Origin of the sequence: Robinsoniella sp. RHS, assembly GCF_001029355.1 — a bacterium.
Lineage (GTDB): Bacteria > Bacillota > Clostridia > Lachnospirales > Lachnospiraceae > Robinsoniella > Robinsoniella peoriensis.
Genome location: NZ_JNGB01000034.1, coordinates 1 through 57,671, shown reverse-complemented (window position 1 = coordinate 57,671; position 57,671 = coordinate 1). Strand labels below are relative to the sequence as shown.

Below are 57,671 nucleotides of genomic sequence, written 5' to 3'. Positions count from 1 at the left end.
TTGCGGTGTGCAATACCCACACCCCGGATACCCCCTTCTTTTGCAAGGAATACTCCTTCTTCTTTAGAAACGGTTGAACCGTCCGATAATTGATAACCGGTAACACGTCCCCCATTCTTAACAAGGCCTATAATTGTTTGTGCATCACTTTGAGGATTGGGAATTTGATCTAAGGCATTACGTGCCAGGGCAATACCCAATGTATTATTATCTTCCATTGTATGACACCTCCTGTCAGAAATAGTGTCTGCAAATCCCCGCAGGTTATACATAGATCTTTCCTTTACACCCGCTAAAATTTATTATAATTCATTTCCGTTTTTAACCCCGTTTATGAATGCCATAGCATTATCAACCGTTGTCTGACTGATTGCATTTAATGCCTCTTTTGTAAAAAAACCCTGGTGGGATGTAACCATTACATTCGGAAAAGATAATAGCCTTGCCATTGTAGAATGACCCAGTATTCTCTCAGAGAGATCTTCATACACACTGCCATTTTCTTCTTCATACACATCCAGACCCACGGCAAAGAACTTTCCTTCTCTGATTCCCTTTATGAGATCTTCTGTTTTGATAAGTCCGCCTCTGGATGTATTGACCAGTATAACACCATCTTTCATTTTATTAATCGTTTCCGTATTAATTAAATGATAGGTATTTTCAAACATAGGACAATGAAGGGAAATCAAATCCGATTCCTTTAACAGTGTATCCAGATCCACATATTCCAAAAAGTCCAGCGTATTGTTAGGATAAAGGTCGTATCCGATCACCCGCATGCCAAATCCTCTGCAGATTCGTGCCATTGCTATTCCGATTTTACCGGTGCCTATGATACCGGCAGTTTTACCATAGAGATTAACTCCCATTAGACCGCTTAAGCTGAAATCATTTTCACGGCCTTTAATATAAGCCTTATGAGTATGACGGTTTGCGGTCAGAACCAGCGCCATTGCATGTTCTGCCACCGCTTCCGGTGAATACCCGGGTACATGCATAACCGTAATGCCATATTTTTTTGCCTGGTCCAGATCTACATTATTATATCCTGCCGAGCGCATCAGAATTAATTTCACACCGCATTTATTCAGCATATCTATAGCGGGTGCGCTCAAATCCATATTTACAAATGCGCAGACTGCATCATATCCCCATGCCAGACTGGCCGTTTCCGGTGTCAGATTTGGCTCTATATATGTGATGTCAAGATCTTCATATGTTTTATCCTGCAGTATTTTCGAAAAAAATTCTTCATCGTAATTCTTTGTTCCAAAAAATAAAATCTTCATGTGATACCTCCTCTTCTTATTTAAAAGGTAATAGAGCATCCTGCAGCAAAAGTCACAGGATGCTCTATTATTATAACACGCTTTTTAATTGGATGATAGGCTCCGATTTTTCATCAATCATCAAATCTGTCCTTGATACACTGGGGGATGTTATCATTATACAAGTACATATAGCTTGTTATGGTATCACCCTTTTCATTTTTATAAGTTACGTTCACATCGTAAGCGGAAGACTGGGGAAACAGGAAGTAGTCATTTACACCTGAATTTACCAGATTTTCCGCAATTTCCTTGAAATCTTCCTTCGAGCTAAAGACTTCTTCCCGGCTGCCCTTTTCTTCATACTTCAAAACTCTCATTGAAATCACCTTATCCGGGTCAAGTTTTGCGTCTACACTGTAACCATATTCCTTCAACAGTGCCAGAGTTTTTTCAAAGCAGGGATATAAGGTATACGTTCCACTTGGAACCTTTTTATTGATTCCCTCTAACCGGATGCTGACCAGACTGGATGCTTTCATGTCTTCGTATTTCATATTTGCAAGTTCTTCCCGGAAGGTATCAACCAGAGAAATAAGCTGCTTGCTGTTCAGATTCAGCTGAATGGATTCATCCGTTTTCACCAGCTCTATCTTGCCGACCTCATCTCCAGTCAGATTAATTGCCGGATATAATCCTTCTTTAAACTCCTGTGTCTGATAAAGATCTGCTAATGCTTTTTCAAGTACACTATGCTCTGCCTGATAGGAACGAATCTTTTCTTTTCCGTTTTTCAGACGGTATTTCACAATCACATAATTCGTTGATACATCTTCCGGTTTATTTATAGCAGACTCTACGATTTCATAAATCCTGTCCATCTTTGTCACCTGCATATGATCCAGTACATATGATTTCGTATCGGTACCGGAAATGTAAATTCCATTGTCACTCCACTTCTCGTATACATTGGTTGCCAGGCCGTCAATCCAGATAGCTGCACTTTCCACATTTTCTTCTTTAGGTATATTGCGGTCATAACCAAATACATCGAACCGGAATATTCCAATAATCGCAAATGATACGATCAGCGATGCCAGCATCAGTTTCTTTCTAGCCAATACTTTTGTAAAATCAATATGATAAATAAACTCAATAATCGCACTGCTTATTACTCCGCCAAAAATCACACCAAATGCCAGCCAAAGGTCCTTACCTTCAATTGCCATCATATGGGCTATAAATCCGCACCCGATTGATATGGGCACTACCAACAGGAATTTAATAACCGATTCTGATTTTGGAAATGCTATTGCACGCTCAGATGCTTCAGAAGAGCGTATACGGTACAGATAAAGCACGATTACAAGCATTGCTGCGAATGCCGCTATTGCAATCAGCAGTTCTTTCAGGAACATTGATCCCTCACTGGCAGCTCCAATCGTTAGTCCATAAAGGAAAAGAGGTGAAAAATATTCCGCCAGCTGCATCCAGAAACTTTCATTCTGATAAAATGTTTTAAAGAAGATACTAAATAGTCCTGTCGCCAGGAAAATAACTCCGGGCAGATACAACAAAAATACAGTTACAGCAAGTATACCCACCACAATTTTACCTGTGAGCATCATGGCAAGAATTACCGTTATATAAAGCAGCAGGTAGAATAAAATATGAATAAATCCTCCCAGCAGCACCTGACCCACTACTCCGCCGGTAGTTACTCCTCTAAGTGCCCCGATGAACAGAACAATCAGCATATTTACAAGAAAAGGTACCACAAACTGCAAAATTCCACTTAAAAACTGCACCCAGAAGAAGTGGTCTCTCTTAATGGGAAGACTGTGGTAAAAATCCAGTTTTGTAGAAGAATGCAGATAGCAAAATCTGGATACACCGCATAAAACTGCACTGGATACTGTGAGAAAAATAATGACACCGTTATAACTCAGAAGATCGGCAAACTGTGCCGTTACTTCTTTCATGGTCCAGCCTCCATTTTTAAGGCTTGCCAGCATCTGGTCTAAGGTAAATATCCCCCGTACCGTAAATAGCAGGAAAAATACCAGAGAGATAATCGCTATAATGCCGCCGCTTCGTTTCAAATCCTGCTTCAATAACTTAGAGAATGAGATTTTTGATGTCATATCCTGCCACCTCCGTTTCACTAATAAATATTTCCTCAAGCGACAGTGGAAGTATTTCATAAAATAAAGGTTTCTTGCTTCCAACCAATGCCAGAATTGCTTCCTTCTTACCGCGTACGGTGAGGGATACAAGAGAACCTCTCTTTTCATACTGCATTACATCCAGCTCTTTTAGAATTTCCTCTTCCGCCGTAGGGTTCTGAATTACATACTGCAGCTTATGGATTTCAAATCTCATATCTTCCAGATCTCTTGACAACAGGATACCGCCTTCATGCAGCAGACCCACGTGGTCGCAGATATCTTCCAACTCTCTTAAGTTATGGGACGCAATAATCGGCGTAAACTCCCTGTTTAAAATTTCACTTGCAAAGATACTCTTTACCGCCTGTCTCATAACTGGGTCAAGCCCGTCAAACGTTTCATCACACAGCAGATATTTCGTGTTAGTGCAAATTCCAAGCAATACAGATACTTGTTTTTTCATACCTTTTGAAAATGTATTGATTTTGCGTTTCATATCCAGTCCAAATTTTTCTATCAGTTCTATAAATCGAAATTCACTGAACTCAGGATAGATAATTTTATAATACTCCATCATTTCCTTTACCGTAGCATTGTTAAAATAATACGGTGTGTCGGGGATAAAGCAAATTAACTTTTTTGCCTGAATATTTTCAAAAACTTCCATATTATCAATCTTGACAGATCCTTTGTCTGCCTTTAATATCCCACTCAGAATTCTCATGAAGGTACTTTTTCCGGCTCCGTTGGTTCCAACCAAGCCAAATACGGAACCCTCCCGAATCGTAGTGCTGATATCCGTAATTGCTTTAATGTCGCCAAATGACTTACTAATGGACATTACTTCTATCATACTTTACCTCCCCATACACCTCATCAACTTTAATGTAAAATTCATCCCTCGTGATTCCTAATTCCTTTCCCTGTGATACAACCGTCTGAAAATCATCAAAAACAACTTTCTTCTTTTGTATCAGCAGATTTCTGTCTCCTGTGACAAAATTCCCCTTTCCTTTTACAGGGTAGATAAATCCCTGCTGCTCCAGTTGCGTATAAGCTTTCTGGATTGTATTGGGGTTGATTGATAAATCCATTGCCAGCTTGCGTACAGAAGGCATCTGACTGTCAGGCTCCATTACACCCTTCACAATCAGCATTTGAAACTTTTCCACAATTTGCTCATAAATGGGCCGCCTGTCTTTGTAGTCAACAATAATCATGAGACTCTCCTTTCTGAAATACTGCCATATTATCTGTACTATCTATATTAGTACACATACATTGTTTTTGTCAACGCTATATTTCTTAGGAAAATCTAAAGATTTAAAACATCAATTCTACTTAGAATGAAGACCCTCACCCCACATTCGGAAGTTCAGAAATTCTACTTTATCAAATGGGAATCTTTAAGATTCCGCACAAAAAAAGCCGGGCTATTCTCACCTGTGCGTGAAAACTACCCGGATTGCTGCACAATTCGTACCATTTCTTTGAATTTTTTCCATGCTGACTCTTACCGCCCACATACTCAATACAAAAGCTCTTTTACTCCCTGATATGTATGAATGTATATATTATATTTATGTGCACCTACGCTCCTAAGCTTTTTAACAAATAATCTCTGGCTTCTTCGGAATTCTGATAGTCTGCATCTTCTTCTAACATATAGTTTATGGTTACATTCCATTCACTTGCCGGGAATTGCAATGCCGGGATACCTTTGATGGCTGCACATATCTTTGTCTTATTGTATTTTGTATTTACCTGGCGCAAGTCTGAAACATAACAGTCAAGCTCCTGCGCTAAAATATCCAGTACAGACTTATTAAAGTTCTCCATAATTTGTGCTTCCTTTCCGAACAATATGATAACATCCGTCTAGAAAAGTAGACTTTTTTTGACAGATTAGAAAGTGGTAAATAATAGCATTTAACCCTACATTTAGTATTATACATAGTATGTCAAAAAAAGTCTACTTTAACTGGCAAAAAAAGTCTACAATTTTTGATAAAAATTTAATTATTTTCCATTTTTAACCAATTAAGAAATGTCTGATGGGAAATTCCCATTTTCTTTGCCGCCTTGCGGCTGGATATTTCTCCATTCAGCCAAACCTTTCTCCATTTCGGGAAATCCGGATGAATCGGTTTCCGCGGCCTTCCAAAGCGAACCCCTTTCAAACGCGCTGCTGCAATCCCCTCCGCCTGCCTGGTTCTTATATTCTGTCTTTCGTTTTCCGCTACAAAGCTTAATAGCTGCAGCACTAAATCAGCAATAAAAGTACCCATCAGATCCTTACCCTGCCTGGTATCCAGCAATGGCATATCCAGCACATAGATATCTATTTTTTTCTCTTTTGTCAATACTCTCCACTGATAAATAATTTCTTCATAATTTCTCCCCAGCCGGTCAATGCTCTTAATCACCAGCAAATCCCCCTCTTTCATCCTTCGTACCAGCTTTTTATATGCGGGCCGGTTAAAATCCTTTCCACTGAGCTTATCCATATAGATATTCTCCATTAAAACAGGCAGTGCCTGTAGTGCAAGCAGCTGCCTATCCTCGTTCTGGTCCTTGGATGACACTCTGATATAACCGTATGTTTTCATAATCTCATCATATCCTTTCTTCTTTCGTATGAAATTATGATAACGGAAAATGAGCAGAAAATTATTACCAATTTATGGTAATTACCATTATTACAAGAAAAAACAGTACTTTCTGCCTCTATTTCGTTAGAAATAAAGAAAAAGTACTGTTTTTATAGATGTTACTTTTTAAATATCAGCCAACTATTTTATAATATGTCTTAGCCGTCATTGTAAATACAAAACTATATATGATGGCAAAAATGATAATGGTACCGATTGTGCATATTACAAATAGATCCGTATTGAATAAACCAAACATAAATAAAAGTTTGCTCATCATGTTAAATGCTGCTGCTACATGCAGGATCGCAACTACCAATGGGAGGAAAAAGACCGTGAGAATCTGACTCCTTATACTCTTTTTTACTTCCCCTTTACTCATCCCCACCTTCTGCATAATAGAAAATCGTTCTTTATCTTCATATCCTTCAGAAATCTGCTTATAATAAATAATCAAAACAGTTGCCATCAGGAATAAGACTCCTATAAATACGCCAATAAATAAGAAACTGCTAATTGATGCCCTGAGCATAGCTGCTCCACTGTCTCTGTCGCTGAGGTTAATAAAAAGATCTTCACTGGCTTCCAGCATTGTCCTCAATTTCTTATGAAGTACATTAGTAAAATGATCCAGCGTTTTCTGGTCTCCGTCTGCATTAAATCCAATAAAAGTATCCGGTTCCTCACTTCCCGAATTTATGTCTGTACCTGCGGCTATACAAATATTATTGATAATCTCCTGATTTGCAAAAACGACTCCATACCCATCCAGCATATTAATTGTAAGGTTTGCTATCATATCATTATCTTTGATTTCTTCAGATACTTTATATTCACTGCTCCCTATTCTTAAGGTTGGATAGGCAAAGCTTTTCTTAAAGTCAATGATCAGCACCTCATCTTCTGCCAGTTTCTTATCCGTACCCATTACCTCATTATAATTGTCAACGGTCATTAACATACAGGCGCTGAGATTTCCCTGATCCACTCCCACTAACTGTAATTCATTATCTATCTGAGAAACTCCCAGTGAATTATAGCGGTATTGAAAATAATCCTTTACCTTGATATTATTTTTTTCAGCTTCTTGATATACAATATTCTTCATCTGCTCCACTTCCTCTTCTGTTGCATGGTAGGAAGTCATAGAATATTGCTCCGGATACATATTATGAATCAATTCTTCAATTCCGATATTTAGAGAAATCGTTGTTGCGATACTGAGCAGAACCCCTGTACTGAGAATACAGATATTTGCAAGTCCTACTGCATTCTGCTTCATGCGGTAGATCATACCGGAAACAGATGTGAAATGCTTTTGCCGGTAATAAAACGCCTTGTTTTTCTTCAGTATTTTAAGAAGCGCTATGCTTCCGGTAATAAACAAGAGGTAGGTGCCTACAATGACAAGCAAAACTGCAATGAAAAACTGAATCAATGCATCAATCGGAGATTTCACGGTAATTGCCATAAAATAGCCGACAGCCGTACATATTAATCCAATAAGAGCTGTGATCCATCTTGCCTTGGGCTCTTTTTCCCCCTTATTCCCTCCGTAGAGAAGCTCAATCGGTTTACTTTTTCCAGTCATAAAAAGATTTGAAAGCAGCGTACAGGCAAATATAATCCCAAAAAGAATCAGCGTACTGCAAATCGCATCCCTACTCATGATAAATTCAAAATCAACATTTGTCTGAATCAGCTTAAGCAGGATCAGGAACATCAGTTTACTAATTAAAATTCCCCCCAATAATCCAATCCCAAGGGATACGGCAGAGGTAAAAATACATTCATAGAGCAATATTCTGCCTATATGGCGCTTTTCCAGGCCCAGGATACTGTATAGCCCCAGTTCTTTTTTCCGGCGCTTCATTAAGAAGCTATTCGTATAGAACAGAAAAATCACTGAAAAAATTGCTATGATTGACTGCCCAAATTGCAATACCATTCTTAACGATTCACTCCCACGCATCTCATCGATTCCCGGATTGCCCGAAATAGCACTCATAACCAGATACATGATAATCGTACATATGCAGGTCAGCATATAAGGCACATACATTCCGGCATTTTTACGAATGTTCGTTACTGCCATTTTAGGGTAAAAAGAATTACGCATTCTCTTCACCTCCTGACGCTAATACCGTCAAGGTCTCCGTTATTTTCTGGAACATGGCATCATTATTCATAGATCCTCTGTATAACTGATGGAATACCTCACCGTCTTTTATAAACAATACGCGCTGCGCATGGCTTGCAGCCCTGGTACTGTGGGTTACCATTAGAATTGTCTGCCCTTCCTTATTAATACGGGAAAACAACTTTAACATCTGATCCGATGATTTTGAATCCAGCGCACCGGTAGGCTCATCTGCCAATACAATCTGGGGATTTGTAATCAAAGCTCTTGCCGCCGCTGCTCTCTGTTTCTGACCTCCGGAAACTTCATATGGATATTTCTTCAAAATATCCTGAATGTGCAGTTTCTCTGCCAGAGGTTCCAGTCTCTGACGCATCTCTTTATAATTTTTACCGGATAAAACCAGCGGCAGATAAATATTATCTTCTAATGAAAAAGTATCCAGCAAATTGAAATCCTGAAAAACAAAACCCAGGTTCTCTCTGCGAAATGCCGCAAGACCTTTGTCTTTTACCGACAACATACTATTTCCATTTAACAAAACATCTCCGCTGGTTGGTTTGTCCAAAGATGCAAGTATATTCAATAACGTGGTTTTACCGGATCCGGACTCCCCCATAATAGCGACATACTCGCCTTCCTCAACAGAGAAATTCACATCGGTTAATGCCTGTACCTGATTCCCTCCAAAACGGGTGGTATATATTTTTTTTAAATTTTTTACTTCTAAAAGTGCCATAGTCTTCTTCCTCTCTAACTTTTTCTGATCTTATTGTAATAAAAAAAGAAATGGACTGCCATAATATTAGCTTACATTTTCTATTCGATAGCTTACATTTCTGTAAGGTTGTAAAGTAATATATAACTCCTGATATCTACATATATGCCCATATTAGAGGGGTTTCAGCATTTTAGCTTTCATATAAATCCTTATAAAACCTTATATCTCCATGGTCAAATGGTGTAAAAATGGTGTGAAGTTTTTTTATTAATAAAGTAGTATTTCTTTTTTTCCTTTATAATATTATAAACTCTATCTGTCATAGGTATGGTTCTATTTCAAGAACGAGTTATGGGGAAATTGATTATACTTTGCTCTTTTTCCAATAAATAACATAGTATAGGATAAAGAGTATGACGGCGGCCGCTAACGGAATTAGAGCATTTATAATAGAGAGTGTACTCGACCATATTTGCCCTTGCCCCTGTGTTACATCAAGAAAAAGGTTCACCATAAAGGTTACTGGGCTTAAAAGCAACAACAAAACAGCACTGTAAGCAACTTTCTTGCCCTCAATTTTTTGAAGAGGAAAAATGCAACCCAAAAAAACACTATCAGAATGGGTGCTATACTAATACCCATGGAAAAAATCGGTACATGGTACTCCGTTAAACTATTTATCGCATAATCAAGCACATACAAAAATGGTACAAGAAAAATGCTTATATTGATGAGCGAACCGATGATTCCCTTCATCCCAAACTTTATCGCAGGAAAAAATACAAGCCATGCAAAAATGCTCACACTAATTGGTATGAGAGACCATGTAAATGTATTGGAAACCATTAAATTTACAAGGGATACTACAATGATAGCCAATAGAAGAAAAAAGGAAAAAACAGCAGCCCAGATATTTTGGGTCATTTTAATTTTGCCCATTGCTGTCTTTACTCCATATTCCAAAGCATTGTGGATACTTGCTTTCATATTTGCCTCTTCCGAATTATTTTTTTCGCCATTTAGCAATTCCGCTATTGTGATTCCAAGAATGTCTGAAAGAGGCAATAGCAATGAAATGTCAGGGAAACTTAGCCCACATTCCCATTTCGATACTGCCTTATCGCTGACGTGAAGTTTTGCCGCCAAATCTTTTTGTGTCATTTGATTCGATTTTCGTAACTCTGATATTAACTGTCCCATTTTTTCATTTTTCATACTAAGCTCCTTCGTATATTTATATGTTTATTTTACAAGAAAAAAAGCATTCACACAAGAAACATACAGTAGAATTGCGCAAAAATGAAGTAAACTAACAGTAGAATTTAACAAATGTTCAATCGATCATTGTTGATCTACATTTCACGCAACAGATTTCAGCTGCTCCGTCACCCCTGCGGCTTTCACCATTTGGACCATAAGCTCGGTTGCATCGGTAAGCTCTGCAAAACCCCATAACTCTTTTCTCTGTTTCCGCTTTATCATTTCCTTTTTTGTCATTCCTGTTTTCCTCCTATTTAAACCGTTTGCCAAATGCCCTCCTGACTGGATGCCGTCATGCTCCGGGGATTCTGCTAACTGCCCGGTTCTGGACTATCCGCCCTCGGGTGAGCTGTAAAAGCTATCCACGTTTGCCTTAAATTAAATAAGCCCATAACTGCGTTTAAGCGGTTACAGGCTTGTTATTGTGGTGTTTAATTTAAAATGATTTGGTTATTAATTTTGGACAATAAAATTAACTTCTTTCAATGTATAAGATTCGTTATCGTCATTATAAAACGAGTCCACTACATATGCCTCTAATGTCAATCGTTTATTTGCCCATTGAATAAGATTTAAGTTTTTAAATGTAAATTTACCTCTCCTATCTGATTTAACTGCTGCAATTTTATTCCCACTAGGATCTCTTAACACTATTTTTGAATTCTTATTTGTAATGCCTGATATTATCTTAGTATTTTTATTAATCTTTTTATAGGATGAAGGATTAACAAATGTTATGCTCTTTACTACTGTTAGCGGACTGTAAATTTAACTTCTTTCAATATGTTCTTTTCCCCATAAAGTTGATCGACAACAAATGACTGTAAAGATAATGTCATTCCTGCCCATTTTTTCAGGTTTAGATTTCTAAATGTAAACTTGCCTTTTCTATCCGTTTTAACGGAAACAATCTTTTTACCCTTTGGATCTCTAAGGGATATTGTTGAATTTTTATTTGCAATACCTGATATTTTTTTTGTGTTTTTATTGATAACACTAAAAGATGTAGGTTTAACAAGCGTTATAGTTTTTACTAAATTCTGAAGTTTAACGGTACTCTTATACCAAATACTATTTCTTCTCCAATGCCGTGGTATTTTTTTATTAAGTTCTTCTTCACTTATTTTATTATACTTTAGTCCGATTTCTGAAAGACTTGTATATCGATTTAGGTCTGGTATTTTTTTTATTTTATTAATCTGAACATCAAGTGATTCTAGTTGTGTTAATTTTTCAATACTTTTTAAACTTGATATTTTATTATAATTCAACGAAACATATCTTATATTAAATAAGTTTTTTATTGGGTTAATATTTGTAATTTGATTATGATCAGCATATAAACTAGTTAAATTGAATAAATTTTCTATACCCGATAAGGATTTTATATTATTAGACGAAACATCTAATTTAGTTAGATTTTTAAGCTTTCCTATTCCTTTTAATGTTTTTATTTTGTTTTTTATTTTATCTTTACTGGCGTCTAATCGCTTTATTTTTTCTGCATCTTTTTCTGTAAAATTTTTGCTTTTTCCAACTTCACGTAATATAGTTTGATACAAAACTCTATCTGGTATTCCAGTTTCGTCATTAGGAATAATTTTACTTTTTGCAGCCATTACATTCAACGGCATCAATACACACATTAAAATAACTAATGATGTCAAAAATATTTGTTTTTTTCTATACATATTCTTCTCCTCATAATTAAGATCTTGTTTAGATTTTATTTAGAAGCACTCTTCTCCCTTCTTCCTATATTTTCACAAAAAGTTCACAGTATTATATTTAAATATATATCATATTTTTATCAATTTTTCACCCCCCTATTGACTAACTGGTAGCCATCCTCGTCTAGTTGGTAATATTATTCATTACACATCGTAGATAAATGCTTTCAAAAAAATAGAGACATACCAAAGTACGCCTCTATCCTTAAATCTTATTCTACTTTCACATTACAATATGCGCTTTTTCCACTGCTTGTCTTAAGCGTGATTCTACATCTCCCCTTCTTAAGCCCAGTGACTACACCCTTGCTGGAAACCTTAACAATTCCTTTTTTGTTTATTGTCCATTTTTTCGTATCTGTTGTGTTCTTTGGATATACCGTTGCTTTCAGTGCGAATTTCCTGCCAACTTTCAGTGTTAGTCTCTTACGGCTTAGTTTTACCTTGGTAGCCTTTCTCTCCTTAACATTTATATTGCAGGTAGCTTAACTTCACTGTTGTCTTTTACTGTACATGTTACAGTATAACCGGAAAAACTCCAGTTTTTCTGAGCAGATTTAGTTTTATTCCTCATTCTCTTTTTTTACAATCCACTAATATGAGCATTGAAATACATGATTTTTTACTCTGCAATTACATTTATTAAAAGATATACCGACGCTTTTATACCATATTTCAACATCCTTAAACTGAATTGTTGAGCGCCTGATGCACATCAATTGTTATTGTCCTATCGACTACTCTGAAATCACCATTTCATTGGCTGCCACATCATAATTTATCCCCTATGAAGCCACCACAATGCTAATTCTAGCCAGTAATCATATTATGGCTGATATGATGACACATATACCGGAAGATACCATAGCAATGGGCAATGTAACTCCGGCAGCAGGATTTCATGCTTTTTTTGCAGCAGTGAATGAATTTTACAACTAATTATGAATAGGGTTGCCACTCCATGCATCCCTCAAGTTTTTTTATAGAAATAGGTTTAATAAGATAACCATCTGCACAAATGGCGGTTGCTTCCCGAATATATCGGTCGTTTTCCGTTACAAAAATGACATTGGCCTGCGGATTACATTTACGCACCCTGGATACCAGCATAAATCCATCTATTCTACGCATTAAAACCTCTGTAAATAATTGATCTACACGACTGTTATGTGCGTATTTAACTGCCAGCAAAGGATCTGTAAAAGAAACTACTGTATCATTTGTAAACACCAGCTGTATTTTAGCTACAAGATCATCCAGATGCTGTTGATTACTGTCAACCACCATTATATTCATTCTGCAACACTCCTCTCTACTCACTTTCACTTCATTTTCAGCGCTTTTCAAGTACTTTTCATACTTCAATGTGCCTTTAGTATATTTTATCAATGACATCAAAACTACACCATCAAGTATGATCCTAAAAATGAAATCTTTACCAAAAACAGCGGCTCCCACTGGAGCCGCTCCTTAATTTAAATCATATATTACTATCTATTTATTCCGTTTCCAGATGTTCTCTGTACAGATCAATTGCAATCCGGGTGCCCTGTCCAACCTTTGAAGAAACTTTTATGGAATGTCCAAGCCTATCTAATATCTTCTTGCAAAGATATAACCCAATTCCGGTAGACTTCTTTCCCATACGTCCATTATATCCGGTAAATCCATTTTCGAATATACGGGGAAGATCCTCTTCCTGAATCCCGATACCGGTATCTTCGATAATTAAGGTCTCACGTTCATCTGGATCCATGTAAACCGATATTTTTCCTTCATTGGTATATTTAAGTGAGTTAGATAAAATCTGTTCGATCACAAAAACCATCCATTTTTCATCAGTTATCACTGTATTATCCATTTCTTTTAATTCGAAAGGAATCTTACGGTAAATGAACACAGAACTATCATGCTTCACCGCTTTTCGAACCAAATCCAGTACTTTATATTCCTGAAGCTTTAAATCTGCCGACATATTCTCCATACGCAGATATTGCAATACCATATCAACATACCGCTCAATTTTAAGCAGCTGCTGTAAAAGCCCCTGATTTCTGGCATTGTCCTCTACTTGAATCAGAAGGCGCATTGCGGTAATCGGAGTTTTGATCTGATGTGCCCACAATGTGTAATAATCCATCATATCTTTTTTGCTGCGCTCTTCCTGTTCTTTTTCCTGAGCACTGTAACGAAAAAGTTTTAATAATATTTCCTGGTAATCTTTCTCAAGTAAATTTCCTGCATTTGGAAAATCATTACATTCTACGGTTATCCTGCCAAAAAGCCCATAAAGTGCTAAATGCTTGCTACGATATTTCCAATAACTAATCGTACACATAACAGCTCCAACAGCAAAGCACAGTAAAAATGCATAACTATAGATCTTAGCCGGAATGCCATATAAATAAAAAATCAGCAGGAAGATGAAGGAAAATATGAAGATTGCCAATATCTGCATCAGATGGTCTATTATATATCTGCCGATTATCTTATATTCCTTGATTTTTTCCATTCAGACCACCATATATCCTATTCCCTTTTTTGTTACAATAAATCCGGCAAGACCTATATCTTCTAACTTTTTACGCAGCCTGGTGATATTAACAGTCAGCGTATTATCATCAATAAAGCTGTCACTTTCCCATAGGCGCTCCATAATAGCTTCACGGGATACCACCTTCCCTGCATTCTCCAATAAGATCTGAAGGATTTTAAAATCATTTTTTGTCAGATCTGTTTTTTGTTCCTGATATAATAAAGTGGTATCACTCAAATTTAAAATAGCACCATTATGTTCTAATACATTAGTCTGACCCTGAAATGCATATGTTCTTCGAAGCATTGCCTGAACTTTCGCCGCAAGTACCGTTAAATCAAATGGCTTGGTTATAAAGTCATCTCCACCCATATTTATCGCCATTACAATATTCATGTTATCACTCATAGAAGAAAGAAAAACAATCGGAACCTTAGAGATCTTCCTGATTTCCTGACACCAGTGATATCCATTGAAAAACGGCAGTGTAATATCCATCAATACCAGCTGCGGATCAAATGCAATAAAATTTTCCATGACTTTCTCAAAATCTGTGACAACACTGGTTTCCATCCCCCATGTCCGCAAATAATCCTTTACAGACGAAGCGATTACCATATCATCTTCCACAATCAATATTTTATACATTCTGTCATCCTTTCACTATCATGCGCTTGTTATCAGTATAATCTTTCCCACTTTTTAATATACTGTACCTCCATCATAGTATTTAACCTCTCATCTGTCAAGCAGACCAGCCACTCTCCCTGATCATTTACCGACCTGTTAATGGCACAAAAAAAGAAGGATTCCCACCTTCTCTTTCTATATCAGCATGGTCTGCAGCAACAGCCGCACAACATATTCATACAGCAAAGCTGTGTACAACAGCTTGTATCAAAATTCTGGGGCATTCCGCCATATCCGCTGCCCATGGTCTGATACCATTGCCCACCGGACTCCAACTGTCTCTTAAGCTGTTGATACTGGAAATTATTCGGTTCCAAAGCAGCGGCTCTCGATGCAAAATCCTTTGCATTGAGATTATTGCCGATACCAGCATTGGCAAGTGCACTCAGGTAATACCATTTGGCATTACGCTGTGAAATATTATTTAAAACATTCAGAGCTTCCTGGAAATGGCCGGCATTAATATAATTTGCCGCTGCCTGATATTCAATTGGCTCGCCGCTTTCATACTGGCGCTGACCAAAACCGCCGCCATAGCCGCCAAATCCCTGCCCCTGTCCATAGCCCTGACTGCTCTGTCCGCTATATCCGCCAGTATATCCGCCGGTACGTTCCTTCATAATCTGGTCGTAAGCCTGCTGCACCTCTTTAAATTTCTCTTCGGCCTGATCCTTGTTGGGATTATTCAGGTTTGCATCGGGATGATATCTCCTGCTCAATTTCCTGTATGCTTTTTTTACCTCATCATCAGATGCTGAAGACGGAATTCCCAACACCTTATATGGATCCATTATCATTCTTATTTCCTGCTCTTTCCTTCGTTACTTTTTCGTATTTCACCCAAACTCCGGAATACAATATATTTCTTAGTATATCAACATTTTCTAAAATTGGCAACCTCTCAAATGCTCTGGAGCATTCTGCCATCATCAACATCATAATGTCTTTACATTTACCGGCATAATCAGCATCAGTCATCATTGGTATCAAAGGGTTATAATTTCCTGCCTTTTTGTCCTTTTCCACATCTTCATAAGCATCCATAAGATAGATGAATTTCCCCAGGTAAAAGCCCATCTGACCCAGAGGTTCCTTCCACTCATCTTTTTTATACATAAACAACTCTTTTAATACGGTTCCGGTAAGCCCCGCTGCCACATCCAGATCTTTTTCTTTTCGTACCTCGCACTCGCGCATCTTTTTCATATATCTTTGTATTGCCCTGCGCTGTCTGGGATATCTTTCTGCCGTTTCTTTATACTTCTTATGTATCATTTTAGCAAGAGTAAGTTTGGCTGCATTATGGTCATCAAACCAGTCATCCATAAAATTATGGTAAGCAAGAAGTACATTCATATCCGCCGCATAATCCAGCATTTCATTTTCTGCTATCAATTCTTTTTTTGTAGGATGTAACGCACACCTTTGCATTTTAAGCTCACCCTGAGATTCATAAAGGCTTGATAACAGAAGACCCAGAAAAGTCATGTCAAAAGTCAGCAGCACCTTCCCCCTGACTCCATACTGCTTTCCTAACCGCTTACACAGTCCGCAATAGTATGCCCGGTAGGTCTTATAATCCTTTATTTTAATTTCATCCTGATTAATCGTCACATATCCGAACATCGCTCTATCCTCTGCTTTTCTATCAACTCTTCTTTACAAACTGATCCCCGCATTTAGGGCAGGTAATTGAAATTTTTCCTTTTCCCCGGGGGATACGAATTTTCTGTCTGCACTTTGGACATTTGTAAATATGGAAATCTTTACTCTGTTCCAGGCGCTTTTTCTGTCCGTGAAATAATCCTGTCACCCTGTCTTTTAACTCCATAAACTTCTGATTTTCCGCATAGCGTTTCTGAACATTCTTCGAAAACATACGCACATAAATCAAAACCAGTAAAATCAACGGAACCCAGGAAAACAATCCGCTTCTTATAAAAATTGATAAAACCACCAGGACAAAAGCAACAATTATCATAAATCTCGATAATTCATCAGCTCCATACCGCCCCATCATAAACCTCTGAAACTTTTCCTTCACTTCCAAATCCTCCTAAATATTATTTCCATCATTAATAGTATTATAGGTTGTATGAAAATTTAAATCAATAAAGGATTCATAAAATTTTTGTAAACAGTTTTCTTTGTCGATTTATGTAAGAATTTAGCAAAATATTTTTCTTGTCACAATTTGCAGAATATGGTAGAATTTTTACGTATTGGTAAAAATCTAGTACGTTTCACAACTCGCGCTCCGCAGACTTCCCCAAGAACTGCGGGGTACTCCCAAAAAATTGATTGTTATTTACATCCCCGGCACAGTGCCGGGGATTTTATATTTATTTTACTCATACAGGAACAAAATAAAGACCGCTATTCCTGTTTATTAATCTGTTTGATAATCTGATTGACATATGTGCTCAAACCTGCAACCAATATACCCTGTACAATTGCGGTGAATAAGCCCAAAGCTATATCCTGTCCTGTTATAAAGGTGGACGTAGCAACCACCCAGATGCCGCAAATAACGATTCCAATGAAACCAACCACCAGTGGTATGAATTTATCCGGAAGCAAAGTACTCTGCTTCAGCCATATACCAATAAAATACAATATTATTGCAACTACAATCAGACCCGGCTTTATATAATCCATAATATCCATGCTGCTCTCCCTCTCTCTATGATGATTTATTTATATGCTTCTACTGTTCCTCATGTGCCGCATTCACTTTTCCATATTTACGCTGCTGATGAAAATGAAAATATGCCATATATAATTTAAAACCGTCTCATTGCATGGTGTTGCGAAATAGATTATACTTGGAGCAGGAGGTGGTAGATATGCCAAACGAAGACAAAAAAGATTTTAATGCAATGTTAAATGACGCGAAGGATATGCCAAAATTTCAGACAATCACTGACCAGAAGAGTATAGAAAAATATGGCGGTAACAGAATGTATTTCGCTCCGCCTGTCGCATACGACAATGTGATGAAAGCTGTCCCATACGGGAAAGTTCTAACGATTGGTGAAATACGGTCATACTTTGCAAAAGCAAATGGAGCCGATTTCACCGAGCCAATCACCGCCGGAATCTTTGTGTCCATTGCAGCATGGGCCAGTTACCAGAGAAAAGATGATAAAACCCCATATTGGAGGACTCTAAAAGCAAACGGGGAATTAAATGCAAAATACCCGGGCGGGGTGGAAGCACAAAAAGAAAAACTGGAAGAAGAGGGCCATACCATTATTGAAAAAGGAAGAACCAACATAAAATATTATGTTAAGAACTATGAAAACTCACTTTTTGATTTAACGGATATTCTGGCTGTTTGATCCAATATTATGATTACTGCGTATTAAATACATATCTCCGTCATACTATATAATAAGAAATTCTAAATTGGTTGCATCATGATAACAGAAAAATATATTGTGACATTTTATGGCCTTAACACTAAATATTATACAAATGAATTTGTTGCTCATTTATGGGAAGAAAGTGCAAATAAAGAATATTCCAGCTCCGGCGTATTTGTAACCAGTCTCATAAACGTGAATAGCCTGGTGTGTGGAACAGTAAGAGGGTGTAATCTAGGCGAAACGGCATATATTGTATCTACAACAAGAAATCCATCAGAAGTTAAAGATAGTGACGTTTTTAGAGAAGCCTTCATAAATGTTGCAAAAGAAGTTAGAAAAAACTTTGGCAATCCTTTTATGACAATTACTGTGCAAAATGTAGATATTCACTATTTTATTGAAATCAAATAAAATGCATGAAACTAAATCTCTTGTTTGCCTGCAGTATTAGCCCCTGGACGCAATCCCCAGGGGTATTTTATTATAGAAAATTTCATTACATCAAACGTACTCTTTAATACATCATAAAACTTTACAGATAAAAAATAAGTTATAATATTCTGCAATAGAAATGCTGGTAAAGTGTATTATTCTTGTAATTTGTTATTGGTATAACTATCAATACACTATGGCAATGAATATTAAAAATAGTGCTAAGGAGAATGAGAGATATGATAAATCCATGGAAATTGAAAAAGCAGCTCATTAATTCAGAGATATGCAGAAACTGTTTCAATAATAAATATAGAACTAATTTACAAAAAGAATACTTCTTATATACCTATTATGCATCAGAATGCAGCGTATGTAATGAGTTTAAACATACCGTGAAAGGCTTTACAGCAAAAGGAAAAATAAAAATATTGGGTTGTAAGAAAGTATCCGTTTAGAGAATTGTCTGAATCATCTATAATAATTGTAAATGAGATTATATCCTCCCAACAGGGATCCTTTCATTATAACATCGTAGCCCTTTATTGATATATAACAGAGTTTGTATTTTAAATAATATCCATAGCAAACATTTTATTAATCAAATTGTCTTTCAGTTCTTTTGCTTCCTTCAAATGATAAGCAATATTCTTATATTTAGCTGATAATAAACTATTCGATATGTTATCTATACAATCAGTAAGTTTTAATATTTCCTTATAAATATCATTATCGAAACTTACAATTTCAAGTAAATTATCCTTAATGCACATAATATGACAGATAGCCTGTTTGGTAATCGTCATATTATCACATGCATTTCTCACATGGCTCAAATATAAAATCATACAGACCTGTTTAGACCGTTCATAGAAATACGATATCAGGCTAGGTAATACTTGATATGGATTTGCATTTTCTTTTAGAGTCGGTTCATCTTTCATGTCATGCACCTTTCTTTATTAATTCTTCTGCTTTATTATACTAAAAATATTTGTTTTAATCAAGGTTAGTCTTCTATTCATGACACATAATCGACTTTTCGGTACATTTTAATAAAACATATTTAAATTTGTGATATAATATTCAGTTTAATTTTCAGTCCTGTTTTTTTGTTCTAAACTCAGGTAAATGCAGGGATATAATCCCAAGGGCTCATTGATTCCAATATTTATTCTTAAAACAACAAAAAATCCTTGAAATTCAAGGGTTTTTCAAAGCTCCTGGCCGGATTTGAACCGGCGACCTACGCATTACGAATCACAAAAATTACTTTTTACATTTTTCTGTATTTAGTAATATCCCTTATTATTACTGGATTATGGAGATAATATATCTTTTTATCTTTACTGTTTTCTGTAACTTTTTATAACTTTGTTACCCATTTGTTACCCATATGCAAGCTTGAATTTAAACGCACTGTATAAGGAAGGAATAATATTTTACATACCTAAGCCCAGACTCCATATCTGGGCTATACCCGTATATAAGTAATCTTTAGCCCTGGGATGATCCCCAGGGCTATTGTAGTATATTCCAACTTACCTAAAGCGTTCAGATGAATGTTATTTTTTCTTATATTCAAATCTGATGTCAATGCCGATTGGCTTCTTTGCTGTTCCACTCCCTTTTTTGTAAATAGTTGATGGAAGAAGACTATGTACCAGTTTTACTTTAAAAGAACGTACTTCATAAATAGGATAGGCTCTTGCTGTGGCAAGTTTATAGCCTTTTGGAATATTTCCAGTAGCAGAACCAGAGATAGAAAAGGACTGAGTTGCACTGTAGCCTATTGCAGCACTTACTGTTCCCTTAGAAACACTTACATTAGCGTTCCATGTTCCTGACTTAGTTGCTGTTGCGCTAGCAGTAACAGATGATCCATTAACAGCTTTTACAACAACGAGCTTTTGAGATGTATCTGTCCATTCTGCATTTTTAATTTTAACATCATAAACAACCCATTTTTTCGGACGACTGCCTTTTTTGAACAAAGAGTTTATTTCATTTTCTTCCGAAACATCATCTAACGGAATGGTGTTATATATTTTTTTGGTCTCAATAATAGTATCTGGTTGTTCGTCAATATTATCGGATGCTAAAGCAACATTTTTTGAATTAATTATCATAAATATACAAAATACCAACATAATAATTTTTTTTAAAGTTCTCATGAAATATCCCCCTTTTCCAGAAATCCTCTTAACATGTAAAATGCTGATGGAAGAGCCAAAATCAATCCAATAATTCTACAATTTTCTGCATAATTTAACATTGCTAACATATAATTATTGGTATCCATTGTTCCCCCATTCCTTTGCATCAACAAATATACAAGATTTTCCGCTATAGTGTACGAAAACAAAATAATTACAATACCGATTATCATCAATCCAATTGCAATATACTTTCTTTTAATATCTCATCACCTCCCTTATCTTTGAAGAATTATTAAAATATTGCAAAGTCTGAACTGCTTTGGGTTAGCTATGGCTAATTTATTATTTTATTATAGCATGTATATTTTGCTATGACAATACTTTTCTTGCTTGAGCGTCTGCTGTATCATACATCCTTGAAATTTGCCAGGGTGTATTTTTTATACCCAAAAATAAGGAGATGATACAATGGGAAGCATCGAAAAAAGAGGGAACTCATACCGAGTAACTGTAAGTAATGGCCGGGATGTTAATGGCAAACAAATCTTAGAAAAAGATACATTCACTCCTGCTCCCGGGATGACAAAGAGGCAAATAGAAACTACTTTAAACGAATTTGTTGTGGATTTTGAACGTGCTGTTAAAGATGGAAGAAATATCAGAGGAGAACGGATGACTCTCGAAGAATTGTCCAAACTGTTCTTGAAAGATATGGCTCCTTGTATCGTTCCACCATTGGTTATGGCAGCCGCAAAACAACTTAAATCACAACAGAAGCAAACTGCTTTGGAAATAGGTAGTCAGTGGATTGGATTACGTGGGAAAGATTTCGATAATAATTTTGTATTCACTCAATGGATTGCTGTATAATTGCATATTTTATTTTAAAACAACAAAAAACCCTTGAAATTCAAGGGTTTCTCAAAGCTCCTGGCCGGATTTGAACCGGCGACCTACGCATTACGAATGCGGCGCTCTACCAGCTGAGCCACAGAAGCATGTGGTTGAAATTTCAACCACTGACCTAAATTATTATATACAAATTTTTGGAATTTTGCAAGCTTTTTTTACTATTTCTTCAAAAATTCTTCTATCTCTTTTTCTATTTCACTGGAATTATAATCCAACAGCCGGTACTCTCTGTTTTCTATTGAATTCCCTTCTTCGGAACCACCGGATACCTTCTGGGACAGTATCCATTTCTCCAGAATATTGGACTTATTTATCCAATAAACATCTTTTTGGGGCTCTATTTCCACATCTCCAAAATTGAATGTTACTGCATTATCTTTGTACAAAACTGTATATACCATATAATCCCCATCCATTTTCACTGATATATTTTTTATGTCTCTCCCTTGCAAATCAAGCAAACCATTTTTGAGATACAACTCCATCCCATCTTTTAATAGTTCATTATCTTCGGGCAAGTCAGAAAATTCCACCCAGCCCTGCCCCTGAATATAAATCTTCATTTCTTCTTTCTCATCGTTATATATATCAGATACAATCTGTGGATGGTCTTTTGTATATACTTCATTGTCCCAGAGGCTGGAAACGCTCTTAGTTCCATCTGATGTGCTGCTGCTCCAAACTGTGCCTTCCAAAGTCTCAATTTTTCCATTATCATATTGGATATTCTCAGATCCCTTAATCTTAAATTTATTCAAATTATTATAGCTTTCTATTCCCCGGTTAATTTGATCAACCTCAGTCTGATAAGTATGGTCCTCCAGTTCTACTGACAGGAGAGGATACAAAAAAAGTGCTAAAAAGAGAACCACTAAAACACCTGTACAAATACTGAAAATCACCTTGGTTACAAGGATCTGTTTGTCGGTTACACCTATCCTGATCCTCTTTAAATACTGGTGATAAATGATTGCCATATCAGCATATACAAACAACGCTGCTGCCGTACCTGCAGTTATACCGGCTAAAAAGCTTAGCCTGGTTCCATTTGGTCCTTCAAATATTTTTGAAGTATATAACAGCAGCCAAAAAACCATTATGCCTATAAAATAACAGAATACTAATCCGATCAGATTTCTTGTTCCTACATCTGATTTATCGGGAAATCCGCTATAACAGTTATAAGCCGCATCACAAATACAGACTATTATAGAAGGAAGGAGTATTATTACTAACCATTTTGTTGATTTACTTGGTGTCTCACGAAATATATATGTAAGTATCTCAAACACAACATAAGAACTAAAAAGCATTATATACTCATAGCGTCTTCTATATCTCCAAGCCTTTAAATTAGCATCCGCGACTGAATCCGGTATGTGAAGTTTTTCTATCCTGTCTGGATGAACCAATGCATTCCATAGATTATCTTTCATCTCATCTCTCCCTATCCCAGCTTAACAGCGAGGTAAACTGAACTGGTATCTTTTACCATGAGTATAACGCATTTTGGCTCTGACCGCAATGATATCGTTACAAACACCAAATAAAAATGCAGCTTACCGTGGGTACAGTAATCTGCATTTAAATAGTTTATTACGTAGAGGCTATTGTATATTTATGGGTCAGATTTAATATAAAAACCGTTCTTATTCTGTTTCTTATTCTGTTTCTGACTCTGATTCTGACTCTGTCTCAGCAGTGGTCCCTTTTATCGATGATTTTCCCGAACCTTTACTAACCGATTCTTTTGTAGTCTTTTCACTGGAATCTTCCGTTGTATCTCCGGATGATGTTTCTGATGAATTTTCAGACGATTTCTCTGTAGTTTTCTCTGTAGATTCTTCTTTTGGGCCTACTCCGGTGAGTTTCTGAATCTTTTCACTCAGATCTTTGACTCTGGCTGAAGGATTATAATCCTTTGTACCAAACAGAAATTCGTGAAGTTTTACTACATTACTTTCCAGTGTCTGAGGAATTTCATCATCTCCTGATCCACCCTTACCACCTGTCTTATGATCGTATGGGAATCCAATTGTTTCTGATATATTATAGGACAGCATTCCCATTCCCATAGATATCATCTCAGACTGGGACATACTGGTGCGAATCATTGGAAATACTCCATCCATGATTTTATTCAATGTCCCTACATCAGCCTTTTTCACCTTTTCAACGATTTTCTCAATTACTTCCCGTTGCCGTTCTGTTCTCTTGAAATCATTTCCTGCGGTATAACGGATTCTGGAATAGGAAGTTGCCTGAACACCATTCATATTATAAGTACCTGCACCCGGAAGTTTTTCGTAGCTCTTGCCTGTTACTTCTGAAGTTTCCACACAATAATTATTCAGATGCACGCTCTCCGCTTCATCTACTGTCAGCTCTATACCGCCCAATAAATCCACGATCTCTGCCAATGCATTAAAATCAACGGATATATAATCCTGAATTTTCAAATCAAAGTTTTCATTTAAGGTAGATACAGCCCTTTCCGCTCCGCCATTTGCATAAGCAGCATTTGCTTTTCTGTATAAATCTCCACCAATGTATAAGTACGTATCACGGTAAATAGATACCAGTTTTACTTCTTTTGTGTCGTTATTAATACTGGCAATTATAATTGCATCACTGTTTGCCCTGGAGAGATCTTCATCTCTGGTATCCAGCCCAAAGAGTGCTATATTCGTATATCCTTTTATAACTTTATTCGTTTCCAGTTCTTCATTTACAACTACTTCATCCATATTCATCTCGCTGGACTGTATTTTCCCCAACTTACTTTGTACATAAGAATATGCAATTGCCACTGCCGCTGCAATCAAAAGTAGAATTACTCCTACGATAATCAGAATCTTTCTTTTCTTGCGTTTCTTATAACCTGGATCTTCTTTATCCACTTTTTCTTTGTCCATTGGATTAATGCTCCTTTATAATCCCGTATTTTATTTTCTGTCACAGTTGAATCATATCCACTACATTTGGAAAGAATGTCTGCACATTGTCATGATACACCATATCTGCTACATTGTCAGCATAATGTTCCTGGGAATTTATTAAAATTAACCTTTGACCCTGAAAATATTGTATGCACTCTCTGCATAATTCTGTTTTCAGATGTAATCCAAGTACCAGCAGTACATCTGCTTTTGCCACTTCTTCAGCTGCCTTACTCATTACATGGTTATCCACCATTTCTCCTACCAGACGGACCCCCGGATGAAGCGGAATATTACATTCATCGCAAAAAGGAACACCCTCTGCTTTTTTAATATAATCCAGTGTAAATTGTTTTAAACATCGCGGGCAATGATTATTTTCATATATGTTTCCATGAAGGTTAATGACTTTTTTGCATCCTGCCCGCTGTGGAAGGTTATATATTTCTCTTGTGATAATATATTTTAATCGTCCCATAGCCTCCAGTTTTGCCAGTGCATAGTATGCAGGTCCTGGTTCTTCTTCATTTGTGGCCAGAATGTCATCTTTATAGTAATTATAAAATTTTTCCGGATTGGTTGCAAAGCAACGGGCAGAAAATAATTCTTCCGGAGAGTACCCATACTTTCTTTCAATTCGATAGGCCTCATCTTTGTCGTGATAATGAGAAATCCCTACCTCTCGCATCATATTCAAGCCGCCAAGGGCCACCAGATATTCAGATTGCTGTATTGCTTTGATTAAATAGTCTATCTTCATAAACTCATCCCTTTCCTAAAAGCAATCTGCACATTGCAAGATATTTTATTTTATAAAACGGTCTATAGCTTTATTCAATTCTTCAATCGCCTGTGTATCGCCCGACTCAACTGCATCAATCAGGCAATGCTGAATGTGGTCGTGCAGAATGACCTTTCCTGTATTGTTAATTGCTGCTTTTACTGCTGATAACTGGATGAGGACTTCACTACAGTCCCTTCCGCTTTCTACCATCCTCTTAATGGATTCCAGATGCCCGATTGCCCGTGATAAACGGTTAATAACCGCTTTTGTACTCTCATGGGAATGTACATGGCCATGAGAATGGGGAACGGATTCATTTTCATGAACATGCATATGCATATGTTCATACACAGTCCCATCCTCCCTTACATGTGTATGGGCTCCGGACAGATGTTCCTGTGCTTCGCTATTCCTTTCTTCATCCGTTTCTCTTGATACTGCCATTACAGTTACCTCCTGTTTATCTCGTTTTGTACCTCTGCATTTTTTATTGTAACGTCTAATTGGTTATAGGGAATGTTAATATCTTCCTGGTCAAACGCATATTTTACACGCTCCATGATTCTCCATCTTGCCGGCCAGTAATCCTCCGGTTTGACCCAGGAGCGGAAACCTAATTCCACGCTGCTGGCAGCCAGATTATCCACAAAGATCTCTATCGGTTCTTCCTTTAATATTGCAATATCGTTATTCAGGATTTCCTCCAGTATCTCTTTCGCCTTTCTGATATCAGCTTTATAAGATATGCCGATCACCAGTCTCAGCTGCCTTTTGCTTTGCCTTGATAAATTCGTCAGGCTTGTATTGGATAATGAACCATTCGGTATGCTGATTGTCCGATTGTCCGGTGTCAGTAAGGTGGTATAGAATAAATCTATCTTACTGACCGTACCTTCATTGTCATTCACATCTTCTTTGATATAATCACCTATACTGAACGGCTTCATCAGCAGGAGAATAAATCCTCCTGCCAGATTACCCAGCGATTCCTTAAGTGCCAGGACAATACCCACACCCATAGAACCTAATAATGCCGCTATGGAAGCTTCTTTTACTCCCAGATAAGTTGCAATTCCCGATACTAACAATATATAGAGAATTGCCTTTACCAGTGAATTAAGGAAATGTACGGAACCTTCCTCCAAACCTGCACGCAGGAATGGTTTTTTCAGAAGCTTTAACATCCACTTTATCATCTTACTTCCAATAAAAAATACAAGCAGGGCAATTAAGATTTTTATTCCAAAGTCGGCGATACCCGGAAGTTTCTGCTCAAAATATTTTACAACAGCATTCGCCTTCTCTACCTGATCCGCAATTGTGTCTTCCATTTTAATTACCCTTTCATCTCTTTTAATTCTGATCTATTATTTGTGATCTATTATTTCTGATCTTTATCTGCACTTTGTTTCTTTTTTGCTCTGGCAGTGCCAGCCGTTTTCTTTACAGCAGTTTTCTTTACAGCCGTTTTCTTTACAACAGTTTTCTTTGCTGCTTTTGATAACTTTTTTGTCTCCACCGGCTCTAATTTTTCTATTTTCAATTCAACCGGCTTCAATATCTCAGACTTAACAGACACTGCCGGTTCCACAGCCTGTACTGCGCTCTGACTTTCTGCTTCTTCGATTTTCTTCTGAAGTTCTTCCTTTAAATTACTTTTCTTTGCCTTGGTTTTTACAGGCTTTTGTTCAGCCTTTTTCTCCACCGCTCTGGTGTAAGAGAAAATTGAAATTCCCATTGGAGGAACTTTTATGGAAATGGAATTTGGACGGTCATCGCATTCCTCTTTTTTAGAAGGCTTCACACGTGGATTCACCATTCCGGTACCGCCGAATTCTTTTCTGTCACTGTTAAATATCTCTTTGTACTTACCAGGGTAAGGAACCCCGATTTTATGATTTTCATAAACAAGCGGTGAAAAATTACAAACGATTAACAGCATTTCATCCTTCTTGCGTGTATTTCTGGTAAATACCAGCATGTTTTCATTTGCAGATATATTATTAATCCATTCAAACCCTTTCGGATCATAATCCAGCTGATAAAGTGCCGGGTTCTTCGCATAAAATGCATTTAATGCTTTTACATAATCCTGCATCTGTTTATGCTGTTTGACATCCAGCATGTCCCACTCCAGCTCTTTTTCCTCCGACCATTCAGAATACTGTGCAAATTCCTGGCCCATGAATAAAAGTTTTTTACCGGGATGTGCCATCATATATCCGTAAGCGGCTCTCAGATTGGCGAACTGGCTTTCTGGTTCCCCTGGCATTTTGCCAATCATAGAAGCTTTGCCATGGACCACTTCATCATGGGAAAGTGTTAAAACGAAGTCTTCGCTGTAAGCATATACCATACTGAAAGTCAATTCCCCATGATGTCCGCCCCGAAACAGCGGATCAAGGGACATGTAATGGATAAAATCATTCATCCAGCCCATATTCCATTTATAATCAAATCCCAGTCCGTCATCTTCCAGCGGAGAAGTAATCTTCGGCCATGCCGTTGATTCTTCCGCGATGAGAATCGCTCCGCCTTCTTTTTTCTTAAAAGCCCCATTGAGCTGTTTGAAAAATTCTACAGCTTCCAGATTCTCATTGCCGCCATACATATTGGCAACCCATTCGCCATCGTTTTTGCCATAATCCAGATAGAGCATGGAGGCTACCGCATCCATGCGGATTCCGTCAACGTGATATTTTTCTGCCCAGAACATCGCATTTGCAATCAGGAAATTCCTTACTTCCGGGCGCCCGTAGTTGTAAATCAGCGTGCCCCAGTGAGGATGTGATCCCTGTCTTGGATCCAGATGTTCATATAGGCACGTTCCATCGAAAGTACAAAGTCCAAAAGTATCTCTTGGAAAATGTGCCGGAACCCAGTCCAGAATTACACCAATTCCCTGTTGATGCATATAATCCATGAAGAACATAAAATCTTCGGGTGTTCCATAACGGCTGGTTGGTGCATAATAACCGGTTACCTGATAGCCCCAGGAACCATCAAAAGGATGTTCCATAATCGGCATCAGCTCAATATGGGTATATCCCATTTCTTTGATATATTCTGCGATCTGAGGTGCCAGTTCCCTGTAGTTAAAGAAATCCCTTCCTTCTTCCTCAGGGCGTCTCCAGGAACCCAAATGCATTTCATAAACAGCCATGGGTTCTTTTTTGGTATCTGTTTTCTTTCTTTTCGCAAGCCAGGCATCGTCTGTCCATTTAAAACCACGAAGATCAGCCACTACAGATGCATTGTTTGGCCTTAGCTCCGCAGCATTGGCATAAGGATCGGCTTTCAAATAAGTAAGCCCGCCTTTTGCTTTTACTTCGTATTTATAGATGTCCCCTGCTTTTACACCTGGGATAAAAAGTTCGAAAATTCCGCTGTCCCACAATCTTCTCATAGGAAAACGCCTGCCATCCCATGAGTTGAAATCGCCTACGACACTGACTCTGGCTGCATTAGGTGCCCATACTGCAAAGTACACGCCTTCAGTCCCTCCAAGTGTCATGGGATGGGCTCCCAGCTTTTCATAAATATCATAGCAGATTCCTGCATTGAACTTTTTCGTTTCCTTTTCCGTAATCTGCGGTGCAAACGCATACGGATCTTTTATCTCTGCCGTTTCTCCGGTATCATGGGTAATTTTAAACGTATAATCAGGAATGCTCTTTCTTGGTATCAAGACTGCAAAGTACCCCGCCTCATCTTCCAGTTCCATCCCGTACTCTTTTTTCACCCCATCTATGCTCACGGCAACCTGAACTGCCTGTGGAATAAATGCCTGTATTAATACGCCTTCTTCTGTAAGATGTGCTCCCAATAATGAATGGGGATTGTCCTCTTCTGAATAAACAATTGCCTCAATTGCTGCCCAATCCATTAATTCGTATAATTTTTCATTCATAGCATACCCTCCTTGTCCCATTTCTATATGGCTATTTTACCACATTTATCTTATGAATGGAACTAAAACTGTACCCGCGGTTTTACGTAAGGCTGTGGATAAACAATCCGCTTCTGAGTTTGGGTTCAAACCAGGTAGATTTTGGAGGCATCAGGAGCCCGGCATCTGCCACTGCAAACAGTTCCCCAATGGATGTAGGATACATGGAAAATGCCACACCGCCACACTCTTTCACTCTCATTTCCAGCTCTGCAAGCCCGCGGATTCCGCCAACAAAATCAATTCTTTTATCCGTTTTGGGATCTCCGATTCCAAGCACCGGATGTAATAGCTCATCCTGCAGAACAGATACATCCAGGCCTTTTACCGGATCTTCCGTGCGGTATTCCGGTTTCACCTGCAGGCGGTACCATCCGTCTGTTAAATACATACCTAAAATTCCCTTTGCTTCCGGCTTTACCGGTACTTCAGATTTTTGGATGTCAAATTTCTCTGTCGCCTTTTTCCTGAACTCTTCTACGGTCATTCCATTTAAATCCATTACAACCCGGTTGTAATCCAGAATCATAAGTTCTTCTTCTGAAAATAAAACCGATAGGAAATAATTGAATTCTTCTGAACCGTCATAGTCCGGATAAGCTTCTCTGCGCTTTAAACCAACTTTTACAGCTGATGCTGCACGGTGATGCCCGTCCGCTATGTATATATGCCCAACCTTTCCAAATGCTTCCTCAATCTCCCGGATCAGTTTTGCATCCCCTATTTTCCATCCTCTGTGGATAATCCCATCCGGTGATTCAAAATCGAAAACAGGTTCTTCTGTTTTCCCCTGTAAGACCAGCTTTTTCAACACCTCATTTTTACGGTAAGCCAGGAAGATCGGCCCCGTCTGGGCATCACAGCTGTCTACATGGCGGATACGGTCCTGTTCTTTATCTGCTCTGGTATTCTCATGCTTTTTAATCACCCCGCTCATATAATCATCGATGGAAGCGCAGGCAACAATACCTGTCTGTGACCTGCCATCCATGACCAGCTCATAGAGATAATAACAGCATGACTCATCCTGAACAAATTCCCCGTCCTCTTTCATCTGCCACAAAATATCATGGGCTTTCTGATATACACACGGATCATAGGTATCCACCTCATCCGGAAACTGTGTTTCTGCACGGTCAATTTTCAGAAAACTATAGGGCTCCTTTTCAACTTCCTCTTTTGCTTCCTTCCTGTTATAAACATCATACGGAAGTGCCGCAATTTTCGATGCCAGGTCTTCTCTTGGCCGGATTGCCCGAAATGCCTTTACTTCTGCCATAAATTTTTCCTGCCTTTCATTATTTTCTGTAATTCTTTCTGTAATTTATCCCACAATATCCCATATTCCCTGCGGTTTTTTCTCACCGCTCTGGCAACTGTTTTCGCTGCCCTCACAGGCTTTAAAACCTTTTTCACCTGATACAACATAAAATACCTCCTGTCTCAGATTTATCACTATTTTACTGATACAAAAATTGCCGCAAAACCTCACATTTTGCGACAATTATGTTAATCATTATTTAATCACTCGAACCTTCAGCACGCCTTCGATATTCTTCAGAGTATCCCTTACGGCCTCCGGAAGATGGGTATCTAAATCAAATAACGAATATGCATAATCACCCTTACTTGTATTCGTCATATTGGCAATGTTCAGATCTGCGGAACCAAGAACGGATGCAAACTGTCCGATCATATTCTTGGTATTTCTGTGATTAATTGCAATACGGCATACATGGGAACATTCACCCATATTACAGTTTGGATAATTTACGGCGTTTTTGATGTTACCGTTTTCCAGATAATCCTTTAACTGTTTGACTGCCATGATTGCACAATTTTCTTCTGATTCTTCAGTGGATGCACCAAGGTGAGGAATTACCAGGCATCCCTTTTCTCCTGCTGTAGTCGGATTTGGGAAATCCGTTACATATTTCTTTACCTTACCTGTACGCAGAGAAGTTACCATAGCATCTTCATCTACCAGCAGATCTCTGGCAAAGTTCAAAATTACAACGCCATCTTTCATTAATGCAATTGCATCCTGATTGATCATCTTCTTTGTGGCATCCATCAGCGGAACATGAATGGTAATATAATCACATTCTTTGTAAATATCATCCACCTGCTGGATATGCTTAATGCTTCTGGAGAGGTTCCATGCTGCATCTACCGAAATGTACGGATCATATCCGTAAACTTCCATTCCAAGATGTGTTGCTGCATTTGCAACAGCTACACCAATTGCTCCAAGACCGATAATACCCAGTTTTTTTCCCTGTATTTCCGATCCGGCAAAGTTTTTCTTTTCCTTTTCCGTCGCTTTTGCAATTAACTCGTTCTGTCTTTCAGACTGAACCCAGTTTACACCGCCTACAATGTCACGGGCAGCTAATAACATACCGGCAATTACCAGTTCCTTAACACCATTTGCATTTGCTCCCGGTGTATTAAATACTACAATACCCTGATCTGCGCATTTGTCAAGGGGGATATTATTTACTCCGGCTCCGGCTCTTGCAATCGCTTCAATGGTTTCCGGAAATTCCATATCATGCATTGCCGCACTTCTTACCAATATAGCATCTGCATCCTGATAATTATCCACTTTTTCATAGTTCTCTGTAAACAGGCAGGTCCCCGCTTCAGCGATGGGATTTAAACAATTATATTTCAACATATTACAGGTTCTCCTCTTCGAATTTCTTCATAAATTCCACTAATTTTTCAACACCTTCTATTGGCATTGCATTATAGATGCTGGCTCTCATACCACCCACGGATCTGTGCCCTTTCAGGTTCTCAAATCCTGCTGCTTTTGCTGCTTTTACAAACTTCGCATCTAACTCGTCATTTCCGGTAACAAATGGAACGTTCATAAGAGAACGGTCCTCTTTCACTACCGTTCCTTTGAATAATCTGCTGTTATCCAGGAAATCATAGAGGATTGCTGCTTTCTTTTCATTATGTAATTTCATTGCATCCAAACCGCCCATTTTCTTCAGCCATTTGAAGACTTTGCCGCACATATAAATGCAGTAGCTGTTTGGTGTATTGTACAGAGATTTTGCATCTGCATGTGTCTTATACTGCAGCATGGTTGGTGTTCCAGGAAGAGTATCTTCCGTAATCAGATCTTCCCGGATGATAACGATTACCATACCTGCAGGACCGATATTTTTCTGAACGCCGCCATAAATAATTCCATATTTTGTCACATCTACCGGTTCTGATAAGAAACAGGAAGAAACATCTGCTACCAGAGTCTTACCCTTTGTATTTGGCAAGGTCTTAAACTTCGTCCCGTAAATTGTGTTATTTTCACAGATATATACATAATCTGCGTCTTCACTGATTGGTAAATCAGAGCAGTCAGGAATATAGGAAAATGTTTTATCCTCAGAAGTAGCAATTTTATTCGCTTTGCCGTACTTCTGTGCTTCCTGGTAAGCTTTCTTTGCCCACTGGCCGGTAACAATGTAATCTGCAACTTTATTCTTCATAAGATTCATTGGTATCATGGCAAACTGCTGTGACGCACCGCCCTGCAAAAACAGTACCTTATAATTGTCCGGTATCTTCATCAGATCACGTAAATCCTGTTCTGCTTCGCAGATAATTTCATCAAAAACCTGAGATCGGTGACTCATTTCCATTACGGACATTCCGGACCCCTTATAGTCCAGCATTTCTGCTGCTGCTTCCTTAAGTACTTCTTCCGGTAATACTGCCGGACCCGCTGAAAAATTGTACACTCTGCTCACTTTTGTTTCCTCCTCATAATTAAACACTTTTTTACTTTACCATCCTAAATCGGACTCATAAGCACTATTTTATCGCTATGCTAAAAAATAGTCAATAGGTTATTTTAAATCATCCTGGTCAAATGCCTCTTCTATCGCAGCACCTGCCGGTACCATCGGGAATACTTTATCATCACAATCGATCTGACAATCGATTACAACCGGTTTTCCAAGGCCAATTGCCTTTTCAAGAGCGGGGGCTACTTCCTCTTTTTTCGTAACACGAATTCCAACGGCTCCCATGGCTTCTGCCAGCTTTACAAAATCAACGGCGTCATTTAATATGGTATGTGAATAACGCTTCTCATAGAACAATGTCTGCCACTGGCGTACCATTCCAAGAACATGATTGTTGATAACAACCTGAACGACCGGAATATTGTATCTTGCTGCGGTAGCAATTTCATTCATATTCATACGGAAACAGCCATCTCCTGCAATATTTATAACCGTTTTATCCGGACATCCCAGTTTTGCTCCAAGACTGGCACCCAGACCATATCCCATGGTTCCAAGCCCGCCTGAAGTAATAAACGTGCGGGGCGCTTTGTATTTGTAATACTGTGCCGCCCACATCTGATGCTGTCCTACTTCTGTGGTAATCACCGCATCCCCTTTGGTTACACGGTAGATTTCTTCTACAATATAAGGGCCGGTTAAGCCTTCTTCATTATATTTTAATGGAAATCTCTGCTTCAGATCTGCAATCTGAGCCAGCCATTCGTCATGACGATGTTCTTCAATTCTGGCATTCAACCTCTTTAGTACTTCTTTTACATCGCCGATAATGCTTTCATTTACTATGATATTTTTATTTATTTCAGCCGGGTCTACATCGATTTGTACAATCTTTGCATTTCTTGCAAATCGTTCAGCCTTCCCCACAACACGGTCGCTGAATCTTGCACCGATGGTAATGAGAAGGTCACACTGGGTAACCCCAAAGTTGGATGTCTTTGTCCCGTGCATTCCCAGCATACCGCAGTACAGTTCGCTGGTTCCGTCAAATGCACCTTTTCCCATCAGGGTATCTGCAACCGGTGCATGCACTTTCTCCACAAATTCATTTAATTCTTCCGATGCTTCTGCAATTACTGCTCCGCCGCCTACGAATACAAATGGTTTTTTGCATTTATTAATTAAGGCGATTACTGCCTCCAGATCGTCTTCTTTGATATAGTCTGTTTTACGTTCAATGGGTTCCGGTCTTACCATTTCAAACTCTGTTTCATTTGCCGTAACATCTTTGGTAATATCAATCAGAACCGGTCCCGGCCTTCCTTCTTTTGCAATGATAAATGCACGGCGGATGGTCTCAGCCAGTTTTTCTACATCTTTTACAATAAAATTATGTTTGGTAATCGGCATTGTCACACCTGCAATGTCAATTTCCTGGAAGCTGTCCCTTCCAAGAAGGGGTACCGCAACATTTGCCGTAATTGCCACCAGGGGAACAGAATCCATATATGCTGTCGCAATGCCGGTTACCAGATTCGTAGCACCCGGTCCGGAAGTTGCCATACAGACACCGACTTTTCCGGTTGCACGGGCATATCCGTCTGCAGCGTGGGCTGCTCCCTGCTCGTGTGAGGTGAGGACATGACGGATTTCTCCGTCATGCTTATATAATGCATCATAAATATTGAGGATGGTACCGCCCGGATATCCGAATACGGTATCTACTCCCTGCTCTTTTAAACATTCTATTACGATTTCAGAACCTGTTAATCTCATCTGCTTACCTCTTTTCTATTTCTTTGGTATTTCCAGGATTGCGCCGCGGTTGCCGGAAGTAACCATTGCTGCATAGCGTGCCAGATAGCCTGTAGTAATCTTTGGTGTTCTCGGCTGCCATTTTGCCCTTCTTGCTTCCAGTTCTTCCTCAGAAATTACGAAGTCCAGTTTATTTTCCGGGATATTGATCCGGATCGTATCTCCTTCTTCCACCAGGGCAATCGGTCCACCTACTGCCGCTTCCGGTGATATATGTCCTATTGCCGCTCCTCTGGAGGCACCGCTGAAACGTCCGTCTGTTATCAGTGCTACGCTGGAACCCAGGCCCATTCCCATGATTGCAGAAGTCGGGTTTAACATTTCACGCATACCCGGTCCCCCTTTTGGTCCCTCATATCGGATGACTACCACATCTCCTGCATTAATTTTACCGTTCTTAATTGCGTCAATGGCATCTTCTTCACAGTCAAATACTCTAGCCGGACCTTCATGTACCATCATTTCAGGAGCTACTGCAGAACGTTTTACAACACCGGAATCCGGTGCCAGATTACCTTTTAATACTGCAATACCACCGGTTACACTATAAGGATTTTCAATTGGACGGATTACTTCCGGATTGAGATTCTTACAATTTTCAATATTTTCTTTTACTGTCTTGCCGGTAACGGTAATGAGATCTGTATGGAGGAGGTTTTTCTTATCCAGTTCATTCATAACCGCATAAACCCCTCCGGCTTCATTCAATTCTTCAATATAGGTATGTCCGGCTGGTGCCAGATGGCACAGATTTGGTGTAATTGCACTGATTTCATTTGCAATATCTAAATTCAATTCCACTCCCGCTTCATGGGCAATTGCCGGAAGATGCAGCATACTGTTGGTGGAACATCCCAGTGCCATATCTACCGTCAGCGCATTCATAAATGCATCTTTTGTCATGATATCCCGTGGGCGGATATTTTTCTCTAACATTTCCATTACTTTCATTCCGGCGTGTTTTGCAAGACGGATACGATCGGAATAGACTGCCGGAATCGTTCCGTTTCCTCCAAGCCCCATGCCCAGTACTTCTGTCAGACAGTTCATACTGTTAGCTGTATACATTCCGGAGCAGGAACCGCAGGTTGGGCAGGCCTTGCATTCAAATTCGTCGATTTCTTCATCCGTCATGTTTCCGGCAGCGTAAGTACCTACTGCTTCAAACATGCTGGAGAGGCTTGTTTTCTGACCGTGTACATGCCCAGCCAGCATTGGTCCGCCACTGACAAACACCGTGGGTATGTTGACGCGCGCAGCGGCCATTAAAAGCCCTGGTACATTCTTGTCACAGTTTGGTACGCATACCAGTGCGTCAAACTGATGGGCAATCGCCATAGCCTCTGTTGAATCTGCTATTAAATCTCTGGTTACCAGGGAATATTTCATTCCAATATGTCCCATTGCAATTCCGTCACATACTGCGATTGCCGGGAATACTCTTGGCGTACCGCCTGCCATTGCAACACCCAGTTTTACCGCTTCAACAATTTTATCCAGATTCATATGTCCCGGAACAATTTCGTTAAAAGAACTGACAATACCAATCAGCGGTCTGTCCATCTCTTCTTTTGTCATGCCCAGGGCATTAAATAATGACCGGTGGGGTGCCTGCTGCATCCCTTTTTTTACTGCATCACTCTTCATGTCTGATCTCCTTATCTGTTTGTTATATCAGATCCGGCTGACTGCCGGACCCGTAATTTTAATTTATCTAAATTCTTTCAGCAATCAAGTCTCCCATCTGCCTGCATCCAACCTTAGTGCATCCCGCTGACATAATGTCTCCGGTACGGAATCCATCTTTTAATACCTGTCTGACTGCTTCTTCAATGGCATCTGCCGCTTCATCCAGATCCAGTGAATAACGAAGCATCATCGCTGCTGATAAAATAGTGGCGATTGGATTGGCAATGTCCATACCGGCAATATCCGGTGCAGAACCATGGCTTGGTTCATAAAGTCCGAATTTTGTTTCATTTAAACTTGCAGATGACAACATTCCGATGGAACCGGTTACCATGCTTGCTTCATCGGATAAGATATCACCAAACATATTTTCTGTGAGAATCACGTCAAACTGTCCCGGATCCTTCACCAGCTGCATTGCACAGTTATCTACCAGCATGTGCTCTAAAACAACGTCCGGATAATCCTTAGCCACTTCTTCCACTACTGCTCTCCACAGCCTGGAAGAATCAAGCACGTTAGCCTTATCCACGCTGGTCACTTTCTTTCTTCTCTTTCTGGCAATATCAAATCCCCTTTTGGCAATTCTGCGGATTTCATTTTCGTCATATGTAAGGGTATCCATTGCTTTTCTAATGCCGTTTTCTTCAACTGTCTTTCTCTCTCCGAAATACAGTCCTCCGGTCAGTTCCCGCATAATCATCATGTCAAAGCCTTCTCCGATAATTTCATCACGAAGGGGGCATGCTGCCTTTAACTCTTCATAGAGGTATGCCGGGCGCAGATTGGCAAACAGATTTAATTCTTTACGGATTTTTAAAAGTCCGGCTTCCGGTCTTCTGTCCGGCGGTAACTGGTACCAGGAAGACACAGCTGCATCTCCTCCAATGGAACCCATTAATACGGCGTCACTTGACTTCGCTGTCTGTACAGCTTCATCAGTCAGCGGAATACCATGGACATCGATGGATGCTCCGCCTAATAGTACATCTGTATAATTTAACGCGAAATTATATTTTTTGCCTGCCGCGTCCAGTACCTTTTTTGCTTCCCCCACAATCTCAGGTCCGATTCCATCTCCCGGAATCAATGCAATTTGAAAATTCATAGTGATATCTTCCCTTCTGTTTCTTTTTATCCTAGAGCGTGTTTTAAAATTGCTTTCTGGCAGCTGTGCGTCACAGTTTGTGGGAGATTTGTCCCGGATGAAGGGCGCGTAGCGGGCTACGTAACCTGAATTCGGGGCAAATATGCCGCAAAGTGGGGCGTGCGGATGGCAGGAATGAATTTTCAATCACGCTCTAATCTTTATCCAATATCATAATGCATTTTTATGCACTTTTCAACTATAATCCCTATTTTTACCGATTTTTTCCTAAATCTATGATCTGCCTGCGTACTTTTTCCGGTATTTCGGGTGGAATAAATCCAGGTCTTGCCAGATAATACCCCTGCAGGTAATCAATCTTTTCCAGAATCAGGGCCTGCATTTCATCTGCCGTTTCCACACCCTCCGCAATGGTTTTAATCTGATGTTCCTGTGCATAAGTAACCAGGTGGCGCAGCAGCATCTGTTTATTTTTATCCTGGCAGATACCCTCTACAAGGGATTTGTCTATCTTAATATAATCCGGACGGATACTTAAGAGAACTCCTTCAGAGTTATATCCGGTTCCAAAATCGTCAATTGCAAGCTGTGCTCCCCAGGATTTTAATGCTTCCTTCTTCCGCTCCATAAGCGGTGCATCCAGTTTGTCTTCCTCCGTAATTTCTAAAACAATCCTGGATAAATATTTTCCGTACTGAGATTCAATGTCAGCGATTTCTTTTTCACTCATACACTGGTTGGCAATGGAATTTATGAACAGCCTGCCGTCTCCGGAAGATTCCTTTAGCTTAACAAATCCTTCCAGTGCTTTTGAAAAGGTCAGCCGTTCAATTTCATGCAGTTTCGACTGCGCCCTTGCCAATGTTAAAAGCTCAAACGGCGTTTTGATATTTGTTGTCCGTGGCCGCATCAGTGCTTCATAGGCAAATACCACTCCGGTAGTTGTAGAGACAATCGGCTGATACATGTAATCCAGCAGTTCTTCTTCAATCAGCTTATTCAGTTCTTCTTTACACTGTAACAGATAAGATTCTTTATTATAGATATCCACGTTAAAAGCTTCCATCTGCCCTTTGTTGGTCTTTTTGACCAGATACATTGCAAAATCCGCATACCGGATAAGATCATGATAATTTACCGCATCTTTAGGATATGCTGCAATACCGGCGGAAGCCCTTACCTGAATAGAAGTCATATCCTGGAACGTAATCTTCGCGTCCTTGAATTTTGCAAACATTTCTGCAAATTTCTGCTGGATCTCTTCCTGATTCTGATAGCCATAAACAAAGATCATAAACTCATCTCCCGACAGTCTGGAAATAACTGACTGGGGATCCGGATATTTCTTTAATACATCTGCCGCCAGTCTGATGTATTCGTCACCATAATCATGACCGTAAGTATCATTTACATACTTCAGATTGTCCAGATCCAGCATTACCATCGCGCCCTGTTTCAACTTCTGGGGTTCTTCAAACAGCCGGTCCAGTCTGGCACAGAATGCCCTGCGGTTAAAAAGATTAGTCAGGATATCATAATCCCTTTCATGCTCTATCTTTATCTTTTCTTCCATATCCTTACTGATATCAGTAAGGACAACAAGGGTTCTGCCTTCTTTTGTAACTACCTTGGCTCTCAGCCAGTAAGGGTACTTTGCTTCATCTATATGCAGGATATATACCCCTTCATTCTTATCCCTGCTGACCAGATAAGGCAGCAATTTTCTAATAGCCGCTTTCACCTTACCTGATTCTACATAATTTTCATCCTTTTCAATTCCCAGGATTTCACAAAACTGCTCGGTGCAAAATACTCTTTCGGGCTTCTCATGATTATATTCACAGGCGCCCATTTTAATATCTGTCATTGCCAGGATTGTAGAAAGTTTATTGGCATTATTCGCCACTTCCACACTGAGATTTTCAATTGTATCTGACAGTTCATCTATTTCTGATACTTCCAGTCTTTCCAGATGAATGGGTTTATCCGGATTCAGTGTTTTCAACTTTCTGCTGAGCGCCGTAATGGGATTCGCTACCAGTTTCGACACTACAAAACTTGCTGCAACACCAATCAGCAGCGAAAGTATGATCATCACCATAATACTGGTACGGAAACTATAAAAAAAGGAAAGCAGATGATCATCGGAAACAACACCAATTAAAACCCATTGTTCATTCTCAAAGGGCGTATGTGTATTATACAGTTTTATCGTCTGAACGCATCCATAAGTTTTCTTACCGTCTGATTTAATTGGGTAAAAATAGTTATTGGTAAGGTTATCTTCCAGTTCCAGCTGCCCGCCGATTTCCGGGAACAGTTGTTTTGACATAATTCCGGTCTGGGTAATTAAGCGGTAGGTCAGAGGAACCTCTTCGACATCACTTTCACTTTGTCCCATTGCCAGTATATAACTTCCATAGTTCTGGTTGTCCAATTCCTTAAAAGGCAGTTCTGTATTCAGGTAATCCAGAGACATTTCCACACCCATAACACCGATTGGTTCTCCCCCCAGTATAATGGGTACGGAATAGGTAATAATTGGAACGGAATCTCCTGCTTCACTTTTATTCAGGTAAAATGGGCTGCTCCAGTATCCAAGATCTTTACTTTCTATTTCCGGATGTTCTTTTGCCGCCTCAAACGGGCGGTAATAAAAGGCATCATCCGTATCACTCTCATCCATCTGAAAGCCCGGAGTCCAAAAACGGTCCAGAGCAATACGATATTTATTGGTGATATAGGAAGGCCCCCGAAGTGCAAGCAGGTCTGAATAATCTCCTGTGGTGGTAGTCGGGTCGGAATCCCTGAAATAGATTCCACTTTTGTCATCGCTTCCATCTCCGTTAAAAATAACAAATGCACCGCTTACCACATTCCTTCTCATCATTTCCAACAGATAGTCTGAAATTTTATTTAAAATTTCTTTGCTGCATTCACTGTTCATCACAATATCCTGAGGTGTCTTCCCCTGTTTGCTTAAAATTGTCTGAACCGCTGATGTAATATCCTCCGAAGTACCTTTGACATTCCCCCACCTTGATATCATATCGTTTTGGAGAGAATTTCTACGGTTATTCACTTTTTCACTAAAGATATGAAAAGAATTATTCTTCAGCTTGTCCATCGTTCCGCTTTCAAAAACAACGCAGTAAAACAATCCTGCCTGAAATAGCATGACGATCAAAATTGGAATTAAAATTTTCTTCAATAATGATGTTTTTGATCTTTTCATCTTACTTCCCCATTAATTGGCCTGCGTTGTCTCCAACTTCTCTGTTAACTGGCTCAGCCATGCTTCAAAATTTTCCTGTGTATTATATTTGGCAATCGCTTCATCCCTGCCCGTACCATTTTTTATCAATGCATCAATAGCCTGTTTGTCTTCCTTTGCCTTATCCGACAAACTGTATTCCAGAATATCCCTGGCTGTTTCACTTCCTTCAAAAGCTTTGGCTGTATAAAATTTGTAAGTATCGGACATCTCAAATGCAATATTCAGAGTTTCTTTCATAACGGAATCAATTTTCCCATCCTCATAATTTGCCAGGGTTGATTTCAACTTTTCACTTGTCTTTGCTTCTTTTTTAACCGGAAGATATCCAGATTCAATGGAGAAAGCCATATTCTGCTCAGTATCTGTGAACCATTTCATAAATTCTACGGAAGCATACTCTTTTTCCGGCGTGGATTTGGTAACTGCCATGCCCGCTCCCTGCTGTACCGCATAGTTTTCTCCGCCTTCAAAAACCGGAGCTTTTAATGCCATTGCTTCAACCGGATAGCTGTTGCTGTCATCGATAAAGACTTCTTTCGGAAAATAAGTAGCGGATGTGGTAGAGCCAACAAAAGCCAGAAGATCCCCTACTTTTGCATCATCGGAACGGAACTTGCCATAGGCTCCGAAATAACCTTTTATGTAAGGAACATAGTAGCCGTCCCAGATCTTTTTCATCACTTCTTTGTCTAGCTGAAACTCCACTTTTCCATTTTCCACTTTAAAAATTTCTGTCCCAAGCTGTTTTGCTCCAATGAGTAGATAATTCGCCATTGCATCCCTGCCAAAGAATGCCTTTCCGCCGGACCAGTCATAATATTGTTCCGAAACGTCAATCAATCCTTCTAATGTCCCTAGTTCATTTATATCTGCCCCTGTTTCCGCAGCGAACTTGTCCCAGTCTGTCTTATTGAGCATCATCATCTCTGTTGACTTCGCCGTTGGGAAAATTTTCAATTCATTCTTTTCTCCCATTCGTCCTTCTTCAATATAAGCCGGGTCATACTGTTCCAGTTCTTCTTTACTCAGATAATCATCTAAATTTGCAACCAGACCCTTTTTATCTATTTCATACACCGTATTGGTATAACCCAGAAAAATACTGGGCATATCGGAAGTTCCGACTTTCTTGTTCGCAGTATCCAGCACTTTTTCCGATAACTCCGGTATGCTCCCGCAGTTTAAAGCACTTACAACAATTCCTTCTTCCAGTCCAACCGTGCTGTTAAATTCTTTAATCATATTGTCCAGCGCATTCTGCTGGTTTCCGCTGTAATAATGCCAGATGTCAATATTCACCGGATTCTTTGGATCTAACTTTACTTTTCCTTTTGAACTACACCCACCTAATGCAACTGCAAATAACCCTGCTGCAATCCCAAAAGCCAACAATTTCTTTTTCATAATTTTTACTCTTTCCGTATTATAATCTCTTTTTATTTAAGGATGCATATAGAGGCTATTATATCATATTTTTACCAACTGAGATACCATTATATTTGGATGAAAGGATAATATTATTGCTTCCAATTCCAGAAAATTCACAACAAAAAAGATACCGGCATCCCGGTATCTTCAATAAACCTTATTCAGCTTCTGGCTTTTCAACTTCTGCAATTGCAGCTTTTCTCATTGGAATTCTGCAATTCTTATTGCTTCCAAATTCTACAATCACGTCTTCATCTGTAATATCAATTATAACACCGTAAAATCCTCCGGTAGTTACGATACTATCTCCTACAGCAAGATCAGACAGCATTGCATTTAATCTCTTCTGCTCCTTCTTCTGCGGTCTGATAGCAAAAAAGTACATTGCTGCACCAATTACTACTACGTAGAGAATTAAAAGACCCATTCCACCTGCAGCTCCGCCGGCACTCAAAACATTACTCATGTGTGACTTCCTCCATTTCTTTTTCACTCATAAATTACATAATACACAAATTCTGCCAAATCATCAAGTATTTTTTAATAATTTAGCGAATTTTAATGTTTCCCTGTTCAAAACCCTCTAATTTGGCTTTTTTGTACTCTGCGTACCGTCCCTGTTCTATCGCTTCCCGGATTTCTTCCATCATGTGATTGTAGAAATACAGATTATGAAGTACGCACAGCCGCATTCCCAGCATTTCCTTCGCCTTTAACAAATGGCGGATATATGCTCTGCTGTAATGCCGGCACGCCGGACACTGGCAGCCTTCTTCTATTGGCTTGTCATCCAGTTCGAATTTTGCATTAAACAGATTCAGCTTGCCCTGATTGGTATAGACATGCCCATGGCGTCCATTCCTGCTGGGGTATACACAGTCAAAGAAATCCACCCCCCGGTCTACTGCTTCTAAAATATTTGCCGGTGTTCCCACTCCCATGAGATAGGTTGGCTTTTCCAAAGGAAGGTGCGGTACCACCGCGTCCAGTATCCGGTACATTTCCTCATGCGTTTCTCCTACTGCCAGGCCGCCGATTGCATATCCGTCCAGATCCATCTGTGCAATCGTTTTCGCATGTTCAATACGGATATCTTCGTAAATCGCCCCCTGATTTATCGCAAATAATAATTGGTCTTTATTAATGGTATCTTCCAGGCTGTTCAGTCGTGCCATCTCTTCCTTACATCTTGCCAGCCATCTTGTGGTACGGTCAACAGAATTCTGTACATATTCTCTGCTTGCCACACTGGATGGACATTCATCAAATGCCATGGCAATGGTAGATGCCAGATTCGACTGTATCTGCATGCTCTCTTCCGGTCCCATAAATATCTTTCTGCCGTCAATATGGGAACTGAAATATACACCTTCTTCTTTTATCTTACGAAGTCCGGCCAGGGAGAACACCTGGAATCCGCCGGAATCGGTCAAAATAGGTTTGTCCCATACCATGAATTTATGCAGTCCGCCCATTTTCCTGACTACATCGTCGCCTGGACGTACATGCAGATGATAGGTATTGGAAAGTTCTACCTGCGTACCGATCTCCTGGAGGTCCGTTGTTGCCACAGCTCCCTTAATCGCCGCTGCAGTCCCCACATTCATGAATACCGGAGTCTGAATAACTCCATGTACCGTGTGCAGCTCGCCTCTTTTTGCTTTACCGTCTTGTTTTATAAGTTTGTACATTGATATTACCTGCTTTATGTTTATTTTAGTTTATGTTAAAAAACATTCCAGAGTATTTTAACATATCTTTCCTTAAAGTACAAGTTTTGCAATCCGACATCTTTTAATCATCTTTTAATAGGAAATCATTTCCGCAATTTAGGATTGTATTTTAATTTGATTTGTCGTATAATGTAGCGTGGTATTCAATGCCATACAAGATGTAGTATACCAGCCGGCCCCTTTGGCTATTCATGCTGTTCTGGCCTGCTGCACAGCAACTCTCACATAGATTGGAGGCACATAAATGCAAAACGATATAAATGAAACTGCCTTACATAGTCTGGGAATTGACATTGGTTCTACCACTGTTAAGATTGCAATTCTGGATCACAACCGGAATCTGTTGTTTTCAGACTATGAAAGACATTATGCCAATATTCAGGAGACCTTGTCTTCTTTATTAAAAAAAGCTTTTAACCAGCTGGGGGAACTTTCCCTGGCTCCTATGATTACCGGTTCCGGGGGACTTACCCTCGCCAAACACCTGGGTGTTCCATTTGTCCAGGAAGTAATCGCTGTGTCTACAGCGCTTCAGGATTATGCACCGCAGACCGATGTTGCCATTGAACTTGGCGGCGAAGACGCTAAGATTATATACTTTGAAGGCGGCAGCGTGGAACAGCGTATGAACGGTATTTGTGCCGGAGGTACCGGTTCTTTTATTGATCAGATGGCATCCCTCCTTCAGACAGATGCTACGGGACTGAATGAGTACGCGAAAAACTACAGCTCTCTTTATACGATTGCTGCCCGCTGCGGAGTATTTGCGAAATCAGATATCCAGCCTCTGATCAATGAAGGGGCAACAAAAGAAGATTTATCCGCATCTATTTTCCAGGCTGTTGTAAACCAGACCATCAGTGGGCTCGCCTGCGGAAAACCGATTCGCGGCCACGTAGCATTTCTGGGAGGACCGCTTCACTTCCTTTCCGAGTTAAAACAGGCATTTATCCGTACTTTAAACCTGGATGACGAACATGCGATTACGCCAAACAATTCCCATTTGTTTGCAGCGATTGGTTCGGCACTGAATCATGATCCAAAGGTTTTAACTTCATTGGAAGCATTGACCGGGAAGCTCTCCTCTGCCATTAAGATGGAGTTTGAAGTGGCACGAATGGAACCACTGTTTGAATCGGAAGAAGATTATGCGAAGTTTAACGTAAGACAGAGTAACTATAACGTGGTAACAGATGACCTGAGTTCTTATGAAGGGCTCTGCTTCCTGGGCATTGATGCCGGCTCAACAACAACAAAGGCTGCTCTCGTAGGCGAAGACGGTTCTCTATTATATTCATTTTACAGCAGCAACAACGGTAGTCCATTGAACACTACGATTTCCGCAATCAAAGAAATCTATTCCCTGATGCCGGATTCTGCAGCTATCGCCTACTCCTGTTCTACGGGATATGGGGAAGCTCTGATAAAAGCGGCTCTCATGCTGGATGAAGGCGAGGTGGAAACGGTTTCCCACTATTATGCTGCAGCTTTCTTTGACCCGGAAGTTGACTGTATCCTGGACATTGGCGGCCAGGATATGAAGTGTATTAAAATCAAGAACCATACCGTTGACAGCGTGCAGTTAAATGAAGCCTGCTCCTCCGGATGCGGCTCCTTTATAGAAACCTTTGCCAAATCCCTGAATTACAGCGTACAGGATTTTGCAAAAGCCGCTCTTTTTGCGAAGCATCCCATTGACCTTGGTACCAGATGTACCGTATTCATGAACTCCAAGGTAAAGCAGGCACAAAAGGAAGGTGCAGATGTCTCCGATATCTCTGCCGGCCTTGCTTATTCTGTTATTAAAAATGCATTATATAAAGTTATTAAGGTCTCAGATGCTTCAGAACTGGGACGTCATATTGTGGTTCAGGGTGGTACTTTCTACAACGATGCTGTTCTGCGAAGCTTTGAAAAGATCGCAGACTGTGAAGCAATCCGACCGGATATTGCCGGTATCATGGGGGCATTTGGTGCCGCTCTGATCGCCAGAGAACGTTATGACGAAAATAAAGAAACTACCATGCTTTCTATCGACAAGATCAATAAGCTGCAGTTCACTACTACTATGGCGAAATGCAAAGGCTGTACCAACCACTGCCGCCTGACGGTAAACCGTTTTACCGGCGGACGCCAGTTTGTAAGCGGCAACCGCTGTGAACGCGGTCTTGGAAAAGAGAAAAATAAAGACAATATTCCAAACCTGTTTGACTTTAAAAATAAACTGATGTTTTCCTATACACCGCTGGAAGAGGACGAAGCAGTCCGCGGCACCGTAGGTATTCCAAGGGTTCTGAACATGTATGATAATTACCCGTTCTGGTTTACATTTTTTAACCAGTTGAAATACAAAGTTGTGCTCTCCCCTCCTTCCACCCATAAGATTTATGAACTTGGCATTGAATCCATACCAAGTGAATCGGAATGTTATCCGGCAAAATTAGCTCATGGTCATGTGACCTGGCTGATTCGTCAGGGAATTAACTTCATTTTTTACCCATGTATTCCTTATGAACGGAACGAATTCCCGGAAGCTAACAACCATTACAACTGTCCGATTGTAACCTCTTATGCAGAGAATATCAAAAATAATATTGAAGAAATTAAGACTGAAAAGATTAACTTCTCCAACCCGTTCCTGGCATTTACCAGTGTAGAAACCATCTGCTCACAGTTATACAAAACCTTTCCGCGTATTCCGGCAGCGGAGATCAAATCAGCTGTACAGGCAGGATGGGATGAATTGGAGCGTACAAGGCTTGAAATGTACCGCAAAGGGGAAGAAACCATTGCCTATTTAAAGGAAACCGGAAGACACGGAATTGTCCTTGCCGGCCGGCCATACCACATCGATTCTGAAATTAATCACGGTATTCCCGAACTGATCAACTCCTATGGAGTAGCAGTTCTGACCGAAGACAGTGTTTCCCACTTAAATCAGCCGGAACGTCCCTTAATTGTTATGGATCAGTGGATGTACCACAGCAGGCTCTATGCTGCTGCGAACTATGTTAAGACTACGGAAAATCTGGATCTTATCCAGTTAAACTCCTTCGGCTGCGGGCTGGATGCCGTTACCACCGACTCGGTGAATGACATTCTCGCCAACTCAGGTAAAATTTACACCTGCCTGAAAATCGATGAAGTAAACAATCTGGGAGCTGCCAGAATCCGTGTCCGCTCACTTCTCTCTGCTATCCGCGTAAGAGAAGAACGTAAAATATGCCGCTGTATTCAGCCGGCTAATATGAAACGCGTTGTTTTTACCGAGCAGATGAAGAAAGATTACACGATCCTCTGTCCCCAGATGTCACCGATTCACTTTGGTCTTCTGGAAGCCGCTTTCAACACTTCCGGCTATCGGTTAGAGGTATTAAATACAGATGATAAGGCCGCAATTGACATGGGTCTGAAATACGTGAATAACGATGCCTGCTTCCCTTCACTGATCGTAGTGGGACAGATTATGGATGCCGTACACTCCGGAAAATACAACCTGGATAAAACAGCAGTCCTGATTTCCCAGACTGGCGGCGGCTGCAGGGCAAGTAATTACATTGGTTTTATCCGCCGTGCCCTTGAAAAAGCAGGTTACCCGAATATCCCGGTTATTTCCATTAACTTAAGCGGACTTGAGAAAAACCCTGGATTTAAAATCAACTATTCCCTGATAACCAAAGGACTGTATGCCGTAGTATTCGGTGACCTTTTCATGCGATGCCTCTACCGTATGCGTCCTTATGAAAAAGTAAGAGGAAGTGCCAATGCGCTGCACCAGAAATGGGAAGAACGCTGCATGCGGTTTATCTCCCAGCGCCATCCGTCTTTCCTGGAATTTAAAAAGTTATGCCGCCAGTTAATCAGGGACTTTGATGCACTGCCTATCCTGGATATCAGAAAGCCGAAAGTCGGCGTCGTAGGTGAGATTCTGGTTAAATTCCTGCCCGCTGCCAACAACCATCTGGTTGAACTTTTAGAGGCGGAAGGTGCGGAAGCAGTTGTGCCGGATCTGATGGACTTCCTGCTCTACTGTTTCTATAACACCAATTTCAAAGCAGAAAACTTAGGGATGAAGAAATCCTCCGCCCAGTTTGCAAACGCAGGTATCAAGGCACTTGAATTTATAAGAAGTGCCGCTTCCAAAGAACTGGAAAAAAGCGTTCACTTCCATGCACCGGCAAAAATTGAGGATCTGGCTGAATTTGCTAATCCAATTGTCTCTATTGGAAACCAGACCGGAGAAGGTTGGTTCCTGACCGGAGAAATGCTGGAACTGATACACAGCGGTACCAATAATATTGTATGTACCCAGCCATTTGGATGCCTGCCAAACCATGTCGTAGGGAAAGGCGTTATCAAAGAACTGCGGCACAGATACCCGCTTTCCAATATCGTGGCAATTGATTATGATCCGGGAGCAAGTGAGGTTAACCAGCTGAACCGTATTAAACTGATGCTTTCCACAGCTCAGAAAAATCTAAAAAAAGAAATGGATGCATAAGTTTCGGAATCCATTTATAGTAAATGTAATAGAAGTTAAAAGAGAAAGAAATCCGCTAGTCGTGGGATTTCTTTCTCTTTTCTAATTTCATAATGCAATTTTATAATCCAAATCAAGGATTTCTTGTTTTAAGCTTCGATCCCTGGGTACAGCAAACCATCAGATATTCTCAATCTGCCAGTCAATTGTTTCCATCCCATTACTTTTAAGAAATGCATTGGTCTTACTAAAAGGCTTACTGCCAAAAAAAACCTCTGTAGGAAGACAGCGGACTTGGATGCGGCGCTTCCAGAATCAGATGTTTCGGATTATTAAGCATAGCCTTTTTCATTTGGGCAGGACGTCCCCAAAGGATATATACAATTGGTCTGTCCTGCTGATTTAATATGCGGATTGCCGCATCAGTAAACTCTTCCCAGCCGATTCCTCTGTGAGAATTTGCCTGATGCGCTCTTACGGTTAAAACCGTATTCAAAAGCAGAACACCCTGCTTTGCCCATTTCGTCAGATGTCCGTTATTTGGAACATAACAGCCCACATCATCCCTCAGTTCCTGATAGATATTCACAAGCGACGGCGGAATCTCCACATCAGGCTTTACGGAAAAACAAAGCCCATGTGCCTGACCGTCCCCATGATAGGGATCCTGTCCTAAAATCACGACCTTCACCTGTTCTAAAGGCGTAAATGCAAATGCATTGAAGATATCATCTGCTGCCGGGAAGATCAGTCTTGTCTGATACTCTTCCATTACTTTCTTATAAAGATTTGCATAATATGGTTTCTTAAATTCTGGTTTTAAAGGTACTAACCAGTCGTTACTGATTGGTGGCATACTCACTCCTCCTTACAATCTTACCGGCACATTTTTTCCTGCCAGGTATTTCTTTAGTTCTTTTATCTCGAGCTCTTTATAGTGAAACAGCGATGCCGCCAGAACTGCATCTGCCTTTCCTTCTGTTAATGCATCGTAAAAATGCTCCATGGTTCCGGCTCCTCCCGATGCGATAACCGGAATGGAAACATTTTCTGCAATGGTTCTGGTAAGCTCTAAATCATATCCCGCTTTTGTCCCGTCACAGTCCATACTGGTCAGCAGGATTTCGCCCGCCCCCATTTTATCTGCTTTCATTGCCCACTCAACAGCATCCATTCCCACATCAATTCTGCCGCCGTTTTTATAAATATTCCAGCCTGAGCCATCTTCCCGCTTTCTGGCATCAATTGCCACCACAACGCACTGGCTGCCAAATTTGTCTGCCGCTTCGCTGATCAGACTGGGATTGTCAATTGCAGAGGAGTTGATTGAAATTTTATCGGCACCTTCCCGAAGAAGCGCCTTAAAATCATCTACCGAACGGATTCCACCACCCACTGTGAAGGGAATAAAGACATTTTCAGCCACTTTCCGGACCATGTCCACAACAGTCTCCCTTGCATCGGAAGAAGCCGTTATATCCAGAAATACGACCTCGTCAGCACCGGCCTTATCATATGCCGCCGCAATCTGAACCGGATCCCCTGCATCCTTCAGGTTGACAAAATTAACACCTTTTACCACACGTCCATTATGTACATCCAGACAGGGAATAATTCTTTTTGTAAACATCTTAAATATCCTCCTATAACCCTGCAAAATTTTTCAGTATCTGAAGTCCTGTATCACTGCTTTTCTCCGGATGGAACTGACAGGCAAACACATTTCCCTTTTCCACAGCTGCATGGATATCCGTTCCATACCAGGTAGTGGCAGCCACTGTTTCCGGTTCCTCTGCCTGCAGATAATAAGAGTGTACAAAGTAAACATACGCATCCTCTTCAAGTCCCGCAAAAAGCTTTCCCTCATTGGGATATTTCAAAGAATTCCAGCCAATATGGGGAATTTTCAAATCATGATTATCCGGAATCCGCACAATCCTGCCTTTCAATATGCCAAGACCATCTACGCCCGGGCTCTCTTCACTGCTCTCAAACAGCAGCTGCAAACCAAGGCAGATTCCAAGAAAAGGTTTCTGCATATCTGCCACTTCATGAATCACGTCAACTAATTTATATTCCTTTAATCTCTCCATTGCCTCCTTAAAGGAGCCAACACCGGGCAGAATAACCTTATCCGCCTTTAGAATTACCTCTCTGTCCCTTGATACTACCGGATTTTCTCCAAGGTGCATCAAAGCCTTTTCTACACTTTTCAAATTACCTGCATCATAATCAATAATCGCTATCATGTTGTCACTTCCTTATCCGGGTTATCATTATTCTAAAATCCATTGAAAAAGGAATGCTGCCTCTATTTTGCAGCATTCCTTTACAGTTTATCATATTTATTTTCAAGATACAATTCCAAATCGACGAATTTCGCACTGTATAGCGGTAAAATAATTACTGTTCACAGGCAAGCCTATATACAGTAACTCCGCCTGCCCAGTTAAAGTCACCTTTGGCAAGGGACAGGCTCAAGTCCATACACCTTTATATCTTCGAGTATCCATAACTGTTTACAATCGCATCCACAGGAACTTTCCTGGCACACATCGGACAGGCAGAAAAATCATAGGTCTGATAATCCGGAATGTCCTTCTCCGTAAAAATAGAGTTAATCTCCACATCTTTTGGATGGTACGCGCTGAAAACTGCAGAAATTCCCGCAATCTCTCCGCCGTAATACCGGATGCACTCCAGGCTTCTGCTAATGCTCTTACCGGTTGTAATGGAGGATAGTAAGAGAACCACATGCTTTCCGCGGATCATCATCTGCATGTTATCCCGGAAAATCAACTGACCGCCTGTATGCAGTTCCGGTGTAACGATATAAATTGTCTTATGCTGGTTCATAGACATAATGCCTGCCTGGCTAAGCTGCTGGGCCAGGTACGACCCGATTACTTCACAGCCATCCATACAGACAATCGTATCCACAAAAGTCGTCATCTCATACTTTCTCGCCAGAAGTTCTGCCGCAGCAGCCGCTTCACTCTGTCTTGCCTTTAAAGTGGTCATGTCAATATAATAATTGATATGAGAATGATTTGTTGCAAAATGTCCCTGGATGACCTTAATCGCTACCATTGAATTTGCTTTTGACTTAATTTTTACTGCACGTGTTTCCATACGCAATCCTCCTTATTTCAATACATGATCCGGTTCATCAACAAAAAGCTGTTTAGAAATTAATCATTGCTTTCATCAAGACTTTCAGATTGATGAGTACTTTTCCATGCTTATCTAAACAGGTTCCAGAAATATTTTACCATATTTATCCTTAATTAGAAAGATAATTTCAAGTTTATCACATATATTTTCACAACAATGTGCAGTTTTCCTTTTATTAGATATGAATTCAAGATTTTACATAATCTTATTCTTCAATCAATAAGCTAACCGGATTCTGACTGACAGAAATACTTCTCTCCCGGATCTCCGGTGTCAGCTGCGCTAATTTGTCATGAACCCGTATAAAACTGGATTTCTGGTTAAAATATGCCGTTTTTTCAAAGGGCCAGCGGATAACAGAAGGATACTGGAATCCTACACCTAATTCCAGAATGCAAAGCTTTCTGTTCAGCGTATTCTGAAGCCATTTTGTATACACCTCCCACTGGGGAAGATAGATCGATTCATCATAATTCTCATTGGTAACCACATTATTTACCGCATCACTCCCGCAGGGTGCCACAATCCGCTCCTTCTCCAGATCAGATTCATAAATGAAATCATCCGTATTCAATGTCACTACAAAATATGACTTACCTCCAACCAGCTCTTTTAATTTATCATAGGCCTTTTTTACATCCTCTTTTTTATGAGCTCCCTTAAAATCAGTTCCTATTCCTATTAAAATAAGGTCAGCTTCCTTTACTTTATCTAAAATTGTCTTTAACATGCCAAAAATCCTTTCTATTTATATCATCTTCACTCCCGTATTTGCTACGTTTGTAATTATAGCGTATCTTTACGAGAAAGACAACCGCAGATAGCTGTTAATGCAGAAGCTGTTAATTGTGGATTCCTCATTTATCCGGCCTATACACTTCTTATATGTGGTTTGCAACCTCAAATGCATCCCAAACCGCATACATAATATTACTTACTTTTTTCGCATCTCCAAGCAGGTATATTTCAGGCAGAAGTTCTTCTAACTCTTTATATAAGGAATTTTCTTCCTGATAACCTACTGATAAAATCACACTGTCGCAGGTCAATGATTTTGTACCCTCTTTTGTTTCATATGTTAAAATTCCATCCGCAAAAGAGCTTGCCCTGGCCCCGGTACAAATTTCAACATTGTAAAACGGCAGCAGTTTTTCCAGCATCTCCTTATTTGCCGAACAGATCGGACCATTGAGTTCCATGATCTTATCAAGGGCTTCCAGTATAGTCACTTTCTTTCCCTGTTTCGCAAGATGAAGGGCTGTCTCGCAGCCAACCAGGCCTCCTCCGATTACTGCACAGGTATTCACAACTTCTTTTTCCTGCAGTAGTACCTCAGATGCTGTATAGGTATGGTCATCATCCCCAAGTGAAAATACCTTCGGCTTTGATCCGGTTGCCACAATAACACAGTCCGCATTCTTTTCTAATACCATATCTCTTGTTAGTTCCGTCTCTAAATGTACCTCTACGTTTAATTCCTGAAGCTCTCCCGCATACCATTTCGCCAATGCAATATCATCTTCTTTAAAATCAGGTGCTCCACCTGCCAGCAGATTGCCGCCTAACGCTTTTCCTTTTTCATACAGCGCCACCTGATGTCCGCGGATTGCCAATACTCTGGCCGCTTCACAGCCAGCTGCCCCGCCTCCGGCTATCAGGATTTTTTTCGGACGAAATACCGGTGTAAAAGCATTTACACGTTCCCGCGCTGCCTGGGGATTCACCGCACAGTTTAATGCAGAATATTGCTGGATTCTTCCCATACATCCCTCCTGACAGGAAATACAGGGACGGATTCTCTTCTCCATTCCACTTCGCAGCTTCTGTACATAGTCCGGGTCTGCCAGCAGCGGTCTGCCAAGAGATACCATATCGCAGGTTCCGTCTTCAACTGCTTCCGATGCCATATCCGGGTTATCCATTCTTCCTGCACAGATAATGGGGATCTGTACGGTATCTTTCATAAGCTTTGCATATGGTCTGTAAAGTCCTTTTTCCTGATACATCGGCGGATGGCTCCAATACCAGGAATCGTAAGAACCAACATCTACATCCAGGGCATCGTAACCGTATCCTTCCAGCATTTTTGCCGCCTTTATTCCCTCTTCCAGATCACGTCCCTTTTCCTCAAATGCTTCTCCCGGCAATGCACCATTCCGATAATCTTTTATAAAACTTTTCGGTGAATAGCGCAGTGTAACCGGAAAATCTGCTCCACAGGTCCGTTTGATCTCTTCCACAATTTCCTTTGCAAATCGAAGCCTGTTTTCCAGGGAGCCGCCATATTCATCTTCTCTATGATTAAAAAGTGCGATGGCAAACTGATCAATTAAATACCCTTCATGTACCGCATGAATCTGAACGCCGTCAAATCCTGCACGCTTTGCATTGTACGCACCTTTTCCCATTTGCTTCACTAAGGTATGTATTTCCTGGACAGTAATCTCCCTGCAAGTCTTATCCAGCCAGCGATGCTGGATCGGAGACGGTGCAACCGGAGGAAATTCTCCAAGATTTGTAGGTATCGTAACACGTCCAAAACCACCGGACATCTGTAAAAACACTTTTGCCTGGTAAGCATGAATCCGCTCCGTCATTTCTTTTGCAGTACGGATAAACTGAATCGGATTAAACGTGGGCGACGGTGTATTGCCAACACCATGCTGCTCAATCTCTTCATCCACAAAGGTTACACCGGTAATGATCAGTCCCGTTCCTCCTTTGGCACGTTCTACATAATAATCAATACCTCGCTGATTAAATCCTCCCTGAAAATCTCCCAATCCCAGCGGTCCCATAGGCGCCATGGCAAACCTGTTTTTCAGCTGTACATTCCCGATTTTCACCGGGGTAAATAAATTCTTATATTTCTGATTCATATCTATTCTCCATTTCTTAAACATACTTTGTATTCTTCCTGGGTTTTGCTAAATATCTTATAACATACATTGTGTTCTTCCTGGGTTTTGCTAAATATCTTATAACATACTTTGTGTTCTTCCTAGGTTATGCTAAATATCTGGCAGCAAATGCTGTCAGCATTTCCCCTCCCTTTTAACCTCACTTCGAATAGTTTCTACCACCTTTATACTATCCTTAACATACATCTTGCTCCACTCCTTTCATTTAAATTAGCTTCATTATAAAACTCCTTTTAAACTATGTCAATATTTACATGTTTATATTTATATATTTTTTTCATATGTCTATATTTTTAAAGAAAACTATGATAAAATAAGCAAGAAGGTATGATGGTATTGATCTGATACCTGAAATGATATAAATAATTACAATTACTATATAACTTCATAAGGAGTCTTTCTAAATGAGAACACTAAAATATGCTTTACTGGGAATAATTAATCGCTCCCCATCCACCGGCTATGACATTATGAAATATTTTAATCAAACTCTTAATAACTTCTGGTATGCAAAACACAGCCAGATTTATCCTGAACTAAACAAGTTATGTAACGAAGGATTGATTTCATGTGAAGTGGAAATAACCGGCACAATTCAGGAGAAAAAGCGCTATACCATAACAGAAGCCGGAAAAGCCGATCTGATGAACTGGCTCTCCAAAGATGAGCCCTTAGATCCTACCCCAAAAGATAAATTCCGGCTTCGCATTTATTTCTGTGAAAATTACACAACAGCGGAAATGAAAGACATGTTTCTCAGCGAACAGTCAAAACATTTCGAAAAACTAAAAAACCTGGAAAAAAATATGGCTGAATTTCAGGAACTTCCAAAACCAGGAACATCTGCATTTGGAGATTATCTGATTTTACGAAGTGCAATTATGCGGGAAAACATGACATTGGACTGGATAACAGAATCACTGGAATTATTAGAAGTATAGAGTATAGAAGATCATTACACATGTGGTACCCTGCCCGCGGGTGAACACAGGCATGGTGGAAGAAGAGTATATAAGAGCATTGCATATGTGGTACCGCCACTGCTGAAAAACAAAAAGGCGTAAAGTAAGTTAAGGTAACAATTGTAACCATAGCTTACTTTACGCCGAATGTAAAACATCATATTTAAAGATATATTTCATTCTAAAACTTTTATATTACTCTTGATTCTTATTTTCCCTAACTACTCTGCAGGGACTTCCAAGTGCCACAGAATTTTCCCGGATGGATTTGGTTACCACACTGCCTGCTCCTATTACTACATTGTCACCAATTTCCACTCCCGGAAGAATAATAGCGCCCCCTCCAATCCAGACATTGTTTCCAATAATTACGGGAGCCGTCATGGTCTTGCAAAATTCAAATCCTTCTTCTTTTATATCTCCGAACCGATCTTTTGCATTTATAGGGTGAAAAGCGGTATAAATCTGTACATTTGGAGCTATTAATGCATTATCTCCAATCATAATCCGATTATCATCCAGAAAAGTACAATTCATATTCACTTCACAATTGTTTCCAAAATAAATATTATTGCCATAATCAACATAAAATGGAGCCGTAATCCATAGATTTCGACCTCTGCCTCCTAATAATTCATTTAAAATCTTGTCTTTTTCAATAATGTCTTGTGAATTAAGTTGATTATAATCTCTAATTAAATTTTTTGCTTTATGCCATTGTGTAATTAATTCTTCATCTCCACAATCATAAAGCATTCCTGCCAGCATTTTTTCTCGTTCTGTCATAGGTCTCTCCCTGATATTGGATTTTGCATCATCTTTATAATTAAATTTTATACAAAAAAAGCAGCTATCTTTAGCTGCCTCACATGCATATACCTTCAAAATCACACACAGAAATTCATCAAATTATCATCCGTTCTTGCATTACCAACTTCGTTGATCATATCAACTTTGTTGACATTATCCTAAACCTCATCGGAATACTAAGCTCGAAAATACCTCGCTAAGTGTTCCGATATGCCTCTCACTAAATTCAAACTCACTTTCGCTCGTTTTCATTCAGTGTTCTGGCTATATGGATAAGCCTTCGACCTATTAGTATTAGTCAGCTCCATACATTACTGCACTTCCACCTCTAACCTATCTACCTCGTCGTCTTCAAGGGGTCTTACCACTTATGTGGGGGATATCTCATCTTGAGGGGGGCTTCACGCTTAGATGCCTTCAGCGTTTATCCCTTCCCGACTTGGCTACCCGGCCATGCTCTTGGTAGAACAACCGGTACACCAGAGGTCAGTCCAACCCGGTCCTCTCGTACTAAGGTCAGCTCCTCTCAAATATCCTGCGCCCACGCCGGATAGGGACCGAACTGTCTCACGACGTTCTGAACCCAGCTCGCGTACCGCTTTAATGGGCGAACAGCCCAACCCTTGGGACCTACTACAGCCCCAGGATGCGATGAGCCGACATCGAGGTGCCAAACCACTCCGTCGATGTGAACTCTTGGGAGTGATAAGCCTGTTATCCCCAGGGTAGCTTTTATCCGTTGAGCGATGGCAATCCCACTTTATACCACCGGATCACTAAGTCCTACTTTCGTACCTGCTCCA

The 57,671-nt window shown here is 39.9% G+C and carries 50 protein-coding genes, 1 tRNA gene, 1 rRNA gene and 3 pseudogenes (1 of these 55 running past the window's edge); 7 read left to right on the top strand and 48 right to left on the bottom strand.

Annotated features, from left to right (window positions below):
* The 13 genes from RHS_RS16185 to RHS_RS31170 all read right to left on the bottom strand — a co-directional run.
* Positions 1-218: the 5' portion of a DUF3892 domain-containing protein gene (locus RHS_RS16185; protein ID WP_027294752.1), read on the bottom strand. It extends 79 nt beyond the left edge of the window; 218 of the gene's 297 nt are visible here — the first part of the coding sequence; the start codon lies at positions 216-218; its stop codon lies beyond the left edge, outside the window.
* Positions 219-302: 84 nt separating this feature from the next.
* On the bottom strand, positions 303-1,292 hold the full coding sequence (locus RHS_RS16180) for a 2-hydroxyacid dehydrogenase (protein WP_047833761.1): 990 nt from the start codon (positions 1,290-1,292) through the stop codon (positions 303-305).
* Positions 1,293-1,405: 113 nt separating this feature from the next.
* Complete coding sequence (locus RHS_RS16175; protein ID WP_047833760.1) at positions 1,406-3,415, bottom strand: DUF6449 domain-containing protein; 2,010 nt, start codon at positions 3,413-3,415, stop codon at positions 1,406-1,408.
* Positions 3,390-4,292, bottom strand: a complete 903-nt coding sequence (locus tag RHS_RS16170) for an ABC transporter ATP-binding protein (RefSeq protein WP_027294755.1) — start codon at positions 4,290-4,292, stop codon at positions 3,390-3,392. Before RHS_RS16170 ends, RHS_RS16175 begins: the two co-directional genes overlap by 26 nt.
* Complete coding sequence (locus tag RHS_RS16165; RefSeq protein ID WP_027294756.1) at positions 4,270-4,659, bottom strand: GntR family transcriptional regulator; 390 nt, start codon at positions 4,657-4,659, stop codon at positions 4,270-4,272. The genes RHS_RS16170 and RHS_RS16165 overlap by 23 nt, the downstream gene beginning before the upstream one ends.
* Positions 4,660-5,029: 370 nt before the next feature.
* Complete coding sequence (locus tag RHS_RS16160) at positions 5,030-5,278, bottom strand: hypothetical protein (protein ID WP_027294757.1); 249 nt, start codon at positions 5,276-5,278, stop codon at positions 5,030-5,032.
* Positions 5,279-5,454: 176 nt separating this feature from the next.
* Positions 5,455-6,048, bottom strand: a complete 594-nt coding sequence (locus RHS_RS16155) for a recombinase family protein (RefSeq protein WP_027294758.1) — start codon at positions 6,046-6,048, stop codon at positions 5,455-5,457.
* A gap of 175 nt (positions 6,049-6,223) precedes the next feature.
* Positions 6,224-8,209 carry an ABC transporter permease gene (locus RHS_RS16150; RefSeq protein ID WP_027294759.1) on the bottom strand — a complete coding sequence of 662 codons (1,986 nt, stop codon included), beginning with the start codon at positions 8,207-8,209 and terminating at the stop codon, positions 6,224-6,226.
* A complete protein-coding gene (locus RHS_RS16145; RefSeq protein ID WP_027294760.1) occupies positions 8,202-8,969 on the bottom strand; it encodes an ABC transporter ATP-binding protein in 768 nt (255 codons plus the stop codon). Before RHS_RS16145 ends, RHS_RS16150 begins: the two co-directional genes overlap by 8 nt.
* Before the next feature lie 510 nt (positions 8,970-9,479).
* Complete coding sequence (locus tag RHS_RS31180; RefSeq protein WP_395022642.1) at positions 9,480-10,166, bottom strand: helix-turn-helix domain-containing protein; 687 nt, start codon at positions 10,164-10,166, stop codon at positions 9,480-9,482.
* A gap of 144 nt (positions 10,167-10,310) precedes the next feature.
* The gene (locus RHS_RS31175) at positions 10,311-10,448 is read right to left on the bottom strand and encodes a hypothetical protein (protein ID WP_160295868.1); all 138 of its coding nucleotides are present in this window, start codon (positions 10,446-10,448) and stop codon (positions 10,311-10,313) included.
* 515 nt (positions 10,449-10,963) lie between these two features.
* Positions 10,964-11,902 (bottom strand): leucine-rich repeat domain-containing protein, encoded by a 939-nt coding sequence (locus RHS_RS16135; protein ID WP_044297083.1) that lies wholly within the window; start codon positions 11,900-11,902, stop codon positions 10,964-10,966.
* A gap of 251 nt (positions 11,903-12,153) precedes the next feature.
* Positions 12,154-12,414 (bottom strand): Ig-like domain-containing protein, encoded by a 261-nt coding sequence (locus tag RHS_RS31170; RefSeq protein ID WP_083267456.1) that lies wholly within the window; start codon positions 12,412-12,414, stop codon positions 12,154-12,156.
* A gap of 328 nt (positions 12,415-12,742) precedes the next feature.
* Between RHS_RS31170 and RHS_RS31165 the strand changes: the two genes are divergently transcribed.
* Positions 12,743-12,880 carry a hypothetical protein gene (locus tag RHS_RS31165; RefSeq protein WP_176731080.1) on the top strand — a complete coding sequence of 46 codons (138 nt, stop codon included), beginning with the start codon at positions 12,743-12,745 and terminating at the stop codon, positions 12,878-12,880.
* On the opposite strand, the gene RHS_RS16130 is transcribed toward RHS_RS31165, so the two are convergent.
* From RHS_RS16130 to RHS_RS16100, 7 genes are all read right to left on the bottom strand, one after another.
* On the bottom strand, positions 12,881-13,399 hold the full coding sequence (locus tag RHS_RS16130; protein WP_395022638.1) for a response regulator: 519 nt from the start codon (positions 13,397-13,399) through the stop codon (positions 12,881-12,883).
* 40 nt (positions 13,400-13,439) lie between these two features.
* Positions 13,440-14,453 (bottom strand): sensor histidine kinase, encoded by a 1,014-nt coding sequence (locus RHS_RS16125; protein ID WP_047833758.1) that lies wholly within the window; start codon positions 14,451-14,453, stop codon positions 13,440-13,442.
* The gene (locus RHS_RS16120) at positions 14,454-15,125 is read right to left on the bottom strand and encodes a response regulator transcription factor (protein WP_027294764.1); all 672 of its coding nucleotides are present in this window, start codon (positions 15,123-15,125) and stop codon (positions 14,454-14,456) included.
* Positions 15,126-15,307: 182 nt separating this feature from the next.
* Positions 15,308-15,964, bottom strand: a complete 657-nt coding sequence (locus tag RHS_RS16115; RefSeq protein WP_330373888.1) for a DnaJ domain-containing protein — start codon at positions 15,962-15,964, stop codon at positions 15,308-15,310.
* The gene (locus tag RHS_RS16110; protein ID WP_044297087.1) at positions 15,945-16,793 is read right to left on the bottom strand and encodes a DUF5685 family protein; all 849 of its coding nucleotides are present in this window, start codon (positions 16,791-16,793) and stop codon (positions 15,945-15,947) included. The genes RHS_RS16115 and RHS_RS16110 overlap by 20 nt, the downstream gene beginning before the upstream one ends.
* 22 nt (positions 16,794-16,815) lie before the next feature.
* A complete protein-coding gene (locus tag RHS_RS16105; RefSeq protein WP_176731081.1) occupies positions 16,816-17,211 on the bottom strand; it encodes a hypothetical protein in 396 nt (131 codons plus the stop codon).
* A 332-nt stretch (positions 17,212-17,543) separates the two neighbouring features.
* Positions 17,544-17,834, bottom strand: coding sequence for a phage holin family protein (locus RHS_RS16100; RefSeq protein WP_027294768.1), 291 nt, complete (start codon positions 17,832-17,834; stop codon positions 17,544-17,546).
* Positions 17,835-18,013: 179 nt separating this feature from the next.
* Between RHS_RS16100 and RHS_RS16095 the strand changes: the two genes are divergently transcribed.
* Entirely contained in the window at positions 18,014-18,508 is a 495-nt protein-coding gene (locus tag RHS_RS16095) for an MGMT family protein (RefSeq protein WP_047833757.1), read from the top strand.
* 78 nt (positions 18,509-18,586) lie between these two features.
* Positions 18,587-18,946: a hypothetical protein gene (locus RHS_RS16090; RefSeq protein WP_047833756.1), complete on the top strand. Its 360-nt coding sequence runs from the start codon at positions 18,587-18,589 to the stop codon at positions 18,944-18,946.
* A 590-nt stretch (positions 18,947-19,536) separates the two neighbouring features.
* Here RHS_RS16090 and RHS_RS16080 read toward each other — a convergent pair.
* Both RHS_RS16080 and RHS_RS16075 read right to left on the bottom strand, forming a co-directional pair.
* Complete coding sequence (locus tag RHS_RS16080; protein ID WP_027294772.1) at positions 19,537-19,911, bottom strand: hypothetical protein; 375 nt, start codon at positions 19,909-19,911, stop codon at positions 19,537-19,539.
* Positions 19,912-20,532: 621 nt separating this feature from the next.
* Positions 20,533-21,141, bottom strand: a complete 609-nt coding sequence (locus RHS_RS16075; protein ID WP_044297091.1) for a hypothetical protein — start codon at positions 21,139-21,141, stop codon at positions 20,533-20,535.
* 453 nt (positions 21,142-21,594) lie between these two features.
* Here RHS_RS16075 and RHS_RS16070 point away from each other — a divergent pair, with 453 nt between their 5' ends.
* Positions 21,595-21,996, top strand: coding sequence for a hypothetical protein (locus RHS_RS16070; protein ID WP_044297092.1), 402 nt, complete (start codon positions 21,595-21,597; stop codon positions 21,994-21,996).
* Positions 21,997-22,051: 55 nt separating this feature from the next.
* Here RHS_RS16070 and RHS_RS16065 read toward each other — a convergent pair.
* From RHS_RS16065 to leuB, 14 genes and pseudogenes are all read right to left on the bottom strand, one after another.
* Positions 22,052-22,124: transfer RNA gene (locus RHS_RS16065), tRNA-Thr, on the bottom strand.
* Positions 22,125-22,196: 72 nt separating this feature from the next.
* Positions 22,197-23,474 (bottom strand): hypothetical protein, encoded by a 1,278-nt coding sequence (locus RHS_RS16060; protein ID WP_047833755.1) that lies wholly within the window; start codon positions 23,472-23,474, stop codon positions 22,197-22,199.
* A 225-nt stretch (positions 23,475-23,699) separates the two neighbouring features.
* The gene (locus tag RHS_RS16055) at positions 23,700-24,953 is read right to left on the bottom strand and encodes an LCP family protein (protein WP_044297094.1); all 1,254 of its coding nucleotides are present in this window, start codon (positions 24,951-24,953) and stop codon (positions 23,700-23,702) included.
* Positions 24,954-24,993: 40 nt separating this feature from the next.
* A complete protein-coding gene (locus tag RHS_RS16050) occupies positions 24,994-25,737 on the bottom strand; it encodes a Sir2 family NAD-dependent protein deacetylase (RefSeq protein ID WP_044297095.1) in 744 nt (247 codons plus the stop codon).
* Between the two features lie 45 nt (positions 25,738-25,782).
* Complete coding sequence (locus RHS_RS16045; protein ID WP_242849185.1) at positions 25,783-26,100, bottom strand: metal-sensing transcriptional repressor; 318 nt, start codon at positions 26,098-26,100, stop codon at positions 25,783-25,785.
* Positions 26,101-26,210: 110 nt separating this feature from the next.
* A complete protein-coding gene (locus RHS_RS16040) occupies positions 26,211-27,092 on the bottom strand; it encodes a mechanosensitive ion channel family protein (RefSeq protein WP_242849116.1) in 882 nt (293 codons plus the stop codon).
* A 50-nt stretch (positions 27,093-27,142) separates the two neighbouring features.
* Positions 27,143-29,671, bottom strand: a complete 2,529-nt coding sequence (glgB, locus tag RHS_RS16035) for a 1,4-alpha-glucan branching protein GlgB (RefSeq protein ID WP_395022629.1) — start codon at positions 29,669-29,671, stop codon at positions 27,143-27,145.
* A gap of 82 nt (positions 29,672-29,753) precedes the next feature.
* Positions 29,754-30,989 carry a DUF1015 domain-containing protein gene (locus RHS_RS16030; RefSeq protein WP_047833754.1) on the bottom strand — a complete coding sequence of 412 codons (1,236 nt, stop codon included), beginning with the start codon at positions 30,987-30,989 and terminating at the stop codon, positions 29,754-29,756.
* On the bottom strand, positions 30,977-31,138 hold the full coding sequence (locus tag RHS_RS31160) for a hypothetical protein (RefSeq protein WP_156042936.1): 162 nt from the start codon (positions 31,136-31,138) through the stop codon (positions 30,977-30,979). Before RHS_RS31160 ends, RHS_RS16030 begins: the two co-directional genes overlap by 13 nt.
* An 88-nt stretch (positions 31,139-31,226) precedes the next feature.
* Entirely contained in the window at positions 31,227-32,390 is a 1,164-nt protein-coding gene (locus tag RHS_RS16025) for a phosphoglycerate dehydrogenase (protein WP_027294777.1), read from the bottom strand.
* Between the two features lies 1 nt (position 32,391).
* Positions 32,392-33,474, bottom strand: a complete 1,083-nt coding sequence (gene serC, locus RHS_RS16020) for a 3-phosphoserine/phosphohydroxythreonine transaminase (protein WP_027294778.1) — start codon at positions 33,472-33,474, stop codon at positions 32,392-32,394.
* 99 nt (positions 33,475-33,573) lie between these two features.
* Positions 33,574-35,247, bottom strand: a complete 1,674-nt coding sequence (gene ilvB / locus RHS_RS16015; RefSeq protein WP_044297096.1) for a biosynthetic-type acetolactate synthase large subunit — start codon at positions 35,245-35,247, stop codon at positions 33,574-33,576.
* A gap of 15 nt (positions 35,248-35,262) precedes the next feature.
* Positions 35,263-36,933: a dihydroxy-acid dehydratase gene (gene ilvD / locus RHS_RS16010; protein ID WP_047833753.1), complete on the bottom strand. Its 1,671-nt coding sequence runs from the start codon at positions 36,931-36,933 to the stop codon at positions 35,263-35,265.
* Between the two features lie 67 nt (positions 36,934-37,000).
* Positions 37,001-38,209, bottom strand: a pseudogene (gene leuB / locus RHS_RS16005) (3-isopropylmalate dehydrogenase); the annotation flags it as partial.
* On the opposite strand from leuB, the pseudogene RHS_RS31155 reads away from it, so the two are divergent.
* A pseudogene (locus RHS_RS31155) lies at positions 38,132-38,299 on the top strand (DUF6783 domain-containing protein). The pseudogenes leuB and RHS_RS31155 sit on opposite strands and share 78 nt — an antisense overlap.
* 37 nt (positions 38,300-38,336) lie before the next feature.
* On the opposite strand, the gene RHS_RS16000 reads toward RHS_RS31155, so the two are convergent.
* The 4 genes from RHS_RS16000 to tgt all read right to left on the bottom strand — a co-directional run bounded on the left by RHS_RS16000 (position 38,337) and on the right by tgt (position 44,479).
* Entirely contained in the window at positions 38,337-41,318 is a 2,982-nt protein-coding gene (locus RHS_RS16000; RefSeq protein WP_047833752.1) for an EAL domain-containing protein, read from the bottom strand.
* A 12-nt stretch (positions 41,319-41,330) separates the two neighbouring features.
* Complete coding sequence (locus tag RHS_RS15995; RefSeq protein WP_027294783.1) at positions 41,331-42,764, bottom strand: extracellular solute-binding protein; 1,434 nt, start codon at positions 42,762-42,764, stop codon at positions 41,331-41,333.
* A 181-nt stretch (positions 42,765-42,945) separates the two neighbouring features.
* Entirely contained in the window at positions 42,946-43,254 is a 309-nt protein-coding gene (yajC, locus tag RHS_RS15990; RefSeq protein WP_044289468.1) for a preprotein translocase subunit YajC, read from the bottom strand.
* An 82-nt stretch (positions 43,255-43,336) separates the two neighbouring features.
* On the bottom strand, positions 43,337-44,479 hold the full coding sequence (gene tgt / locus RHS_RS15985; protein ID WP_044297102.1) for a tRNA guanosine(34) transglycosylase Tgt: 1,143 nt from the start codon (positions 44,477-44,479) through the stop codon (positions 43,337-43,339).
* 286 nt (positions 44,480-44,765) lie between these two features.
* Here tgt and RHS_RS15980 point away from each other — a divergent pair, with 286 nt between their 5' ends.
* Entirely contained in the window at positions 44,766-49,022 is a 4,257-nt protein-coding gene (locus RHS_RS15980) for a 2-hydroxyacyl-CoA dehydratase (protein WP_242849117.1), read from the top strand.
* A gap of 159 nt (positions 49,023-49,181) precedes the next feature.
* On the opposite strand, the pseudogene RHS_RS15975 reads toward RHS_RS15980, so the two are convergent.
* From RHS_RS15975 to RHS_RS15950, 6 genes and pseudogenes are all read right to left on the bottom strand, one after another.
* Positions 49,182-49,857, bottom strand: a pseudogene (locus tag RHS_RS15975) (uracil-DNA glycosylase).
* Positions 49,858-49,869: 12 nt separating this feature from the next.
* Positions 49,870-50,631: an imidazole glycerol phosphate synthase subunit HisF gene (gene hisF / locus RHS_RS15970; protein WP_044297103.1), complete on the bottom strand. Its 762-nt coding sequence runs from the start codon at positions 50,629-50,631 to the stop codon at positions 49,870-49,872.
* A 13-nt stretch (positions 50,632-50,644) separates the two neighbouring features.
* The gene (gene hisH, locus RHS_RS15965) at positions 50,645-51,250 is read right to left on the bottom strand and encodes an imidazole glycerol phosphate synthase subunit HisH (RefSeq protein WP_027294789.1); all 606 of its coding nucleotides are present in this window, start codon (positions 51,248-51,250) and stop codon (positions 50,645-50,647) included.
* Positions 51,251-51,494: 244 nt separating this feature from the next.
* Positions 51,495-52,133 (bottom strand): hypothetical protein, encoded by a 639-nt coding sequence (locus tag RHS_RS15960; protein WP_027294790.1) that lies wholly within the window; start codon positions 52,131-52,133, stop codon positions 51,495-51,497.
* 247 nt (positions 52,134-52,380) lie between these two features.
* Positions 52,381-52,905: a hypothetical protein gene (locus RHS_RS15955; protein ID WP_044289470.1), complete on the bottom strand. Its 525-nt coding sequence runs from the start codon at positions 52,903-52,905 to the stop codon at positions 52,381-52,383.
* 151 nt (positions 52,906-53,056) lie between these two features.
* Positions 53,057-55,054: an FAD-dependent oxidoreductase gene (locus RHS_RS15950; protein ID WP_047833768.1), complete on the bottom strand. Its 1,998-nt coding sequence runs from the start codon at positions 55,052-55,054 to the stop codon at positions 53,057-53,059.
* Positions 55,055-55,500: 446 nt separating this feature from the next.
* On the opposite strand from RHS_RS15950, the gene RHS_RS15945 reads away from it, so the two are divergent.
* Positions 55,501-56,037, top strand: coding sequence for a PadR family transcriptional regulator (locus RHS_RS15945; RefSeq protein ID WP_027294793.1), 537 nt, complete (start codon positions 55,501-55,503; stop codon positions 56,035-56,037).
* A gap of 216 nt (positions 56,038-56,253) precedes the next feature.
* Here the strand turns inward: RHS_RS15945 and RHS_RS15940 are convergent, their stop codons facing one another.
* Together RHS_RS15940 and RHS_RS15935 are read right to left on the bottom strand one after the other, a co-directional pair.
* Entirely contained in the window at positions 56,254-56,844 is a 591-nt protein-coding gene (locus RHS_RS15940; protein WP_044297121.1) for a sugar O-acetyltransferase, read from the bottom strand.
* A 292-nt stretch (positions 56,845-57,136) separates the two neighbouring features.
* A 23S ribosomal RNA gene (locus RHS_RS15935) occupies positions 57,137-57,671 on the bottom strand; the annotation flags it as partial.

Coding starts and splice junctions, on each gene's coding strand:
- RHS_RS16145 (WP_027294760.1), bottom strand. CDS start 8,969: ATGGCACTTTTAGAAGTAAAAAATTTAAAAAAAATATATACCACCCGT.
- RHS_RS15960 (WP_027294790.1), bottom strand. CDS start 52,133: ATGGAAACACGTGCAGTAAAAATTAAGTCAAAAGCAAATTCAATGGTA.
- RHS_RS16165 (WP_027294756.1), bottom strand. CDS start 4,659: ATGATTATTGTTGACTACAAAGACAGGCGGCCCATTTATGAGCAAATT.
- glgB (WP_395022629.1), bottom strand. CDS start 29,671: ATGAATGAAAAATTATACGAATTAATGGATTGGGCAGCAATTGAGGCA.
- ilvD (WP_047833753.1), bottom strand. CDS start 36,933: ATGAAGAGTGATGCAGTAAAAAAAGGGATGCAGCAGGCACCCCACCGG.
- RHS_RS16045 (WP_242849185.1), bottom strand. CDS start 26,100: ATGCATATGCATGTTCATGAAAATGAATCCGTTCCCCATTCTCATGGC.
- RHS_RS16030 (WP_047833754.1), bottom strand. CDS start 30,989: ATGGCAGAAGTAAAGGCATTTCGGGCAATCCGGCCAAGAGAAGACCTG.
- RHS_RS16090 (WP_047833756.1), top strand. CDS start 18,587: ATGATAACAGAAAAATATATTGTGACATTTTATGGCCTTAACACTAAA.
- RHS_RS15995 (WP_027294783.1), bottom strand. CDS start 42,764: ATGAAAAAGAAATTGTTGGCTTTTGGGATTGCAGCAGGGTTATTTGCA.
- RHS_RS31180 (WP_395022642.1), bottom strand. CDS start 10,166: ATGAAAAATGAAAAAATGGGACAGTTAATATCAGAGTTACGAAAATCG.
- RHS_RS16000 (WP_047833752.1), bottom strand. CDS start 41,318: ATGAAAAGATCAAAAACATCATTATTGAAGAAAATTTTAATTCCAATT.
- RHS_RS16175 (WP_047833760.1), bottom strand. CDS start 3,415: ATGACATCAAAAATCTCATTCTCTAAGTTATTGAAGCAGGATTTGAAA.
- RHS_RS16115 (WP_330373888.1), bottom strand. CDS start 15,964: ATGATAATGGATCCATATAAGGTGTTGGGAATTCCGTCTTCAGCATCT.
- RHS_RS16095 (WP_047833757.1), top strand. CDS start 18,014: ATGCCAAACGAAGACAAAAAAGATTTTAATGCAATGTTAAATGACGCG.
- RHS_RS16100 (WP_027294768.1), bottom strand. CDS start 17,834: ATGGATATTATGGATTATATAAAGCCGGGTCTGATTGTAGTTGCAATA.
- RHS_RS16110 (WP_044297087.1), bottom strand. CDS start 16,793: ATGTTCGGATATGTGACGATTAATCAGGATGAAATTAAAATAAAGGAT.
- RHS_RS16080 (WP_027294772.1), bottom strand. CDS start 19,911: ATGAAAGATGAACCGACTCTAAAAGAAAATGCAAATCCATATCAAGTA.
- tgt (WP_044297102.1), bottom strand. CDS start 44,479: ATGTACAAACTTATAAAACAAGACGGTAAAGCAAAAAGAGGCGAGCTG.
- RHS_RS16050 (WP_044297095.1), bottom strand. CDS start 25,737: ATGAAGATAGACTATTTAATCAAAGCAATACAGCAATCTGAATATCTG.
- RHS_RS15955 (WP_044289470.1), bottom strand. CDS start 52,905: ATGTTAAAGACAATTTTAGATAAAGTAAAGGAAGCTGACCTTATTTTA.
- RHS_RS31160 (WP_156042936.1), bottom strand. CDS start 31,138: ATGTTGTATCAGGTGAAAAAGGTTTTAAAGCCTGTGAGGGCAGCGAAA.
- RHS_RS16120 (WP_027294764.1), bottom strand. CDS start 15,125: ATGTATAAAATATTGATTGTGGAAGATGATATGGTAATCGCTTCGTCT.
- RHS_RS16075 (WP_044297091.1), bottom strand. CDS start 21,141: ATGAGAACTTTAAAAAAAATTATTATGTTGGTATTTTGTATATTTATG.
- RHS_RS15980 (WP_242849117.1), top strand. CDS start 44,766: ATGCAAAACGATATAAATGAAACTGCCTTACATAGTCTGGGAATTGAC.
- RHS_RS16055 (WP_044297094.1), bottom strand. CDS start 24,953: ATGGACAAAGAAAAAGTGGATAAAGAAGATCCAGGTTATAAGAAACGC.
- hisH (WP_027294789.1), bottom strand. CDS start 51,250: ATGATAGCGATTATTGATTATGATGCAGGTAATTTGAAAAGTGTAGAA.
- RHS_RS16125 (WP_047833758.1), bottom strand. CDS start 14,453: ATGGAAAAAATCAAGGAATATAAGATAATCGGCAGATATATAATAGAC.
- RHS_RS15940 (WP_044297121.1), bottom strand. CDS start 56,844: ATGACAGAACGAGAAAAAATGCTGGCAGGAATGCTTTATGATTGTGGA.
- RHS_RS15950 (WP_047833768.1), bottom strand. CDS start 55,054: ATGAATCAGAAATATAAGAATTTATTTACCCCGGTGAAAATCGGGAAT.
- RHS_RS16160 (WP_027294757.1), bottom strand. CDS start 5,278: ATGGAGAACTTTAATAAGTCTGTACTGGATATTTTAGCGCAGGAGCTT.
- hisF (WP_044297103.1), bottom strand. CDS start 50,631: ATGTTTACAAAAAGAATTATTCCCTGTCTGGATGTACATAATGGACGT.
- RHS_RS16150 (WP_027294759.1), bottom strand. CDS start 8,209: ATGCGTAATTCTTTTTACCCTAAAATGGCAGTAACGAACATTCGTAAA.
- RHS_RS16060 (WP_047833755.1), bottom strand. CDS start 23,474: ATGAAAGATAATCTATGGAATGCATTGGTTCATCCAGACAGGATAGAA.
- RHS_RS16170 (WP_027294755.1), bottom strand. CDS start 4,292: ATGATAGAAGTAATGTCCATTAGTAAGTCATTTGGCGACATTAAAGCA.
- RHS_RS16155 (WP_027294758.1), bottom strand. CDS start 6,048: ATGAAAACATACGGTTATATCAGAGTGTCATCCAAGGACCAGAACGAG.
- RHS_RS16180 (WP_047833761.1), bottom strand. CDS start 1,292: ATGAAGATTTTATTTTTTGGAACAAAGAATTACGATGAAGAATTTTTT.
- RHS_RS16040 (WP_242849116.1), bottom strand. CDS start 27,092: ATGGAAGACACAATTGCGGATCAGGTAGAGAAGGCGAATGCTGTTGTA.
- RHS_RS31165 (WP_176731080.1), top strand. CDS start 12,743: ATGCTAATTCTAGCCAGTAATCATATTATGGCTGATATGATGACACAT.
- RHS_RS16135 (WP_044297083.1), bottom strand. CDS start 11,902: ATGTATAGAAAAAAACAAATATTTTTGACATCATTAGTTATTTTAATG.
- RHS_RS16070 (WP_044297092.1), top strand. CDS start 21,595: ATGGGAAGCATCGAAAAAAGAGGGAACTCATACCGAGTAACTGTAAGT.
- RHS_RS31175 (WP_160295868.1), bottom strand. CDS start 10,448: ATGACAAAAAAGGAAATGATAAAGCGGAAACAGAGAAAAGAGTTATGG.
- RHS_RS16025 (WP_027294777.1), bottom strand. CDS start 32,390: ATGTTGAAATATAATTGTTTAAATCCCATCGCTGAAGCGGGGACCTGC.
- ilvB (WP_044297096.1), bottom strand. CDS start 35,247: ATGAGATTAACAGGTTCTGAAATCGTAATAGAATGTTTAAAAGAGCAG.
- RHS_RS15945 (WP_027294793.1), top strand. CDS start 55,501: ATGAGAACACTAAAATATGCTTTACTGGGAATAATTAATCGCTCCCCA.
- yajC (WP_044289468.1), bottom strand. CDS start 43,254: ATGAGTAATGTTTTGAGTGCCGGCGGAGCTGCAGGTGGAATGGGTCTT.